We start from the raw sequence: 56,683 nt of genomic DNA, 5'->3' as shown, positions 1-56,683 counted from the left end.
TCGGGAGCCGAAGCCACTCCGGCGATTTCCGCAGCCGACTGGACCTATGTCACCCTCTTGATCGTCTCCGGTCTCGCCGCGATGATCGCCATGAACCGCGTCGGCATCCGCACTTTCTGGGCGTCGATTGAAAACACCGTGCCGCGGGTGGTCGTCATCGAGATCACACCCGTCGTCGTGTTGCTCGCCACCTGCATATACCTCAGCGTGCAGGCCGGCCCGACGATGCGCTACATGCAGGCGACGGCGGACTCGCTTCTGAACCCGGCAGGCTATGCAGAACGCGTACTCACCGCACCGCGGGCGGGAGGGCAATAGCCGATGCGCACCTGGTTTCCCTACCCGCTTCTTTCGGCCGGTTTGCTCGCCATCTGGCTGCTGCTCAATCAGTCGGTCGCCCCCGGCACGATCCTCATGGGTTCCGTGCTCGCCACCGGTCTCGGCTGGGTGACGCTCAAGCTCGGTCTCGCCCGTTCGCACCCGCGGCGGGTCCTGCTGATGCTGCGTTTCGGCTTTACCATTGCGCTCGACATCATCCGATCCAACCTGGCCGTCGCTGCCGTCATTCTAAGGGGCCGACGCAGACCGCCGAATTCCGGCTTCCTGACCGTCGATATCGATCTCGATGACGAAAATGCCCTGGCGCTGCTCGCCTGCGTCATGACGGCGACGCCGGGAACGGCCTGGCTCGAATACGATCGCCTGCGCAAATCCCTGCTCTTCCATGTGCTCGACATGGAGAACGAGCGCGTTTGGATCGATACGGTCAAGCGCTACGAGGCCGCCTTGAAGGAGATATTCGGATGATGGAACTCACGATCATCTGGTCGATCCTGATTGCCCAGATCATGCTCGGCCTGGCTATGGCCTTCGCCTTCTACCGCATGGTGAGAGGACCGCGCGCGCAGGATCGCATCCTCGGCCTCGACACGCTCTACATCAACGCCATGCTGATGCTGCTCACCTTCGGCATCCGCACGGCAAACTCGATCTATTTCGAATCGGCGTTGATCGTCGCGCTGATCGGTTTCGTTTCGTCGATCGCCTTCGGCAAGTTCCTGATGCGCGGGGAGATCATCGAATGAGCCATGTCACCGACCTTCCCGTCTGGGCGGCCATTCTGGTCTGCGGGCTCACGGTTCTGGGCGCTGCCATAGCGCTGATCGGCTCGGTCGGCCTGCTGCGGTTTACCAGCTTTTACGAGCGGCTGCATGCGCCGACGCTGGCAACCAGCGGCGGCGTGCTGCTGATCTGCACAGCCTCGATCATCTGCTTCGCCGTGCTGCAGAGCCGCTGGGTGTTCCACGAAATCCTGATCATCGTCTTCGTTCTCGTCACCACACCGATGACGCTGATGCTGCTCGGGCAGGCCGCACTCTATCGCGACCGCGTGGAAGAAAAACACGGCGTGCCGCTCAAGCAGCGTCCGCCGCGCGAAGAACCGGCAGAGTAGGTTTCAGCCTGCGCAACGACAGGGAAAGCCGGCGACAGGGACCTGAAGCGACCCGGCCTATTCGCCGCGGCCCCTGAACCGTCGCTGATAGGCGGGATCGTAGAGCGAACTCTCGCGGAAATCGGAGGCTTCGAGCCCCGGGCCGACGAAGATCAGCGCGGTGCGCTCGATCGGCTCTTCCGCCACCTTGGCGGCGATGTCCCCGAGCGTGCCACGCACCACCCGCTCGTCCGGCCAGGAGGCTTTGACGACGATAGCAACAGGGCAATCGGCGCCATAAAGCGGCGTCAGTTCCTCGACCACCTGCTGGAGCGCGTGGATGGCGAGATGGATCGCCAGCGTCGCGCCGGTGGCGCCGAAGGCGGCGAGCGTCTCACTGTTCGGCATCGGTGAGGCGCGGCCGGAGACGCGGGTCAGCACCAGGCTCTGGGCAACCGCCGGGATCGTGAGCTCGCGGCCAAGGGCTGAGGCGGCGGCGGCAAAGGACGGCACGCCCGGCGTCATCGTGTAGGCGATGCCGTGCTTCTCCAGCCGGCGGATCTGCTCGGCCACCGCACTCCAAACCGAGAGGTCGCCGGAATGAAGCCGCGCCACGTCGAGACCGTCGGCAGCTGCCTTCACATATTCCGCCTCGATTTCGTCCAGCGACATCGGCGCGGTATCGACGATACGCGCACCCGGCGGGCAATACTGCAGGAGGTCCGGCGAAACGATCGAGCCGGCATAGAGGCAGACCGGGCAACGCCCGATCAGGTCGCGGCCGCGCACCGTGATCAGATCCGCAGCACCCGGACCGGCGCCGATGAAATGTACCGTCATTTGCCACTCTCACTTTTCGTTCTGGCGCCGTTGCCGACGCAAACTGCTTCACGCTCCCGCTGGTTTTGCCCGCTTTTCTTCCGCATTTCCGGACGCAAAACCGCTTCGCACTGCTGGTATTGTTCTAGCTCTTCGCCCAGGACCACTGCGTCACCGGCATGGCAGGCCGCCAGCCGGTCATCGCGCCAACGGGACCGGCTCGTGCGATATCGATGCGGATCAGCGAGCCGCCGAACCGCGCGTGGTGATCGAGCAGCACCGCTTCCATGTCCGTTGTCACCGCGTTGGCGACCAGACGTCCACCAGGCCCGAGCGCCGCGATCGCCGCCTCCATCACGCCGGCTTCGCTGCCGCCGCCGCCGATGAAGATCGCATCGGGCTGCGGCAGGCCGGCAAGGGCGGCCGGCGCATCACCTTCGACCACCGTCAGCCCGGGCACACCGAACATCGTCGCATTGCGGCCGATGCGGGCCGCACGCTCCGGCGACACTTCGATAGAGATCGCGCGCATGGTCGGGTCGGCGAGCATCCATTCGATACCGATCGAGCCGGAGCCGCCGCCGATATCCCAGAGCAGTTCGCCCTTGCGCGGCGCCAGTGCTGACAGCGTCAAAGCCCTGACCTCGCGCTTGGTGATCTGCCCGTCATGCTCGAACAGCGCGTCGTCGCGGCCGGCCGCAAGCGGCAGGATGCGTGCGCCCTCGTCGGCCGTCACCTCTATGGCGCAGACATTCAAGGGGTGCACGAGGCCGAGCATGAAACGCGAGGCGATCTGCGTCGTCACCCGTTCGCCGGCGCCGCCGAGCGCCTCCAGAACCGTCAGCCGGGACTGACCGAAGCCGCTGGCGACCAGCAGCTCGGCCAGGTCCCGCGGGCCGGCCCCGTCCGATGTCAGCGTCAGCACGCGCGCGCCCGGATGCAGGTGCGGCCGCACCAGATCGAGCGGACGTCCATGCACTGAGACGAGCGTCGCATCCTGCAAGGCCCAGCCTAGCCGTGAGGCGGCAAGGCTGATCGAGGACGGTGCGGGGAGCGTGCGGATCTCGGCAGACGCGACACGGCGCGCCAGCGTCACGCCGACGCCGAAGAAGAATGGGTCGCCCGAGGCAAGCACCACGACAGGTGTGCTACGGCGACGGACGATTTCCACCACCGAGCGCTCGAGCGGGCTCTGCCAATGATGAGCCTCGCCTGTAATAAGGGAAGCGGCGAGCTCCAGGTGGCGATGACCGCCATAGACGACGGGTGCCTCGGCGATCAACCGCTTGGCCTCGTCGCCGAGACCCGCTACACCATCTTCACCGATACCGATGACGGTCAGCCAGGGGGAGACGATGGCGGGTTCGCTGTTCGACACGTCAGCCATGGAAAAACCTCGCATTCTGATATTGGGCGGCACCACCGAGGCGCGCGAACTGGCGAGCCGATTGGCCGAAGACGCCCACTATGACACCACCATCTCGCTTGCCGGTCGTACCGCCGACCCGCGGCCGCAGCCGGTCAAGACCCGCATCGGCGGTTTCGGCGGCGCCGATGGGCTGGCGCACTTCCTGCGCGACGAAAACATCGCCCTGCTGGTCGACGCCACGCATCCCTTTGCCGCGCGCATATCGCACAATGCCGCGGAAGCGGCGCAACGAACCGGAATTCCGCTGCTTGCCCTTCGCCGACCGGAATGGCTGCCCCTGCCCGGCGATCGCTGGACCACCGTCGACAGCGTTGTCGAAGCGGTGAGCGCGCTTGGCGATCGCCGCCGGCGCGTCTTCCTCGCCATCGGCCGGCAGGAGGCGTTCCACTTCGAGGTCGCACCGCAGCACAGCTACGTTATCCGCAGCGTCGATCCGGTCACTCCGCCGCTTAACCTGCCCGACCAGGAGGCGGTCCTGGCGACCGGCCCCTTCAAGGAAGCCGATGAAGCCGCGCTGCTTGAGACCCGGAAGATCGACGTGATCGTCGCCAAGAACAGCGGCGGCAGCGCCACCTATGGCAAGATTGCCGCGGCGCGCCGGCTGGGCATCGAGGTGATCATGGTCGAGCGGCGCAAGCCGACGGACGTGCCCGCCGTAGGCAGTTGCGACGAGGCGCTCGACCGCATCGCTCACTGGCTCGCCCCCGCATAGAAGCGCGGCGTGTAGACGAGATCCGGCTGCCCTTCACGCTCGACGATGCGCGTTTCCGGCGAGCCGATGATGACGCAGGTCGCCATATCGGCGCGATTGGCATCGGCCTCGCCGAGCGGCATCACCGCGATGCGCTCGTCCGGCCGTCCGGCCGCGCGGCCGAAGATGACCGGCACCGTTGCCGGCAGCACACCGCGCAGGATCTCGAAGGCTTCGCCGAGCTGCCACGGTCGCGCCTTGCTGATCGGATTGTAGAGCGCAATGACGAGCCCCGCTTCCGCCGCCAGCCTGAGCCGCCGGGTGATGACCTCCCATGGCTTCAGGTTGTCGGAGAGAGACATCGCGCAGAAATCATGACCGAGCGGCGCGCCGATACGGGCGGCAACGGCGAGCATGGCCGTCACGCCGGGCGTGATCACCAGTTCGACCGATTTCCATTCCTTGGGCCCCTTGTCGATCGCCTCGCAGACGGCGGCCGCCATCGCAAAGACGCCGGGATCGCCGCCGGAGACCATGCAGACCTTGGCGCCGGCAGCAGCCCGTGTCAGCGCCACCTGTGCCCGGTCGAGCTCCTCGCGATTGTCGGAGGCGACGCGCAGCTGGTCGGGACGCAGGTTCAGCCGATCGAGATAGGGAAAATAGCCGTAAAACTCTTCCGCCGCCGCAACGGCTTCCACCGTCTCCGGCGTCATCTGCTTCGGGCTGCCCGGGCCGGTGCCGACCACATAGAGTGTACCGGTCATGGCCTGTCCTTCCAGCCGGGCACGAGCACCAGCGAGAAATAGGGCGCCTCGTCGTCGGCCTTCTCGGCAAGCGCCGTCATCGCCGCGTTCTTCATCGTGCCGCGCTCGACATAGACGGCCTGGTCGAGACGGCCGGAAGCGGCAAGCGCCCGGCGGATCTTCGGCAGATTGCGCCCGACCTTCATGATGACGGCCGCTTCGGTATCCCCAAGCCGCCGGCCGAGTTCGGCCTCGGCCATGGTGCCCGGAAGCACCGAAAGCACGTCGTCGCCCTGCACCAGCGGCAGGCCGGCAAGCGACCAGCAGCCGGACATGGCGGTAATGCCGGGGATCACCTCAACCGGGAAGCGGTTGGCGAGCCGCACATGCAGGTGCATGTAGGAGCCATAGAACAGCGGATCGCCTTCGCTGAGGACCGCGACCGTGCGCCCGGCAAGAAGATGCGTCGCCACGGCTTCGGCGGATGCATTGTAGAAATCGGTGATCTGGCTCTTGTAGGCGCCGTCGTCCTTGTCGATTTCGGTCGTCACCGGATAGTAGAGCGGCAGCTCCAGGAGATCGGGCTTCAGCAGACCTTCGACCACGGCGCGGCCGTTGCCGCTGCGCCCGGCCTTGGCGAAATAGGCAAGCACATCGGCCTCGCCCAGTGCCTTCACCGCCTTGACCGTCAAGAGCTCCGGATCGCCGGGGCCGGTTCCAACGCCGATCAGGCGCCCCACGCCGGCGCCGCTCACAGGCCCGGCCTCGCGAGCGAATTCAGCGCCGCAGCGGTCATGGCGCTGCCGCCGAGGCGACCGCGCACGATGGCGAAGGGAACGCCGTAGGAATTCTCGGCGAGCGCATCCTTCGATTCCGCCGCGCCGACGAAACCGACGGGCATGCCGAGGATTGCCGCCGGCTTCGGCGCTCCGTCCCGCAGCATTTCGAGCAGGAAAAACAGGGCCGTCGGCGCGTTGCCGATCGCCACGACCGAACCGGCCAGACGCTCGCTCCAGAGTTTGAGCGCCGCGGCAGAGCGGGTGTTTCCGATCTCGGCGGCAATCTCAGGCGTGCGCGGATCGCGCAGCGTGCAGATCACCTCATTGCCGGCCGGCAGCCGTGCGCGGGTAACACCGTGAGCGACCATCTCGGCATCGCAGAGGATCGGTGCGCCGGCCTTGAGCGCCGCGCGGGCCGAGGTCACGAAATCGGGAGAGAAGACGAACTGCTTGGTCGCTTCGACCGAGCCGCAGGCATGCACCATGCGCACCGCCAGATCCGCTTCCTCCTCAGAGAAACCGGAAAGGTCGGCCTCGGCGCGGATGATGGCGAAGGAACGCTCGTAGATGGCGTTGCCATCGCGGATGTAATCATACTCAGGCATGTCTATTCCTGTTCGAACGCTGCCGAGACGCGCGCAGCTCCGAGCCGTGTAAGACAGGACTGCGCCGATTCGCCAGCGTCTTTGTTTTGCCGCACCAGCCGGCCGAGCCGGGCGAGCGCGGATTTCACTCCATTCTCATCGGTGTAGGCGCTTGGCAAGCCGTTCGCAGCCCCATTTACGACAAGCCCGTATCCTGATGGCGCACCGGCCAGCGTCAGCTCCGACCGCCTCGGTCGGGCACAGCCCTTGGCGCAGCCGGACAGATGGACGGTAAGCGAGCCGTCGAGCAGCTCGGGCGCCATCTCGACAAGGCTTTGTGCCATGCCCTTGGTCTCCATCCAGGCGGAGGCACAGCCCTTGCTGCCGGCGCAGGTGGCGATCGCGTTGCGCGGGTCGTCTTCGACGATGCGAAAACCATGCGCCGCTGCCAGGCTCTGGGCGACAGCCGCGGTCTCGTGGCTGAGGCCAAGCACGAAGAAGGCGTGCCCCGGCGCAAGCCGGATCGCAGTGGCGCCAAGCTCCTGGACCTGATGGAGGAAGGCCGCCAGCGCGGAGGCTTCCACCTGGGCAAAGGCAAGGCCGAGACCAAGAACGACCCCGGCGTCACCGAGGTCATGACTGCCGGGAATCGAGGCCGAACTCAGAACTGCCGGACATTCGGACAATGCCTCGCACCGACAAAGGGCGCGGATTTCTGCCGGGTCCAGATCGCGCCCGCGCGCCGTCGTGCCGAGGCTCGCCAGTTTTTCGAGAATGGTGATCAAGGCCGGCACGACCGCGTTGCCGACAAACGTCCCGATGATCGATCCCTTCGCTGCCGTCCCGCCCAGCGACAGCAGCCATCCAGAGCCGTCGGGCGTCGAAAGCGCCCGAAGGCGAATGTCGGCAACCACAGCATTAAGACCAAAGCGTCCGCCACCGTCGATGACGACCGACAGTTTGGGCGCAAGCCTCAGCATCGGCCGGCGCGCCTGCAAGGCTTCCCGAAGCCCTGCCGCGATCGATCGGGGATCGGCGATCTCTGTCGGATCGATACCGGCCAATGGCGGCACCTCAATCGCAAGGCCCTCGGCGATCATGATCTCGGCATCCCCGATCGCCTGCGCCAGCGCCGGCACCGTCGCCTCGCTCAGGCCGCGCAACTGCAGGTTTCCGCGCGCGGTGATCTCGATGATGCCGTTGCCGAAGGTCTCGGCGGCGGCCGCAAGCGCGATGACCTTGGGAATGGTCAGGCTGCCGTCATCGGGCCTGAGCCGCACGAGCAGCCCGTCGCCGGTCTGCATCGGTGCGGCGAGCGACGGACAGGCGCCGCGCCGCATCGAGGCGCTGGCACCGGGTTCTCCAGTCGATGGAAGGGCACAGGTGCTCATCAAATCCGTCATCGCTCGAGGTTCTCCTCCCTGAAGAAGCCCCTTAAGACGCTATAACACAGCCGCAAACCTTGAGTGAGATCAATCACGGCGCGGTCTGTCCGGCGTCCTCACTCCTCGAAGTCGGCGCCCTTGCGTAACAGGTAGATGTCCATGATCCAGCCCATTCTCTCGCGCGCTGCCGCCCGCGTTTCGAGGATCCGGTCCCTCACCTCGGCAAGGCGACCGGATATGACGATCTCATCCGGCGTACCAAGATAGGCGCCCCAGAAGATTTCCGCGTCGGGATCGTCGATCCGCTGAAACGCCTGCTCCCCGTCGAGCATCACGACGGAAGTCTGGCTCTTTTCCGGAAAGCTCTCGTGCAACCGGCGCCCGGTGGTGATCTCCACCGGCTTGCCGACGAGGTTCAGCGGAATGCGGTGGCTGGCGCAGAGCGCCTGCAGGCTGGTGATCCCCGGAACGACGTCATAGTCGAAGGCAACCTGCCCGCGCGCCTTGACCCGCTCGACGATGCGGATGGTGCTGTCATAGAGCATCGGATCGCCCCAGACGAGAAACGCGCCGGTTCCATCCTCGCCCAATTCCTTCGCCAGCAACCCCTCGTAGATCGCGGCAATCTGGGCGTGCCAGTCGTCGACGCTGCCGTCGTAGCTGACGCCCTCGGTGCGGCGCACCGGCACAGCGAATTCGACCGTGCGGCTGTCGCCGCGCGTCACGTAGCGGGCGCAGATGTCGCGGCGCACTTCGGCCAGCTCGGTCTTCTTCGCCCCCTTGGTCGGGATGAACAGCACGTCGGCGCGGTTCAGCGCATTGATCGCCTGTACCGTCATATGCTCCGAATTGCCCGAACCGATGCCGATGATCAGAATTTTGCGCATGTCCTCGCCTCCGCCTGCCTTCTCTCGGCGTGTTTGGCGGATCGCCGTCTCCGGCGCAAGACCTCACCGCGACAGCGGAAACGTCAACGCCGACCTCAGTTCATTTCGGCGACAGCCGGATCTTCGGGCAGCCGCCAGTCGATCGGATCAAAACCCTTGGATTCCAGGAAGGCATTGGCCTGGGAGAAATGCCGGCAGCCGAGAAAACCGGAATGGGCCGACAAGGGCGAAGGATGCGGCGCGCGCAGCACCAGATGGCGCGACCGGTCGACGAAGGCCGCCTTCTTCTGCGCGTAGGAACCCCAGAGCATGAAGACGACGGGATGATCCGCCTCGTTGACCGCGCGGATGATTGCGTCCGTGAACTTCTCCCAACCGCGCCCCTGGTGTGACGCCGCATTGCCGCGCTCCACCGTCAGCACGCTGTTTAAGAGCAGCACACCTTGCTTCGCCCAGCTTTCGAGGAAGCCGTGTCGCGCCGGCGGAATGCCGAGATCTGTATTCAGTTCCTTATAGATGTTGACGAGCGAGGGCGGTGTTCGGATACCGGGGCGCACGCTGAAGCAGAGCCCGTGCGCCTGGCCGTCGCCGTGATAGGGGTCCTGGCCGAGGATGACGACGCGCACTTTGTCGAGCGGCGTCAGGTCGAGCGCGCGGAAGTATTCAGGTCCCCGCGGAAAAATCTGTCTGCCTTCGTTCCTTTGGGCGAGCAGGAACTGCTTGAGCTCGGCCATATAGGCGCTGGAAAATTCCGGCGCCAGCGCTGCCTTCCAGCTCTCTTCGAGCTTCACCGCCGTTTCCATCGCACCTCCGGTCCATCAATTGGCTTTGAGGCCAGCAATTTAGGCCGCCCGACCGCCATCGCAAGCCCCATCGCGGATGTTGCACGGCTTTTGCCTGGAGCGGATGGGCGCGCCGGACGCCGCGCTAGCCGTCTACAAGAGCATTGTATTTCAATGGATACAACGCTAATCAGGAAGCGATATCGTTGTATCCTAAGAGATATCACGCTTCGTTGGAGGAAATCGATGATCAAGAGAAGAGACTGGCTGAAGGGCCTGGTGTTGACACTCTGCCTCGCCTGGGCCGGTACCACCGTCATGCCGGCATCGGCGCAGGCCGAAGAGAAGGTAACGGTCTTTGCGGCCGCTAGCCTCAAGAACGCGCTCGATGCGATCAATGCCGAGTGGCAGAAGGAAAGCGGCAAGGAAACGACCGTTTCCTACGCGGCAAGCTCGGCACTCGCCAAGCAGATCGAACAGGCCGCCCCAGCCGATGTCTTCATCTCTGCCGATCTTGCCTGGATGGACTATCTCACGGACAAGAAGTTGATCAAGGACGACACCCGCTCCAACCTGCTCGGCAACCGCATCGTACTCGTTTCCGGCAAGGCCGACGCAGCAGCCGTCGATATCAAGCAGGGCTTCGACCTGGCAGCCATGCTCGGCGACGGTCGCCTCGCCATGGGTGCCGTCGATTCCGTTCCGGCCGGCAAATACGGCAAGGCGGCGCTCGAAAAGCTCGGCGCCTGGAAGGCCGTAGAGCCCAAGGTCGCCGGCGCCGAAAGCGTGCGCGCGGCACTCCTCCTCGTCTCGCGCGGCGAAGCACCCTATGGCATCGTCTACCAGACCGACGCGGCCGCCGACCCGGGCGTGAAGGTCGTCGGTACCTTCCCGGAAGACAGCCATCCGCCGATCATCTATCCGATTGCGATTACCGCCGAGAGCAAGAGCCCGGATGCCGCCGCCTATGTCGACTTCGTCAAGTCGGCGAAGGCAGCCGCCCTCTTCGAAAAGCAGGGCTTCACCGTCCTTAAGTAATCGGCCTGAAAAGGCGGTGGATCTCGGCTGTCCAGAGGCAGGCGAAGCATCTATCGTCACGTGTCGCCCGCGCCCAAACGCGGGCGACGCGATCATTTGTCAGAGGCGGGGGGCGGACGCAGGCGGACAGCCACATCCCACCGGCCTCGTATCGGGGAGCGACATCTGTTGGACTGGCTTGCAGTAAGCGATGCGGAATGGACGGCGATCCTTTTGAGCCTGCGCGTCGCAACCGTCGCGATGATCTGCAGCCTGCCCTTCGCGCTCGCCATCGCCATGCTGCTCGCGCGCGGCCGTTTCTGGGGCAAGACGCTGCTGAATGGTCTCGTTCACCTGCCGCTGATCCTGCCGCCGGTCGTTACCGGCTTCCTGCTGCTCCTGCTCTTCGGGCGCCGCGGACCGCTCGGCGCCTTCTTTGCCGACTACTTCGGTTTGGTCTTCTCCTTCCGCTGGACGGGCGCGGCGCTCGCCAGCGCGGTCATGGCCTTTCCGCTGATGGTGCGCAGCATCCGCCTGTCGATCGAAGCAATCGACCGCAAGCTCGAGGACGCAGCGACCACGCTCGGCGCCAGCCCGCCCTGGGTCTTTGCCACCGTCACCCTGCCGCTGATCATCCCCGGCATCATCGCCGGCATGATCATCGCCTTTGCCAAGGCGATGGGCGAGTTCGGCGCGACGATCACCTTCGTCTCCAACATTCCCGGCGAGACACAGACGCTGTCGTCTGCGATCTACACCTTCACCCAGGTGCCGGGTGGCGACGCCGGTGCCATGCGACTGACGATCATTTCAATCGTCATTTCCATGGCCGCGCTCATCTTCTCCGAACTGCTGGCGACATTCGCCGCCCGTCGGGTGGCGGCCCAATGAGCCTCACCGTCGAAGCCCGCCACCAGTTCGGCAGTTTCTCGCTCGATGCCGCCTTCACCTCGGACGGCGGCGTTACCGCGCTGTTCGGTCGCTCCGGCTCCGGCAAGACCTCGCTGATCAATATCATCGCCGGGTTGTTGAAGCCGCAAAGCGGTCGCGTTGTGCTCGATGGCGACGTCATCGCCGACAGCGAGCGCCGGATTTTTACCCCGGTGCATCGCCGCCGCTTCGGCTATGTCTTCCAGGAAGCACGCCTCTTTCCGCATTTGAGCGTGCGCCGCAATCTCGCCTATGGCCGCTGGTTCGCCGGCAAGAGCGGCTCCGGTGGCGACTTTGCGCGCATTGTCGAGATGCTCGGGATCGGCCATCTGCTGGAACGCAACCCTTCAGCCCTGTCCGGTGGCGAACGGCAGCGCGTCGCGATCGGCCGTGCGTTGCTCACCGCACCGCGCCTGCTCCTGATGGATGAGCCGCTCGCCGCACTCGACGAGGCCCGCAAGGCCGAGATTCTGCCCTATCTCGAACGGCTGCGTGACGATGCCGGCGTCCCGATCGTCTATGTCAGCCATTCCGTCGGCGAAGTCGCCCGGCTGGCGCGCCGCGTCGTCGTCCTCGAAAACGGCCGGGTCACCGCATCGGGCGCGGCCGCCGAGGTCTTGAGCGCGCCGGCCGCCATGCTCGCCACCGGCAGGCGCGAGGCCGGCGTCCTGCTGGAAGGCGTGGTCGAGGGAACCGATCCGTCCCACGAACTGACGACGGTCCGGGTCGGACGGGAACGGCTGCGCATTGCGGGTGTCAGCGCGGCACCCGGCAGCAGGCTTCGCCTGCACGTCGCCGCGCGCGACGTCATGCTGGCGACATCAAGACCTGTGGAGATCAGCGCGCTCAACGTGCTGGAAGGGCGCATCCTTGCGATCACGGCGGAGGAAGACGGCAGCGTCGATGTCAGGGTGACTTGCGGCGATGCGACGATTGCCGCCCGCATCACCCGCTTTTCACGCGACGCGCTTGCGCTTGTTCCCGGCAAGACGGTCTACGCCATCATAAAATCGGTGGCGATCGATCACTGAGCTTTGCCCGGAACGACCTCGCCAGCGCCTGCTGGCGGATCGCTGCCGCGAACGGATTCGAGCCAGGCAAGATCCTCGGCGATCGCGGCTTGCGTTTTTTCCTCCATCTCGCGGTAGCGCCGGATCAACGTTTCGCCGAAAGGTGTCACCTGCGCCCCGCCACCCTGTTTGCCGCCGCGCTGCGACTCGACCGAAGGCTCGGAGAACATCCGGTTCAAAGCATCGACCAGCAGCCAGGCGCGCCGATAGGACATGTCCATCGCCCGGCCGGCCGCAGAGATCGACCCGGTCTCGCGGATCAACTCCAACAGCATGATCTTGCCGCGGCCGAGCCGGGCGGCGGGCGGAAAATCGATGCGCAGGACGGGGCGAAGATCGGGGCGGCTCTCACTCATGCGGGCGAGCATAGAAGCTCCCCGGGCAAACCGGAAGTCCGCCCGATGGCGAGGCGGACCAGCTTTCCCAAACAAAGTGAGCCGGCAAACCCAAGCTTTCGAGCAATGGCCAGATAGCAGGTCTTGATCTCGCGGCGGCGGCATGCACCGATGATCGCGACACGTCCTGCCCGAAAGTCCCCCCATGCCCGGTCCCACGCTTGATCCCATCGCCACCGATACCGCCCTGCCCGCCAAGGCCGACGTCGTGATCGTCGGTGGCGGTATCATCGGCGTCAGCACGGCCCTCTTCCTCGCCGAACGCGGCATCGATGTCGTGCTTTGCGAAAAAGGCATGCCGGGAGCGGAGCAGTCGAGCCGCAACTGGGGCTGGGTGCGCGTCATGGGCCGCGACGAGCGCGAGATCCCGCTGGCGATCGAGGCGTTGAAGATCTGGGATACACTCGACACCCGTGTCGGCGGCGAGACCGGCTTTCGCCGCAGCGGCATTCTCTACATCTCCGAGAATGAACGTGATGCCGCCAACCGCGATGCCTGGCTCGCGATGGCCAAACCCTATGGCGTCGACAGTCGGCAGCTTGGCGCTGATGCGACCGCGGCGGCGATGCCGAGCGCCGCCCTTCGCTATGAAGGTGCGCTCTTCACCCCAAGCGACGGCCGGGCAGAACCGCAAAAGGCCGTGCCTGCGATCGTTGCCGGCGCCCGCCGCGCCGGAGCGCGCATCTTGACCGGCTGCGCCGTGCGTGGCGTCGAGCGGGCGGCCGGGCGGATCTCCGCGGTTGTGACCGAGAAGGGTCGCATCGAAACTTCGACGGTCGTCGTCGCCGGCGGTGCCTGGTCGCGACTGTTCCTCAAGAGCCTTGGCATCCGCCTGCCGCAACTGAAAGTGCGCAACACGGTCGTGAGAACCGGCCCGGCTTCCGGGGGACCGGAAGGCGCCGGCGCAACCGCAACTTACGCCTACCGCAAGCGGCTCGACGGCGGCTACACGATTGCCGACGGCGCGGCCAATCTGCACGCGATCGTGCCCGACAGCTTCGCGTTCTTCCGCGATTTCCAGCCGGCGCGAAAGGCGGAAGGCGAGGCCGTGCAGGTCGGCCTCAGCGCCCAGAGCTGGAACGAGCTGTTCCAAATCGGCGCCGTCCCGCTCGATCGCCCGGGCGCCTTCGAGCGCCACCGCGTGCTTGATCCCAACCCGGATTCCCGCCGCGCACTTCATGCTCTCGACGCCGCCGCAAAAGCCTTCCCGTTTCTGCGTGAGGCCAAGGTGCAGCAGATCTGGGCCGGCCTGATCGACGTGACGCCGGATGCCGTTCCGGTGATTTCAGCGGCAGAAGGCGTTCCGGGACTGATCATCGCGACCGGATTTTCGGGCCACGGTTTCGGCATCGGACCGGGCGCCGGGCACCTCGTTGCGGATCTCGTGACCGGAGATAAACCGGTCGTCGACCCCACCCCATTCCGGCTCTCGCGCTTCCTCGACGGGACACCGATTACGATCGCCCCGCCGGTTTGATCGCCGTACGGCGAAACGCCCGCGAAAGAAAATTACAAGCAGCGACCGGCAAGGCCATGCGCAACACAACGCGTGAGCGCACTCCCGGCAGGATTCTATCTTTCTTCGTCTGCCCCTGCCCCGCAACACGGAAAGACCTTCATAAGCCCCGGAACTCGTGGCAGTCTGTGAGTATTCCCGTCGGGAGAGCGGGGCTTAGGAGGAGTGTACGCAGACCTCAGGCAGAGGAGCCGTGTGAGGTCGGAACGTACGTCTTCGCATATGTCAGTCCGATCGTTTTCCCGATTTAGAGCATTTCCAGCAAAACTGCGTAGCGGTTTTGCGTCCGGAAATGCGTGAAAACAGAGATGAAGAGCGGTTCAATTGGAACCGATCTTTGATTTGGTGCGCTGCGCACTCCGGAGGAGGCCGGAAACTGCATGAGCGATCTCGATCGACTTAGCCTGCATGTCCCCGAACCCGCCGTTCGGCCCGGTGGCCAGCCGGATTTCTCCAACGTCAAGATCCCGAAGGCCGGCTCCGTTCCGCGCCCGGAGGTGGACGTCGCGCCGGAAGAGATGCGCGATCTCGCCTATTCGATCATTCGCGTCTTGAACCGTGACGGCGAAGCGGTCGGCCCCTGGGCCGGTCTGCTGTCCGACGACGAGCTTCTGGCTGGTCTCAAGCACATGATGACGCTGCGCGCCTTCGACGCGCGCATGGTGATGGCGCAGCGTCAGGGCAAGACCTCGTTCTACATGCAGCACCTGGGCGAAGAGGCCGTTAGCTGCGCCTTCCGCAAGGCGTTGGTGAAGGGTGACATGAACTTCCCGACCTATCGCCAGGCCGGTCTTCTGATCGCCGACGGCTATCCCATGGTCGAGATGATGAACCAGATCTTCTCGAACGAGAGCGATCCCTTGCGCGGCCGGCAGCTGCCGATCATGTATTCCTCCAAGGAGCATGGCTTCTTCACCATCTCCGGCAACCTCGCAACCCAATATGTGCAGGCTGTCGGCTGGGCGATGGCGTCGGCGATCAAGCGCGACACCAAGATCGCCGCGGCCTGGATCGGTGACGGCTCGACGGCGGAATCGGACTTCCACTCGGCGCTGGTCTTTGCCTCCACCTACAAGGCGCCTGTCATCCTCAACATCGTCAACAATCAGTGGGCGATCTCCACATTCCAGGGCATCGCGCGCGGCGGCTCCGGCACCTTTGCCGCCCGCGGCCTCGGCTTCGGCATTCCGGCGCTGCGCGTCGACGGCAACGACTATCTCGCCGTTTACGCCGTCGCCAAATGGGCGGCCGAGCGCGCAAGGCGCAATCTCGGGCCGACGCTGATCGAATACGTCACCTATCGCGTCGGCGCGCATTCGACCTCCGACGACCCGAGCGCCTACCGACCGAAGACGGAATCGGAGGCCTGGCCGCTCGGCGATCCCGTCCTCCGGCTGAAAAAGCACCTGATCCTGCGCGGCGCCTGGTCCGAAGAGCGCCACACCCAGGCGGAAGCCGAAATCGTCGATGCGGTAATCCAGGCACAGAAACAGGCCGAAGGCCACGGCACCTTGCATGCCGGCGGCAAGCCGTCGGTGCGCGACATCTTCGAGGGCGTCTATGCCGAGATGCCGCCGCACATTCGCCGCCAGCGGCAGAAGGCAGGATACTGACATGGCCAGAATGACAATGATCGAAGCCGTGCGCAGCGCCATGGACGTCTCCATGGAGCGCGACGACAATGTCGTCGTCTTCGGCGAGGACGTCGGCTATTTCGGCGGCGTCTTCCGCTGCACGCAAGGGCTCCAGGCGAAGTACGGCAAGACCCGCTGTTTCGACGCGCCGATCAGCGAAAGCGGCATCGTCGGCACGGCGATCGGCATGGCGGCCTATGGGCTGAAGCCCTGCGTCGAGATCCAGTTCGCCGACTACATGTACCCGGCCTACGACCAGATCACCCAGGAAGCGGCCCGCATCCGCTACCGCTCCAACGGCGATTTCACCTGCCCGATCGTGCTGCGCATGCCGACCGGCGGCGGCATCTTCGGCGGCCAGACCCACAGCCAGAGCCCGGAAGCGCTCTTCACCCATGTCTGCGGCCTCAAGGTCGTGGTGCCCTCCAATCCCTATGACGCCAAGGGCCTGCTGATCGCTTCGATCGAAGATCCCGATCCGGTGATGTTCCTGGAGCCGAAGCGGCTCTATAACGGCCCCTTCGACGGCCATCACGACCGACCCGTCATTCCCTGGTCGAAACACGATCTCGGCGAGGTACCCGAAGGCCACTACACCATCCCGATCGGCAAGGCGGAGATCCGCCGTCAGGGCTCCGCCGTCACCGTCGTCGCCTATGGCACCATGGTGCACGTGGCGCTTGCAGCGGCCGAGGAAACCGGCATCGACGCCGAGGTGATCGACCTGCGCAGCTTGCTGCCACTCGATCTCGATACGATCGTGAAGTCGGTGGAAAAGACCGGTCGCTGCGTCGCTGTGCATGAGGCCACGCTCACGTCAGGCTTCGGCGGCGAAGTGGCCTCGCTCGTCCAGGAGCATTGCTTCTACCATCTCGAAGCGCCCGTCGTGCGCGTTGCCGGCTGGGACACGCCCTACCCACACGCCCAGGAATGGGACTATTTCCCCGGCCCCGCGCGCGTCGGACGCGCGCTCGTCGAAGTGATGGAGGCCTGACATGGGCGAATTCGTAATCAAGATGCCCGATGTCGGCGAAGGCGTGGCTGAGGCCGAACTCGTGGAATGGCACGTGAAGCCTGGCGATCCCGTTCGCGAGGACATGGTGCTCGCCGCCGTCATGACCGACAAGGCGACCGTCGAAATCCCCTCGCCCGTCACCGGAACCGTGCTCTGGCTCGGTGCCGAAGTGGGTGACACCGTCGCGGTGAAGGCGCCGCTGGTGCGCATCGAGATCGCCGGCGAAGGGGAAGCGGCGGCACCGGCTGTTGACGACAAGCTGACAGCAAAGGCGGAAGAGAAACCCGCCGTAAAGGCCGAGGCGCCCGCCCCTGTCGCCAAGCCTACGCAACCCGTCAAAGTCGAGGCGAAGGCACCGATCGCGAATGGCCACGTGACCGGCGAGCGGCTGGAAAAAGCACTGGCCTCGCCGGCCGTGCGCCTGCGCGCCAAGGAAAGCGGCGTCGACCTGCGCCAGGTGGCCGGCACCGGTCCGGCCGGCCGCATCACTCATGATGATCTCGACCAGTTCATCGCCCGCGGCGCCCAGCCGGCGCCGGCGCCCGCCGGCCTGCAGCGCAAGACCGCGGTCGACGAGATCAAGATGACCGGCCTTCGCCGCCGCATCGCCGAGAAGATGTCGCTTTCGACCTCGCGCATTCCCCACATCACCTATGTGGAAGAAGTGGATATGACAGCGCTCGAGGACCTGCGGACGACGATGAACCGCGACCGCAAGCCGGACCAGCCGAAGCTGACGATCCTGCCCTATCTGATGCGCGCGCTGGTCCGCACCATTGCCGATCAGCCCGCCGTCAACGCGATCTTCGACGACGGTCCCGGCATCATCCACCGCCATCACGCCGTCCACATCGGCATCGCCACCCAGACACCCGCCGGCCTCACCGTCCCGGTCGTGCGCCATGCCGAGGCACGCGGCATCTGGGACTGCGCCACCGAACTCAACCGCCTGGCGGAAGCGGCCCGCACCGGCACGGCCACCCGCGACGAGTTGACCGGGTCGACGATCACCATCTCGTCGCTCGGCGCGCTCGGCGGCATCGTCACCACCCCGGTCATCAACCATCCGGAAGTGGCGATCGTCGGCGTCAACAAGCTTGCGATCCGGCCCGTCTGGGACGGCACGCAGTTCGTGCCGCGCAAGATCATGAACCTGTCCTCGAGCTTCGATCACCGCGTCATCGACGGCTGGGATGCGGCCGTCTTCGTGCAGCGGCTGAAGACCCTGCTCGAAACGCCGGCGCTTATATTCGTGGAGGCCTGAGGCGATCATGAAGGAAATTTCCTGCAAGCTGCTCGTGATCGGCGCCGGCCCCGGCGGCTACATCGCAGCCATCCGCGCCGGCCAGCTCGGCATCGACACGGTCATCGTCGAAAAGGCCAAGGCCGGCGGCACCTGCCTCAATGTCGGTTGCATTCCCTCCAAGGCCCTGATCCACGCGGCCGAAGAGTTTCACAAGCTGCGCGCGGCCGCCTCCGGCCGCAACCCGCTCGGCCTCTCTCTGGCCAATCCGTCGATCGACCTCGCCCATACCGTCGCCTGGAAGGACGGCATCGTCGGCCGGCTGAACGGCGGCGTCACCGGGCTTCTGAAAAAGGCCGGCGTCAAGGCCGTGATCGGCGCCGCCCGCTTCGTCGATGGCAAGACCGTCGATGTCGAGACCGAAATCGGGCTGCAGCGCATCCGCGCCGAAGCGATCGTCATTGCCACGGGCTCGGCGCCGGTCGAACTGCCGGACCTGCCCTTCGGCGGGCCGATCATTTCCTCGACGGAAGCCTTGTCGCTGAAGAGCGTGCCGAAGAGCCTCGCCGTCATCGGCGGCGGCTATATCGGTCTGGAACTGGGCACCGCCTTCGCCAAGCTCGGCAGCCATGTCACCATCGTCGAGGCGCTGACGCGCATCCTGCCGCAGTACGACGCGGATCTGACGAAGCCGATCGCCAAGCGCCTCGGCGAGCTCGGCATCGAAGTCTTCACCCAGACGGTTGCCAAGAGCTACTCCGCCGAGACCGGCAGCCTGCATGCCGAGCACAACGGTCGCGCCATCGATGTCGCCGCCGAAAAGGTGCTCGTCACCGTCGGCCGCAAGCCGGTGACCGAAGGCTTCGGCCTGGAGGAGATCGACCTCGACCGTACCGGCCGCTTCATCCGCATCGACGACCAGTGCCGGACGTCCATGCGCGGCATCTACGCGATCGGCGACGTCACCGGCGAGCCGATGCTGGCGCACCGCGCCATGGCGCAAGGCGAAATGGTGGCGGAGATCGTCGCCGGCCACAAGCGCAGTTGGGACAAGCGCTGCATCCCCGCCGTCTGCTTCACCGATCCCGAGATCGTCACATCAGGGCTCTCACCCGACGAGGCGCGCGCGAGCGGCATCGAGATCAAGATCGGCCAGTTCCCCTTCCAGGCGAACGGCCGGGCGATGACGACGCTTGCGGAAGACGGTTTTGTCCGCATCGTTGCCCGCGCCGACAACCACCTGGTGCTCGGCATCCAGGCCGTCGGCCACGGCGTCTCGGAACTCTCGGCAAGCTTCAGCCTGGCGATTGAGATGGGCGCGCGGCTCGAAGACATCGCCGGCACGATCCATGCCCACCCGACACAATCGGAGGCCTTCCAGGAGTCCGCGCTGAAGGCACTGGGGCACGCGCTGCATATCTGACGGTGGCCACCCACTAGCGCCAACCATTGCCGTATGGGAGAAAGACATGAGCAGAATTGACCCTATCGTCATCGTTTCGGCGGCCCGCACCCCGATGGGCGCCTTTCAGGGCAGCCTCAAGGATCTGACTGCGCCGGAAATCGGCGCCGTCGCGCTGAAGGCAGCACTTGATCGCGCCGGCCTTGATGCCGTCGACGAGGTGCTGATGGGCAATGTGCTGCCGGCCGGCATTGGCCAGAACCCGGCGCGCCAGGCCGCTCTTGGCGCGGGCCTCGGCAAGGAAACGCCGTCGACGACCATCTCCAAGGTCTGCGGTTCCGGCATGAAAGCGCTGATGCTCGGCCATGACGCGCTCCTTTCGGGCAGCGCGTCGGTGCTTGCCGTCGGCGGCATGGAGTCGATGACCAACGCCCCGTATCTGCTGCCGAAGGCGCGTGGCGGTTTCCGCCTGGGGCATGGTGAGGTCAAGGATCATATGTTCCTCGACGGCCTCGAAGACGCCTACTCCGGTCGGCTGATGGGCACCTATGCCGAGGATACGGCCGAACACTACCAGTTCTCGCGCACCGATCAGGACGCGTTTGCGCTTCGCTCGCTGGAGCGCGCCAACCGGGCGGCTGAGGATGGTTCCTTTGCCGAGGAAATAGTGGCGGTTAGCGGCGCCGGCAAACGCCAGACCGCCAACCTTGATCGCGACGAGCAGCCGACCAAATCGGATCCGGCAAAGATCCCGAAGCTGAAAGCCGCCTTCCGTGACGGCGGCAGCGTGACGGCGGCCAATTCGTCGTCGATCTCCGACGGTGCAGCGGCGCTGATCTTGATGCGCGCAAGCGAGGCGGAAAAGCGCGGGCTCACGCCCCTTGCCATCGTCGCTGGCCATGCCGGCCATGCGCAGGAACCGGCCTGGTTTACCACCGCGCCGATCGGCGCGATCGACAAGCTGATGGCCAAGCTCGCCTGGGAGAAGGGCAGCGTCGGCCTCTACGAAATCAACGAGGCCTTCGCCGTGGTGGCGATGGCCGCGATCCGCGATCTCGGCCTCTCCGACGATATCGTCAACATTAACGGCGGCGCCTGCGCGCTCGGCCACCCGATCGGCGCATCCGGCGCCCGCATCATCGTGACGCTCTTGCACGCCATGCGCGCGAAGGGCGTCAAGCGCGGCATTGCCTCGCTCTGCATCGGCGGCGGCGAGGCGACGGCGGTCGGACTGGAACTGTTGCACTAACAAATGAGCGCCACCGGTCGAAACGGGTGGCGCTTCTCATTTTCAGCGGACGATTTGTCCCCCGAGCCTCTCACCCGCTTGGCGGCGAGAGGGCCGGATTTCCCATACCTCAGCCCATGCGCTCGGAAGCGTAGGAACCCGGGCTCGGCGGGAAGACGACGACGCGGTTGCCGTTGATGAAGCAGCGGTTGTGGATATGGGCGTGTACCGCACGGGCCAACACCTGGCTCTCGACGTCGCGGCCGATCGAGACATAGTCTTCCGCGCTCTGGGCATGGGTGATGCGGGCGATATCCTGCTCGATGATCGGGCCCTCGTCGAGATCGGCGGTGACATAGTGCGCCGTCGCGCCGATCAGCTTCACGCCGCGCTCATAGGCCTGCTTGTAGGGGTTGGCGCCCTTGAACGACGGCAGGAAGGAGTGGTGGATGTTGATGATGCGGCCCGACATCTTCTTGCAGAGCGCATCGGACAGAACCTGCATATAGCGGGCGAGCACGATCAGGTCGGCGCCGGTCTGTTCGACGAGCTCTAGGAGCTGGGCTTCCGCCTTCGGCTTGTTCTCCTTCGTCACCTTGATGTAGTGGAAGGGAATGTCGTGGTTGACCACCACCTTCTGATAGTCGAAGTGGTTGGAGACGACCCCGACGATATCGATCGGCAGCGCGCCGATCTTCCAGCGGTAGAGCAGGTCGTTGAGGCAATGGCCGAAACGCGACACCATCAGCAGCACCTTCATGCGCTCTTCGCTGTCGCGGATCTCCGCATTCATGTCGAAGCGCTTGACCACCGGCTCGAAGCCCGCTTTCAGCTCGTCGAGCGTGGCGCCCTCCTGGCTGATGAACGTGAGGCGCATGAAGAACAGGCCGGTTTCGAGGTCATCGAACTGCGAACTGTCCGAAATGTAACAGCCCTTTTCGGCGAGATAGCCGGTGATGGCGGCAACGATGCCACGGGTGGTCTTGCAGCTGACGTTCAGCACATAGCTTTTCATCGGTAGATCTCTCGCTCCAGAGGTTTTTCCGGCCCCCCTTATACGGCCAGTCACACAAAAACTAGCGCGGCCTTGGCCCGGCCGTCGATCCATTCGCGACATCCGTTTGACGGAACCGGCCAGATGAGGCCGGTCAGCACAAGGCAGCTTCAGTCAGATGATGTCTGAAGGAACAGAACGGACAACCGCACCGGTCAGCGCGGCGTGCGATCCGGGTGAGCGCGGGCGAATGCCTCGATCTCCGAACAATTCTGATCGATCGCGACAAGCCGTGGGCAAGCGCTGAGATCCACCTCCCAGCGGCGGGCATTGTAGACCTGCGGCACGAGGCAGAAATCCGCCATCGACGGGCTGTCGCCATGGCAGAACCGGCCGGTTGCGGGATGGTCGAGCAGCTGTTCGAAGGCGGCAAGTCCCTCGCCGATGAACTTGCGCATCCAGTTGCGCCGCGCCGCCTCACCGTCCTCGGCATTGGCCATGACATAGGAGATCACGTCGAGATTGCAGACGGGATGGATGTCCATCGCGATCGCGTGGGAGAGCATGCGCACCCGCTGGCGCCCGACGGCATCGTCAGGCAGGAAACCGGCATTGCTGCGTGTCTCGGCGAGATATTCGATGGTGGCGAGCGATTGCGTGAACCGCTCGCCATCGATGTCGAGAACGGGCACGAGCCCCTGCGGATTGCGCGCCAGATGCTCCGGCGCCTTGTGCGCCTTGGCGAGCAGATCGACCGGCACCGAACGATAGCTTTCGCCGAGGCTGTTGAGCGCGATACGCACCCGATAGCTCGCCGACGAACGCCAGTAGTCGTAAAGGACGGTCTCGCTCATGCCTTTGCCCGTTCTTGTCGTTCAGCCGTTTAGGCCTTGTTGTAGGCTTCGACGGTCTGTTCGATAGCGCCGAAGATCGAATGGCCGGTCTTGTCCTTCATCTCGATGCGCACGACGTCACCGACCCTCAGGAAATGCGTCTTCGCCGCACCACCGACGATGGTTTCGATCATGCGCAGCTCCGCGATGCAGGAATAACCGGCACCGCCCTCTGCGACCGGCTTGCCCGGTCCGCCGTCAAGCTTGTTGGAGACCGTGCCCGAGCCGATAATCGTGCCGGCAGAAAGCGGCCGGGTCTTGGCCGCATGCGCGACCAGTTGGGCGAAATCGAAGGTCATGTCGATGCCGGCATTGGCTCGGCCGAAGGGCTTGCCGTTGATGTCGACGCAGAGCGGCAGATGCAGCTTGCCGCCGTCCCAGGCCTCACCCAATTCATCCGGGGAAACGGCGACCGGCGAAAAGGCAGAAGACGGCTTTGACTGGAAGAAGCCGAAACCCTTGGCAAGCTCGGCCGGGATGAGGCCACGCAACGATACGTCGTTGACCAGCATCACCAGGCGGATCGCAGCGCGCGCCTCGTCATTGGTAGCGCCCATCGGCACGTCGTCGACGATGACGGCGACCTCGCCCTCCATGTCGACGCCCCAGCTTTCGTCGGCAAGCGGGATCGGATCGCGCGGCGCGATGAAGCTGTCGGAGCCGCCTTGATACATCAGCGGGTCGGTCCAGAAGCTTGCCGGCATTTCGGCATTGCGGGCCTTGCGGACGAGCTCGACGTGATTGACGTAGGCCGAGCCGTCGGCCCATTGGTAAGCGCGCGGCAACGGCGACAGGGCGTCGTGTTCATGGAACCGGATCGTCGGCTGCGAGCCGGTCTCGATCCCCTCGGCCACGCGGGCAAGCCGCGGGCCTGCGTGTTCCCAGTCGTCGAGCGCTGCCTGCAGCGTACGGGCGATATGCCCGACCTCGGAGCAGCGGGTGAGATCGCGAGAGACGACCACGAGCTTTCCGTCGCGCGTACTGTCCTTGAGTGTCGCCAGTTTCATGCAGTCCTCCCTCTCAATCTTCTCATTGTTCCGGACCGAAAGCCGCTGCGCGGCCTTCGCGGAGTTGTTTTAAGCGGGCGAATCGTCCGCAAGTCTCACAACAAGGCCGTCGGCGGCGATCGTCAAGGCGCCTGCCCAGCTTTTGCGGGTCGCCGCAATCCAATGGCCTTGCGTTATCTCGGGATCATCGGCCGGAATGAGGTGGTGCAGCACCAGCCGACCGACGCCGGCGGACGTTGCGATCGCGGCCGCCTGTTCGGCGAATGTGTGGCTCGCAAGCAGGTGCTCCTTCAATCGCGCGCCGTTGCCGGTGCGCGCCACCAGCCGGTCGACGCCTTCGGCGAGCATCGCTTCGTGCACGAGAATGTCAGCCCCTCGGGCGAAATCGGCGAGCGGCGGAAAATAGGCCGTATCAGCGGAAAAGACGACCGAGCCCTCCGCATGATCGAACCGCAGCGCGAAACAGTCGGTGACTGGCGGATGATCGACGCGTAGCGCCGACACGGTCAGGCCGTTCTCCGAAAAGACCGCGCCCTCGGAAAACTCGACGACGTCGACAAGAGCGCACAGGTCCGGCCGGCCTTCGTCGACGATGCGAATGTCGATGTCGAAGGCCATCGCCTGAAGGAAGCCCTGCCAATAGGCACGTGTCCCGGCGGGGCCGAAGACGCGCACTGGATGCGCGAGCCCCGCGGTCCAGGCCGTGTGGATCAACGGACCAAGCTCAAGCACATGATCCGAATGCAGGTGGGTGATGACGATCAGGTCCAGCGCCTTCAGCGGCACGCCGGCATCCGTTACTCCGCGGGTAACGCCAAGGCCGCAATCGACCACGATCGAACGGCCGCCGATTTGAAGCAATGACGAGGTCGGCCACGGGCCGCCCGGCCGGATCGCCGGACCACCCTTGCTGCCAAGCAAAACGAGGCGTGAACTCAAGACCAATCGCCTTCCGGCGTCCCGTTGAAGCGCTTCTTGAGATCCGTCCAGCAGTCGATGTAGTTGTCCTGCAACGTCTCCAGTTCGGCGGCGAAGCGGGTCAGCTGCTGTGGGAAGCGGGTCTCGAACATGAAGGCCATCGTATGGTCGAGCTTCACCGGTTTCAACTCACTGTTTGTCGCCTTGTCGTAGCCCGACGCATCCGGCCCATGTGCCAGCATCATGTTGTGCAGGCTCATGCCGCCGGGCACGAAGCCCTCTTCCTTGGCGTCATAGCGGCCGTAGATCAGCCCCATGAACTCGCTCATGATGTTGCGGTGGTACCAGGGCGGCCGGAAGGTGTGCTCGGCCACCAGCCAACGCGGCGGGAAGATGACGAAATCGATGTTCGCCGTACCCTCTTCGCCCGAGGGTGCCGTCAGCACCGTGAAGATCGACGGGTCCGGATGATCGAAGAGGATGGCGCCAACCGGCGAGTAGGTCTTGAGGTCGTATTTGTAGGGCGCGTAGTTGCCGTGCCAGGCGACGACGTCGAGCGGTGAATGGCCGATCTCGGTCACATGGAAGCCGCCGCACCACTTCACATGCACGCGGCAAGGCGTCTCCTTCTCCTCGAAGGCGGCGACCGGCGTCTTGAAGTCGCGCGGATTGGCAAGGCAGTTGGCGCCGATCGGGCCGCGATCCGGCAATGTGAACTTGGCGCCATAGTTCTCGCAGATATAGCCGCGCCAGACCTTCTCTTCACCAAGCCGCGTCACCTTGAACATGGTGCCGCGCGGCACGATGCAGATTTCCGAGGGCTCCACATCCATCTTGCCGAGTTCCGTGAAGACCTGGATCGCGCCCGCTTCCGGAACGATCAAGAGTTCGCCGTCGGCATTGAAGAAATAGTCGTCCACCATGTCGGCGTTGAAGGCATAGGCATGGGCCGCCATTCCGGTCTGCGTCGGCGCATCGCCCGCCGTCGTCATGGTGCGGATGCCCTCAAGGAAGTTCAGTTTTTCCGAGGGCGCCGGCAACGGGTTCCAGCGCAACTGGCCGAGCGCCAGGGAATGCTCGGCCACATGCGGCGCCGTCTTCCAGTGCGGATAGTCGATCTTGGAAAACCGCCCGGTGTGGCGGACGCTCGGGCGGATGCGGTAGAGCCAGGAGCGCTCGTTGGTGCCGCGCGGCGCGGTAAAGGGCGAGCCGGAGAGCTGCTCGGCATAGAGCCCGTAGGCGCATTTCTGTGGACTGTTCTGGCCCTGCGGTAGAGCTCCCGGCAGGCTTTCGGTCTCGAAATCATTGCCGAAACCCGGCATGTAGTTGAGCGCCTCGGCTGCGTCAGTCCGTGCCTCGGCCTGTTTTCCTGCCTTGTCGAGCATGGTTCTATCCTCCTCCCTTGAGCATCCGGCTCCAGCTTTCGCAGCGGGGCCAGCGCAATCCCAAACACCGCCCGCAACGGCCCCATCCATGGTGGACGCGAGCCTCGCCTTCGGCATATTAGTTGCAATCGTAACTATCGATTTTGTAACTATCAAGGAAACACCGATGGCCGCCGACGGCTTCGAGCTCAATGCCTTCCTGCCCTACCGGCTGAACCGCGCGGCCGAATTCGTCGCCCTGCGCTTTGCCGCACAATACAAGGCGCGCTACCAGCTCACTCGCCCGGAATGGCGAACGCTGGCAGCCCTCGGCAGCACCCGTCGTCCAATGACGGCAACGGAAGTGGGCGCGCATTCCGCCATGCACAAGACCAAGGTGAGCCGCGCGGTCTCAGCACTCGAAGAGCGGCGCTGGCTGACGCGCAATGAAAACGAAGGTGATCGCCGCCTCGAACATCTCCAGCTGACGAAGGCGGGCCTGCGTGCCTATGTCGAATTGACGGCGCTTGCGGCCAACTACCAGGCCGAACTCGACGCTTTGGTGGGAGCCGCCGGAATGCAGGCGCTGACGGCTGGTCTCGAGGCGATTGAGCGCGCCATCGGCAAAGTGGAGAAACGTCCTCGCCGCGAGGGGTGAAACGTCAGCCCTTCATCCGCTCCGGAATCGGCACACCTTCAAAACTCTTCAGCGTTTCGAGCACGATCGACGTCTTCACGTGCTGCACGCTGTCATGCGGCAAAAGCACGTCGTTGACGAAGCGCGACAGCCCCGCGAGGTCAGGCGTCACCACCCGCAGGTGATAGTCCATCTCACCGGTCAGCGCATAGGCCTCCAACACCTCGGGCAAACTCGAAATGAGCTTGCCGAAGCGCTTGGCATTGTCGCGGTTGTGGGTGGCGAGCGTCACCGAGATCACCACCATCAGATCGAGGCCGAGCTTCTGCCGGTCGATCTGTGCCTGATAGCCGGTGATGTAGCCTTCGGCTTCGAGCCGGCTACGCCGCCGTGAGCATTGTGACGGCGAAAGTGCGATGCGCTCCGACAGCTCATTATTGGTCAGATGTCCGTCGCGCTGCAATTCGCTGAGGATCTTGAGATCGAACCCGTCAAGCTGCTCCATTCCTGCATCCTAATTCACTATTATGCATGTTCCGTGCGCCATCCTGTCTAAACCGCGCAAGAATACAAGCATCATGCATGGGAATTGCGTCATACTCCAGCAAAGTTTGGAAGAACAAGAGGAGACTTCCGATGGGCCCCTTCCCGCATGACGCCCCGCCGGCAACGATTACCGCTGAAAACCCCGCTGGCACCGACGGCTTCGAATTCGTCGAATTCGCCCATCCGGAACCGGAGAAGCTCGCCGAGCTTTTTGCTCGCATGGGTTACAGCCCGGTTGCCAAGCACAAGACCAAGAACATCACGGTCTGGCGGCAGGGCGACATCAACTACATTCTGAACGCCGAACCCGGCTCGCATGCCATGCGCTTCGTCGATGAGCACGGCCCCTGCGCCCCGTCCATGGCCTGGCGCGTCGTCGACGCAAAGCACGCCTTCGACCATGCGGTTTCGAAGGGCGCGATCCCCTATGAAGGCAAGGACAAGTGCCTCGATGTTCCGGCGATTGTCGGCATCGGCGGTTCGCTGCTCTATTTCGTCGAGACCTACGGCGCCAAGGGCTCTGCCTATGAGACCGAATTCGAGTGGACCGGCGAGCGCAATCCGAGGCCCGAGGGCGTCGGATTCTATTATCTCGACCACCTGACGCACAACGTCTATCGCGGCAATATGGACAAGTGGTGGGCCTTCTACCGCGAGCTGTTCAATTTCACCCAGATCCACTTCTTCGACATCGACGGCCGCATCACCGGCCTCGTCAGCCGGGCGATCACCTCGCCCTGCGGCAAGATCCGCATTCCCTTGAACGAGTCCAAGGACGATACGAGCCAGATCGAGGAGTATCTGCGCAAATACAAGGGCGAAGGCATCCAGCACATCGCCGTCGGCACCGAAGGCATCTACGACGCCACTGACAAGCTGGCGGACAATGGCCTGAAATTCATGCCAGGCCCGCCGGAGACCTATTACGACATGTCGCATGACCGTGTTCACGGCCATGACGAACCGATCGACCGGATGAAGAAGCACGGCATCCTCATCGACGGCGAAGGTGTGGTGAACGGCGGCATGACGAAGATCCTGCTGCAGATCTTCTCGAAGACAGTGATCGGCCCGATCTTCTTCGAGTTCATCCAGCGCAAGGGCGACGAAGGCTTTGGCGAGGGCAACTTCCGCGCCCTGTTCGAATCGATCGAAGCCGACCAGATCCGTCGCGGCGAACTGGGGCCGCAGGCGGCCGAGTAAATCGCAGCCGACAACGCCGGCACTTCTAACTCGAGCCTCTCGCCTCAAGCGAGGGGCTTTTCTGCAAGTAAGGGCATCCAGCCAAACGAGATGCTTGAGCTTTCTCGCGCGCCCGTTCAGAGCGCGCTACTGCCGGCAATGTCAGTTCGTGGTCTGGTTGACCACGCGCCAGTTCGGCCGGCCGAGATCGTGCGGCCATTCGATGACGTCACGGTCGTTGAAGTAGACGACTTCGGCCAGGTTCGGGAACTGCGGGTCCGGCTTCGTCGCGGTATCGATCCAGGGCTGCATGTAGGGCCGGCTGCCTTCCCATCCGAGCTCGGCGACCCAGATCGGCTTGTTGTACTTGGCCACCAGGTCGTAGCCGGGCTTGAGCGCCTGCGCGAACGTCCTTGGCGTCCCATATTCGATCTGATCGAATGGTTCGAGCCCGAAGACCGACAGCCCGACGAGATCGACGTAATCGTCACCCGGATAATAGACATCGAGGTTCGGCAAACCCTTTGGCGACCACATGATCTGCGCCTTCGGCGCCTTCTTGCGCACGATGTCCATCGCATGCTTGTAGGCCTTGATCCAGTCCTGTGGCGCCCAGCCAGCCCAGGAGAACCGTCCGGACGTGTCTTCCATCTCCTGGCCCCAGCGCACGATGACCGGGCTCTTCAGCTCGGCGATCATGTCGGCGATCGCCTCCATGTTGGCGTCGTATTCACCCCTGAGCATCCGGTCGCGGAGCTGCGCCGGCGTCAATTTCCAGTCGAGCGACCAGGACCAGGGCTCGATGGTGATCAGCAGATTGCGTCCCCGCTGAAGGGCATACTCGTCAGCGGTGCGCAAGGATGCGAGATCGACGTCCTCCCAGGGCAGGAACAGAGCTTCGGTCGTCACATCGCTTTGGGCGCCGAAATCGCCATGCGGGTCATAGGCGCCGAATCTCGTTCCGCCAGGGTGCATGACGGGACGTTTGTCGATCATGGTCTGGGTCTGACCGGCATTGCCCGCAGGATTGGCTTGCTCCTGCGCCAACGCGGATACCAAGCTGCCGAAGTCCAGTTGCAGGGCCAGGGCAGTGCATAGGGCGAATGCCAATTTGCGTTTCATTTCATCCTCCTGCTGCGTCTATTTTTTGGCCAAGAACTGTTCCTTGAGACGCAACGCCTTTGCTGTGATGTCGTCCTGGGCGACGAGGCTGTAGTAGGCGTCATTGGGCTTGGGTTTTGCATGCTTGAAGACATACCATTCGCCGTTTGGCACCTTCCGCTGATAGATCGTGTCGCCGATCTTGGCATGGCCGAAGCAGGTCCGCGCATCGCCGGCCTCGGCCGCGGTCGTCCAGATGGCCTGCATGCACATCATGCCGAGATCGCTGACGTACCAATTGCCTTCGGCAAAGGATCGGTTGCCGTTGCCCTTGTCGACAAAGGCCACGAGTTTGCGGTCATGCGCGGTGAAGCGTGCACCGCCGGTGGACCATTGCCAGGTCTTGTTGCGGTAGAGGGAATAGACTTCGTAAGCGCTGAGCGGCGTCGGCTTGACTTCCATCTTCGCCTTGACCGGCTGGGCGCCCAAGTAGACCGCAGCGGCTGCAACCGGCAGCAACAGCGGCAGAACCATGACTTTTATCGACCCTTTCATCCACTTTCTCCTCACATTGGAGATTACACACTCGACTGTTCGCCGCCGTCATGACGGCACGTAGTATCGGCCGACCTTCTTTGTCGTCCTGGTTTCCCGGTACTTCGTTTCACTGACACTCCTTCTTCCGGCATTGTTAGAGGTGGCCCGTGATACGGCAGGTTCGATCCGCGCCCCGCTCTCGGGCGGCTGAGAAAAGCCTTTCCATTGCAAATGGAAGCGAACGATCCTGAGTTTCGTACCGTGTCCGGCGCCGGCGACCGTGTATTTCGCCTCGGTGAAGGTCACGAAACCCAAGCCATGCGACAGGGCCTCCGTTGCCTCGGCGCCGTGACGCACCGCCGATTGGGCCGACAGCACCGAAACCAGCACCAGAGAGCCGGCCGTCATTGCGGTCATCGTCGAACGCGGCATAAGCGGCAGCCCGTTCTCGCGGGCGTGTCGAACGTGGATCACCACCACGAGCCCGGCATAGACGAGGGCGTTGATCTCGGCGAAGACGTAGAAGCCGCGTGCCGTTCCGGCATCGGAAATCAGCCAGACGGCGAGCGCCGACATCAGGGAAAGCACGAGATAGGGCATCAATATCCGAAGCGGCAGGGGAGCCGCGGCACCGCCGCCTTTCGGCGTAATGCGAAAATCGACGAACGAGCCGGTCAGGTGATCGCGCACCGCCGCCAGACAGCCGAGCAGCGACCAGGGCCACCGCGCGAACAGGAACAGGACCGTCTCCCAACTCAACACCCGCGCGTCGTGCGGCCGGAACGTACCGGTCGAACGCCAGAAATAGGCGAGCACGACCAGAACCACTGACAAAGGCACGAAATGCAGCAGAAAATCGGGATAGTCGACGTCAACGAAGGCCCGCCCCATCAACAGCGCCACGATCGGCATCAGGAACATCAGCGCCATGAAGCACGAAAACAGCGGGTACCAGAGTTGCGAAAACAGGAACTGGAACTGCAGCCGCGGCCGCAGCTTCGGCACATACAAAGGCGAATATTTCAGCAGGATCGCGACGAGGCTGCGAGACCACTGGAACTCCTGAACCACGAGATCGGCAAAGTTCGCCGGCCCGTCGCCATGGGCTATGGCGTTGAGGGCATGCACGCCGCGCCAGCCATGGGCATTCATCATCAGCGTGGTCGAATGATCTTCGGCGAGTTCCGGCCCCAATCCGCCGATCTGCTTCAGGGCCTTTGTCCGCACGGCGTAGTGGGAACCGATGCATAGGGGCGCCCAGCCATTGTTGTAGCCGACCTGAAGGGAGCCATGCAGGCTCGCCTCCGCGTAAAGCCGCCCGCGAGCCGACCAGCTTGCCGCGGCATTCGCGTCGCATATGCTCGGCGCCGAGACATAGCCGACCGACGGGTCGTTGAAGGGATGCAGCACCTCCACGAGATAGGTGGCTTCGGGCACGTGATCGGCGTCGAATTGCGCCACGAAATCGTAGCGGTCATAGCCGTGGTGATCGTAGAAATAGGCAAGGTTTCCTTCCTTGCAGCGCGTGCGGCGCGGCCAGGCGGCGCGATGATATTCGGCAAAACCCTTTCGCGTGGAGATGAAAACCCCGTGGGCCGCACACCAGGAAACCGTTTCCGGCGACGGGTCTTCGTCTGCCAGCCACACATCGAAGTCGCAGCCGGTCTGGTCCAGCATCGCCTGCAACGTCTTGCGTACAACGGCAAACGGCTCGGACGGCGCCTTGGTGACGACCATCGCGATCCGCCCCTGGGGCACCGGCCCCGTGCTCACCGTGGCCACCTTCGCGCCGGAAAAGATCGTGATGAAGTAGACCGGCAGCAGGGTGATCCACCCGACGACGACGGTGATAAGGACGTAGGACGGCCAGTCCAGAACATGGGCCGGATCGAGCCACCACCACCAGAAATACGTGAAGGCCGCGAACCACGCGGTAACCCCCAACATGTTCAGTATCTGCAAGCGCCCGGAAAACAGCGTCGTCAGACGCGGCCTGACGGGCCCCGCACGCGCGAGATCGGCATAGCGCCGAAATCCATCGACTGTGGCTGCCCAGCTCATCGCCACACCTCCAGCCCGAAACCCGGCGCCGCCGTGCGGATGATGGTTTCGATATCCGAGAAGGCCGGCCGGAAGCCCAGTTGCTGCCGCGCCCGGCTGGTGTCGGCATAGAGCACGGGCGGATCGCCCGGGCGACGCGGCAACATCTGCACGGGAACCTGCCGCCCGGTAACGCGATCGATCGCTTCGAGAACCTCCCGGATCGAGGTTCCATGTCCGGAGCCGAGATTGGCGCGCAGTACCTCGCCGCCGTCATTCAGATAGTTGACGGCCGCGACATGGGCGTCGGCAAGGTCGGTCACGTGAATGTAGTCGCGAATGCAGGTTCCATCCGGCGTCGCATAGTCGTCGCCGAAGATGTCGAGCCGTTCGATCCCGCCGGCCGCCGCCATCAGGGCACGCGGTATGAGATGCGTCTCGGGATCGTGCCGTTCCGTGAGCTGTCCTTCCGGATCGGCGCCTGCGGCGTTGAAGTAGCGCAGCGCGACGGAGCGGAAATCATAGGCGCGCGCATAGTCGCCAAGCATCAGCTCGATCATCAGCTTCGTGCGCCCATAGGGGTTGATCGGAAACTGTTCCGTATCCTCGGTGATCGGAAGCCGCTGCGGCACGCCATAGGTGGCGCAGGAACTGGAAAACACGATGCGTGCCAGCCCGGTCGCGCGGCAGGCTTCGAGCAGCGCGATGCTGCCTGCGACGTTGTTGCGGTAGTATTTTCCCGGGTCTTCGACGGATTCCCCGACATAGGCGGAAGCCGCAAAGTGGATCACGCATTCAGGCAGGAACGTCCGGACGGCCGTTGCCAGCCGTTCCGTATCCTCGAGATCGCCTTCAACGAGGGGACCCCAGCGTACGTTGGCCCTATGTCCCGTCGACAGGTTGTCATAGACGACGGGGACGAAACCCTGCTGGGCAAGGCGTTTGCAGGTGTGGCTTCCTATGAAGCCGGCACCGCCGGTGACGAGTACGACGCGGGACATCTCATACCGCCTGTCCCGCCGTTGCGCGATCGGCCGCGCTGAGGCGCTCCTCGAAGTAGGCGATAGTGCGCTCAAGCCCGTCGCGCAGGATGACCTTCGGCTCCCAGGCGAGTTCGGTCAGCGCCTGCGAGATATCGGGACGGCGCTGGCGAGGATCGTCGACGGCCGCCGCCTGGTGAACGATGCGCGAGCGCGACCCGGTCAGAGACCGCACCATCTGCGCAAGTTCGAGAACGGTGAACTCCCCAGGATTGCCAAGGTTGATCGGGCCGATGCAGTCATCCGCCGAGACCGAAAGCCGGAGAAAGCCGTCGATCAGGTCGTTGACATAGCAGAAGGACCGGGTCTGCTGCCCGTCGCCATAGATGGTCAGGTCCTTGCCGAGCAGGGCCTGAACGACGAAATTGGAGATCACCCGGCCATCGTCCGGACGCATGCGCGGACCGTAGGTATTGAAGATGCGCGCGACCTTGATCTTGACCCGATGGGATCGGTGGTAGTCGAAGAACAGGGTTTCGGCCGACCGTTTTCCTTCATCGTAGCAGGCACGCGGGCCGATCGGATTGACATTGCCGAAATAGACCTCGCGTTGCGGGCTGAGGAGCGGATCGCCGTAGACTTCCGAAGTCGAGGACTGGATGACCGTGGCGCCGGTGGCGCGCGCATTTTCGAGTGCATGCAGCGCGCCAAGGACGTTCGTCATGAGAGTGCCAACCGGATCGGCCTGATAGTCGGGCGGCGATGCGGGAGAGGCAAAGTTGAAGATGACGTCGGCGTCAATCAGATAGGGTTTGCGAACGTCATGATCGATGATGTGGAAATGCGGGTTCTGCACCAAATGAGAGAGGTTTTCACGCCGTCCGGTTGAAAAATTGTCGAGACAAATAACCGTATGACCTAGAGAAAGAAGTCTTTCGCAAATATGAGAGCCAAGAAACCCGCCTCCACCTGTTACTAGAATTCTCCTTGGTATTCCTGAAATCTTCTTTAGAAATTCCCGTTGCCCGACGACAGACAACGGCCCCGGAACGACCTTTCGCATACACACCTCCAATTATTGTACACACCATTTCTCATGGTGATTGGAGACGGGCTGCCAATGGAAATATAATAAGGAGTTTGTTCTTTATTACAAATTCACGCACAACCCGACAGAACTATAATTCTACAATCCATCCGAAAATCTACTTATCTTCAATTTCAATATTAGTTAATTATCAAATAACCATTAGCGCGTCAACTAAAACAATAAGGATTGATATAATGTAATCTGAAATAGGAATAAAATAATCGGAAACATAATCACGAATAGTTACATTATAATCCAATCAACATAATCATCTAATACCTTGTTAACCATCTTGAAGTCACAGCGGGCTATCGGATCGCTCAAGAAACATTGCCATTCTCAGGGGAGTAGACCGTCATGCGGATGCCGGTCGCGTGTTCCGCCGTGGCGACCACGCTTCGCCACAGACCAGATCACGGGAACGCGGCAAACGGGGCCTCACAGACGATATCCAAACACCAACATCTGCGCTCTCGACCACGTCGAGGCACAGAAATGAAGTGTTTGGCCGACGCTGCCGAGCCTAGTTCTTCGAGCCTAGTTCTTCCAGCGCGACGAAAGCGTGTCGCCACCCCGTTCGGCCGCCGCATCGTTGGTGAAGTAACGCGACGCCGCCTCCGTGCGGTTGCGGACGTTCATCTTCTTGTAGATGTTGCGGACATGAACCTTGACGGTATTTTCCGACAATCCAAGACGATCCGCGATGATCTTGTTTTGCGTTCCCTTGCAGATCAGATCGAGGATCTGAACTTCGCGGGTCGTCAGTCCGTCAGGTCCGGCATCGCGCTTGCGCCGACCTGCGCCTGCGGCCGGACCGGATCCGGACAGCTCTGCCCGCCGGCCATAGAGACTGCTCGCGGCGAAGGGCTCGGGCGAAAGCCGTCGCAGTAAGGCGGCTGGGAAGTGCTCGCCTCCCTTCATCAGTAAATCGATGGCCGCAAGGCAGACGTCCAGGTTCAGGTTCAACGGCAAAACGCCATGGATCAACCGCTCTTCAACGAAGCCGGCAATCGACGGATCGAGCTCGTCGGCATTCTCCACCACCAGACCGATCGAGGTCTTGGGGTGGAACTCGTGGATCGTCCGCAAGATTGCTGGAAAGGACTTGGCCGGCATCCGGTAGAGCATGATCAACGTCACGTCGACGAGACTGCCGTCCAACAGATTGTCCGGATCGGAAAAGCAGACGATGTCGTGCCCCTGAAACCGCGAGCCGACCGCCTGCATCAGGCACTCGGCAAACAGATCGATCTTGGCAAGCATGACAATCTTTTTTTTCTGCGATAAAGCCTTGTTGTTTTCTTCAAAATCACCAACGCTGGAGCTTCCCGGATACATTACGCCCTCCTAGGATTTTTCCATTTGTTTTTATGGGTGCTGCGTTTTTCCCGCTGTGCACCACACTTTCAGAAAATTTATTCGGAACCACTATGCATCACGATATCTTCCCGCCCCGGGAAAATTCGCGATAGCTAATGTAACGTAAAGATCTTCATTACGAAACAACCCAAAAGGATTAGAGGCGCTTCATAAGCGTTCTTAAATCGTTATAAATCGAACCATCTTTGGGTTACACTGCGATCGACCCCCTTATTGGGGGCGTGAAAAACGTCATCAAGATGGCAGTGATCGCCGTTCCGCCGCACACGACGGGCCATCCATTTCCGCGAGGCGCAGCCCTTCCGAGACGAGAAAACGGATTAGCTGCCGAGGTATTCCCGGTATCGCCTACTCATTTCGCGAGGTCGATATACCTAATAATACTTCGTTAGAGCTAGTAAACTTGCGCTTCGGGCGAAGCGGGTCGACCGTTCGCGCGAGGAAGCGGGGCACACAACCGCATGTTTGGTGCCCACAGTCGCGCTGGTGCGCGTGAATCTTGACGCCATAACAACGGCTTGGGACTGCGGATTACGCCACAAACAGCCAATAATTACAAACCACTAACCAGAATTGGTAGCTTCCGCGCGCCCGCGTTTGGAGTCACATTGGCGTTTCGTTCCTGAGTATGAACGAAAACAGCCTGGGTTTCGGAGGATCTTAATCCGCTAATGCCCTTCAACCCAGCGCGTGGCGTAAGCGTAAACCAGAGTAAGCGTAAAGAATACATTGATTGATTGCGGATTTCGTTCCGCTTTGTCATTTAAAAAAAGCATAAAATTCGAAATGTATTTTAATGAAAGCGATATAAATCAAGTTACAATATTGTTTATTCCTCAAAAACGGAGCCAACCCAGAAAAATACCGTAAGATCTAAAGGTATTTGGTGTTGGCTCCCCTTTTAACTTTAACCCCAAAAACGCCGTCTCAGCGTCCTTGAAACGGCTCCTCGCCCGTCAAGCCCTCTTCTCGCTCTCACTCCAGTCGAGAGCTCTTCCCGAAAGGAAGCCGCTGGACGCTTTCAGCATGATCTGCTCCTCCTGTCGGGTCTCCCTGAACAATGAAACGGCCGCGAGAGATATGTTCGCGGCCGTCCGATCACATCGCACTCAGCGAGCGCTGCCGCCCGAGCCCTACTTCTTCTCGAGTGCCTGCGTGAGCTGGTCGACGATATCCTGCTGCGACTTCAGGCCGGAGGCCGTCAGATAGAGCTTGGCGGAGTCGAGGTAGACGACGTGGCCGTCCTTCCAGGCCTTCGTCTGGCGCACCAGTTCGTTGTCGAGCAATGCCGCTGCGGGCTGCGCCTGCTGGCCGATTGCCGCATCGCGGTCGACGACGAAGATCCAATCGGGATTGGTCTCGAGAATGTACTCGTAGGAAACCGCCTGACCGTGGGTCGCTACCTGCAGTTCCGCATCGGCCGGCTTGATGCCGAAGACATCGTGCAACACGCCGAAACGCGATCCCTTGCCATAGGCGCTGATCTTGCCGCCGGTGGTGAGCAGGATCAGCCCGGTGCCCTTCTCAGCCGCAATGCCGCGAAGCTTTTCGATCGAGGCATCGAGCTTTTCGACGCTCGCTTTGATTTCCGCTTCCTTGCCGAAGATCTGGCCGAGAATCTCGGCATTCTTCTTGACGCTGCCGATGAGATCCTTGTCGTCGGAGGTCAGATCGATCGTCGGCGCGATCTTGGCGACATCGGCATATTTCGCCTGCGATCGACCACCGACGATCACCAGGTCCGCCTCTGCGGCATTGATGGCTTCGTAGTCGGGCTCAAACAGCGTGCCGATCTTCGGATAGCTGTCGGCCTTGTATTTTTCGAGCGAAGGCGGGATTGCCGCGCCGGGAACGCCGGCAACGGGAATGCCGAGCATATCCAGCGTCTCCAGCATGCCGAAGTCGTAAACCAGCACCGTCTTCGGGTTTTTCTCCACGTCGGTGACGCCGCTGCTGTGTTCGATCTTCAGCGTCTCGGCCATGGCGGCCGGCGCGCCGGCGACTGCGAATGCCGCCGCAATGACGAGGTTGCGCAGACCATTAGAAATCGAAGATATATTCATGACTATTTTCCTCATCTTTTATCGGTCGTCGTAGCGCGATTTTCCGGCGAGGGCAATGCACAGCTTCCGCTTGCCGAAGATGCCGCAGAAAACTTGACGAAGCCGATCATATATAAGACTAAGGCGAACCGTCCGCGGAGTGCCACTGCGCGGTGGCAAGCTTGAGCCTTCCACGAGGGGCGTCGAGCGCAAACGGGCAAGGGACATGCAAGCAGTGGTCAAAACGAACAACAGGCAGAGCAGGCCCGTAAGATGAAGCCGGCCCTGATTGCCATCCCCGTCATCCTCCTGCTTGCCGCCGTCAGCGTCTTCACCGGCGTCGGCAGCCTTGCCGCAGCCGACGATGGCCGCGGCTGGTTCCTGGTCGTCGAGAGCCGCCTGCCGCGCACGCTTGCGCTGATGCTCGCAGGCGCCGGCCTCGCGGTCTCCGGGATGATCATGCAGATGCTGGCGCGCAACCGCTTCGTCGAACCGTCGACGGCGGGCACCGCCGAGTCCGCCGCGCTCGGAATGCTGCTCGCCGTGCTCATCGCCCCCAACCTGCCGGTCGCCGGCAAGATGGTTTGCGCGGCGCTGACAGCGCTTGCCGGCACAGCCCTGTTCCTGCAGATCCTGCGGCGCATTCCCTTGCGTTCGGCCCTGATGGTGCCGCTCATCGGCCTCATGCTCGGCGGCGTCGTCAACGCCATCACCACCTTCATCGCCTATCGCTACGACCTGATGCAGTCGATGGGCGCCTGGATGTCGGGTGACTTCTCGGTGGTGCTGCGCGGTCGCTACGAGCTGTTGTGGATCGGTCTCGCGCTCACCCTCGTCGCCTATGCGACCGCCGCGCGCTTCACCGTCATCGGCATGGGCGAGGCGATCGCGCGCAATGTCGGCCTCAACTACGACAGGGTCGTAGCGCTCGGGCTCGCCATCGTCTCCATGGTTACGGCAACGGTCGTCGCCACTGTCGGCATGATCCCATTCCTCGGTCTCGTTGTTCCAAACATCGTCAGCCTGATCATGGGCGACAATCTCAGGCGCACGCTGCCCGTGGTCGCCGTCTCCGGCGCCGGCCTGGTGCTCGCCTGCGATATCGTCGGGCGACTCCTGATCGCTCCCTACGAGATCCCCGTGGGAACCGTCATGGGCGTCATCGGCAGCCTGATCTTCCTCCAGCTCCTGCTTTCGAGGCGCTCCCATGCAGGCTGATGCCAAGAGGATCGCTCCCTCCACCATCCTGCTTGCTTCGGCCGCGCTTGCACTCGTGTCGATGGTCGCTTTCATGACCATCGGTGCCAAGGGGAGCTGGTCCTTCCTTCTCTCCTTCCGCGGCACGAAACTGCTCGGCATGGTGCTGGTCGCCTATGCGATCGCCGTCTCGACGGTCCTGTTCCAGACGATCTCCGGCAACCGCATCCTGACGCCATCGATCATCGGCTTCGATGCCATGTATACGTTGCTTCAGACGATCATGGTGTTTTTCCTGGGTGCTGCGGGCGCCGGCAGCGTCGATCCGCGGCTGCAGTTCCTTGTCGAAACGGCGGTGATGGTCGGACTTTCGCTGCTGTTGTTTCGGGCGCTGTTTTCCGGCGCCGGCCGCAGCCTGCATCTTCTGATGCTGGTCGGCGTCATCCTGGGCGGCCTGTTCCGCAGCCTGTCGTCTTTCCTGCAGCGCATCCTCGATCCCAATGAGTTCGTCGTGCTGCAGGACAGGCTGTTTGCAAGCTTCAACAGCATCGATGCCAATCTGCTCGGCATTGCCGCCGTCGCTACCCTGGCCGTGACCTTCGTTCTGTGGCGGCTTTCGCCGACCTTCGACGTGCTCTCGCTTGGCCGAGAAGCGTCGATCGGCCTCGGCGTCGATCATCAGCGCGTCGTCACCCTTCTGCTGGTGCTGATCGCCGTGCTGGTGTCGGTCTCGACTGCGCTCGTCGGGCCGGTGACATTCTTCGGCCTGCTGGTCGCAAGTCTCGCCTGGCAGCTGACGCCGACCGCCAGCCACCGCTACGTGCTGCCGGTCGCCGTTTGCATCGCGATCGCCACGCTCGTCGCCGGCCAGGTCATCCTCGAGCGGCTGTTTTCCTTCAACACGGCGCTCAGCATCGTCATCGAATTCTTCGGTGGCCTTGTCTTCATCTTCCTGCTGGTCCGAGGTTCCGCCCGATGATCGAAATCCAAGAGGTGACGAAATCCTACGGTGGCAATGCGGTGGTCGACCGGGTGTCGCTGACGCTGCCCGCCGGCGGCCTGACCTCGATCATCGGTCCGAACGGCGCCGGCAAGTCGACGCTGCTGTCGATCGTCAGCCGGCTGATGCCGATGGATACGGGCAAGGTGCTGATCGACGGTCTCGACGTCAGCCGCACGGCTGGCGACGTGCTTGCCAGGCGGCTCTCGATCATGCGCCAGGACAACCACATCACCGCCCGCCTCAGCGTGCGCGATCTCGTCGCCTTTGGCCGCTACCCCTATTCCAAGGGGCGGCTGACGGCGGCCGACGCCGAACATATCGAGCGCTCGATCGCCTATCTCGGGCTTGAACCCTATCAAAACCGCTTTCTCGACGAGCTCTCGGGCGGCCAGCGCCAGCGTGCCTTCATTGCCATGGTGCTCTGCCAGGACACCGACTACATGCTGTTCGACGAGCCGCTGAACAATCTCGACATCAAGCATGCAGTCGAAACGATGAAGCTGTTGCGGCGCCTCGCCGACGACTTCGACAAGACCGTGGTCGTCGTCCTGCACGATATCAACTTCGCCTCCGCCTATTCCGACCGCATCGTCGCGATGCAGGCCGGTCGCCTCGCCTTCGAGGGGTCGCCGGAAGACATGATCGTGCCGTCCCGCCTTCAGGCGATCTTCGACGTCGATTGCCGCGTTCACGCTGTCGGCGAAACGCGGCTGGTCAACTATTTCGAATAGGTCGGGAACGCAAAGCGCGCTGCACGAAAATTCCGTGCAACGCGCCTTGATCGATTGAGCCAGCACTTGTGCTCGCCACCCTAGCCGGCGACGCCGCGCGCACCCTCCTTGCCGATCCGCGCAGCATCCGCGGCATGATCCTCGTCCGTCACCGAAGAGAGCCTCTTCAGCCGACGGCCGAGCTTCGTGTTGATGTCGTCCATCACGGTGAACATCACGGGCACGAAGACGAGGCTCAGCATCGTCGAGGTGATCAGGCCTCCGATCACCGCGATTGCCATCGGCGCCCGGAAGGCGGCATCGGCGCCGACGCCGATCGCGGCGGGAACCATGCCGGCCACCATGGCGATGGTCGTCATGATGATCGGTCGCGCGCGGGTGACGCCTGCCGTCAGCAGGGCCGTTCGCCGATCGGCACCCTCGTTGCGGCACTCGATCGCATGGTCGACAAGCAGGATCGAGTTCTTGCAGACGATGCCCATCAGCATGAGGATGCCGATCGTCGACGAGAGATCGAGCGAAGCGCCGAAGAGCAGCATGGCGAGCGCCGCTCCGCCGATCGACAGAGGCAGGGCCACCAGGATGGTAATCGGCTGCAGGAAGTCCTTGAAGAGCAGCACCAGAACCGCCGCGACCATCAGGATGCCGGCCAGCAGTGCAAGCGCGAAGTTGCGGAACATCTCCGACATATATTCGGCTTCGCCGTAGTTGGCCTGCGACACGCCCAGGGGCAGTTCGGTCATGGCCGGTAGCGCCGAGATCGCCTCGAACGCAGTCCCGAGCGTGATGCCGTTGAGATTGGCCTCGACGGCGATCAGACGCTTGCGATCGAGACGTTCAACGCTGCTTTCCTCCGCACCGAAGGAAATATCGGCGACCGAGGTCAGCGGCACCACCGTGCCGGCATTCGTGCCGACCCTCAGATTGCGCAGCGTGTCGACGTCGCCTCTGGCCGCCTGGTCGAGCATGACCCGGATCGGCACCTGGCGGTTGCCGAGATTGAAGCGCGCCGAATTGCTTTCGCTGTCACCCATCGTAGCGATGCGGGCGACGGTGCCGATCGAGGTCACCGAGACACCGAGCCTTGCCGCCTCGTCGAAGCGCGGCTTGACCAGCAGTTCTGGCGAAAGCAGCGGCTCTGTGGACTGGACGTTGACCAAACCCGGAAGCGCGCGCATCTCCCTTTCAAGACGCCGCACCGAAGCCATCAGCGCTTCCGGGTCGTCGCTCGTCAGATAGATCGAGAGATCCTTGGCTCCCTCGACCGACGAGAACGTTGCCTGGATATCGGGCGTTGCCGCCAGCAGCGGACGGAGCGACAGCTCGAAGGACTTGCGATCGAGCCCGCGCTCCTTGCGCGGCTTGAGCTTGATGCGCAGGGAGACCTCGTTGAGGTTTTCCGCCGTCGCCAGAACGCTTTCGACCTCCGGCCGCGCCTTGATCTGGCCGACCAGATCATCGGAAATGCGGGCGGTTTCTGCGAGCCGCGTGCCGGGGGGCAAGGTGATCTTGAGCTGGGAGACGTTGCTGTCGCTCGTCGGCAGGAAGCCGGTCGGCAGCATGGTCAAGAGCCCGATCGAGCCGATGAAGATCAGCGCAACCAGCGACAAAGCCGTCTTGCGATGATCCAGGGTCCAACCGAGCAAGCGTCGATAGCCGTTGGCGATACGCGATGGCTTGCCGGCATGGCCATGGCCGCCCCTCGGCCGCAGCAGGTAAGCCGCCATCAACGGCGTCAGCAGGCGTGCCACCGCCAGCGAGAACAGCACGGCGATCCCGACCGTCAGGCCGAACTGCTTGAAATACTGCCCGACGGCGCCGCCGATGAAGCTGACCGGCGCAAAGACCGCGACGATCGTCAGGGTCGTGGCGACGATGGCAAGACCGATCGCATCGGCCGCGTCGATCGCCGCGATGAACGGGCGTTTGCCCATGCCGACGTGGCGTTCGATATTCTCGATCTCGACGATCGCGTCGTCGACGAGAATGCCGATGACGAGCGTCAGCGCCAGCAGGCTGATGCCGTTGAGCGTGAAGCCGAGCAGGTCCATCACCGCGAAGGTCGGCAGGATGGAGAGCGGCATGGCAAGTGCAGAAATCAGCGTCGCTCGCCAGTTGCGCAGGAAGGCGAAGACGACAACGACCGTCAGGATCGCACCTTCGATCAGCGCGGTGACGGCCGCGTCGTAGCTTTCCTGGGTGTATTCGACGAGCGAGATCAGCTCCGTGAACTCGACGCCGGGCACACGCGCGCGGATCTCCTTCAACCGCGCGGCAACGGCGTCGGCAACGACGGTGTCACTCGATCCCTTGCTGCGCGAAACCGAGAAGCTGACGACCGGCTCGCCGTCGACGCGCGCGAAGTTGCGCGGTTCGGAAGACGTATCCTCGATCGTCGCTATGTCGGAGAGCTGCACCCAGCGGCCACCTGACAGCGGGATCGACAGGCGCGAGAGTTCCTCGACCGAGCCGGCGCTGCCGACCGTGCGGATCGACTGTTCGCGGCCGCCGATCTCGCCGCGTCCGCTCGGGATATTGGTGTTGATCTCGCGCAGCGCCGTATTCACCTGGTCGGCCGTCACGCCAACCGCCAGCAGGCGCTCGGGATCGAGCGACACCCTGACCTCGCGATTGACGCCGCCGAGCCGCTGCACCTTCTGCACGCCGGGCAGCGTCAGCAGTTCGCTGTTGATCGTATCGTCCACGAACCAGGAGAGCTCCACGGGCGACATGTCGGGCGCGCGCACGGCGTAATAGACGATGGCGCTGCCATCCACATCGAGGCGCGAGACGATGGGTTCCTGGATAGACTGCGGCAGGTCGGAGCGGATCTGCGCCACGGCCTCGCGCACGTCATTGGCGGCACGATCGGGATCGGTGCCGATCTTGAATTCGACCGTGGTCGTCGACACGCCATTGGTGATGGTCGAGCGCATATGGCTGACCCCGACAAGGCCGGCGGCCACACCTTCGACACGGCGCGTGACCTGCGTTTCCATTTCGGCCGGCTGGGCGCTCGGCTGCGTGATCGTCACCGTCACGACCGGGAACGACACACTCGGATTGGCGTTGACCGGCAGCCGCAGGAACGAGGCGATGCCCATCAATGTGAGGACGACGAAGAGAACGATCGTCGGAACGGGCTTTCGGATCGCCCAGGCAGAGATGTTGCTGGTCATTGCGGCTTGCCCGTCTGGGTCGGCTGGACATCTCTCGCCAGAACCGCTTCACCTTCGCGCAGCGACACCCCGGCCTTGAGAACAACCCGGTCACCGGCTGCAAGCCCGGAGACGATCTCGACCTTGCCACCCTGGCGCATGCCCGGCTGAACCGTCTTGCGCGCCACTTTGCCCGCATCGACGACGAAGACCGAAACCGTGCCGTCGGGAGCCCCGTAAAGCAACGCGGAATCGTCGACCATGATCGCCTTGCGCTCGGCCACCACGATCTCCGCCCGGCCGAAGGTGCCGGCAAAGGGCGGCTTGCTGGTATTCAGCGTGACCTGAGCAGTTCCGAGCCGGGTTTCGCGGTCGATCTTCGGATTGATCACGCGCACTTTGCCCTCGATCCAGTCACTGCGGCCGGAGAGCTTGACCTTGACGACCTGGCCGACGGCAAGTAGCGGCAGTTCCGTTTCCGGAACTTCGGCCGCAAACTCGATCTCGCCCTCGCGGATCAGCTTGACCAGCGGGTCAGAGCCCGCAAGCGCACCGGCACGGGCGAGCCGCTCGGAGACGATGCCTGCGGCGGGAGCCACGATCACGGCGCGTTCGAGTTTACGGCGTGCCTCGGCCTCGAGTGCTTCCGCCTGTTCGTAGTCGGCCCGTGCGACCTTCACCGCCTGTTCGGCGATCGCAAGCGCAGAGACACGCTCCTCGAGAATGGTTTCGGCCTGAAGGTGGCGCAATTGCCGGGCCCGGGCGAGCTTCCTCTGCTCCTGCGTGACCGTTTCCGCCTCCCGCGCCATCGTGGCACCCGCACGGGCCACCCGGCCCTCCGCCTCGCGCAGAAGGTTTTCCAGCATGTCGGTCTCGAGCCGGGCAATCACCTGCCCGGCCGCAACCCGGTCGCCGATCTCGACTTCGACTTTGGCGATACGCTGATCGGTCAAGGTCGTGCCGACCGCAATCTCCTCGCGAGCGACGAAGATGCCGGCGAAGGACCGGGTCCACTCCTGCGGGCGGCTGTCGGCCACGAGTGTCGACACCGTACGGCTGATAGCCGCGCTATCGACAGGAACGGACGCGGCCGCCTCCCCGGAGGCGTGCGCCACACCACCCGTCATAGCGAGAGCAATGAGCGCAGCAAGCATGACCTTCAACTCAACTGTACGTCTCATTTCATTGGCTTTCCATTGGTGAGGCCAGTCGGATCGCAAACACGGGCGCTGCAAGCTGCCGGCCTCGAGATCGGGCAATCTGCATCGAATAATTATTAGATTAGTCAATCTAATAAATTGATCCATCAAACGCGGCGATTGTATGGCAGATTACATACTATCATTGCGGGAAGATGGCGGAGTTCCTGTCGGCAGGCGACCTTGACACCGGCGCACCACCCCACGAAATTAGAGTGCTCGCTCTAATAATGAGATTGCCCTGCAAGGAGAATTGGCGATGCGCAAGGTCGACCCCGAGAAACACGCCGCCAAACGTCGACTGATCCTCGATGCAGCAATCACCTGTTTTGCGCGCAAGGGCTTCCACGGCACGTCGACTGCCGAAATCTGTGCCGAGGCAGGCATGAGCCCGGGCAATCTCTTCCATTATTTTCCGACCAAGCACACCATTATCGCGGCGATCGTGGAGGAGGAACGTCAAGAAACGGCGGAGATCTTCCGAAAATTGGGTGAAGCCGAAGACCTCTTTGCCGCTCTGCTCGGTTTCATGGACACCGTTCTCGAGCTTGCGGGCGACCCGACCTATTCGAGCCTCGCGCTCGAAATCGCCGCCGAAGCGATGCGTGACGAACGGATCGGTACGCTCGCCGCCGCCAATGACGCAGAGCTTCACGGAGCCCTTGCGGCGCTGCTTCGGGGTGCGGCTAGCCGAAATCAGATCGATCGAACCGTGGATGCGGACGGTGCTGCCCGATGGATTGCCGCAATCATCGACGGCATCTTCAGCCGGGTCGCTATCGACCCCGGCTTCAAGCCGAAGCACGAAGGCACGATGCTGCGGCTTCTCCTGACCCGGTTTCTGCGCCCGCAGGGCTGACGCCTTCGAACGGAATGACCGCAGCGAGCATTCTCTCGCCGCGGTCGTTGATTTCAGGCCCACCGGCTTTCGCCGGAGGTTCCCTCAAGACGGAAGCAATATCAGGAATGCTTCTGGATGATGCCGTAGACGATGTTCCGGTTGGCACCGAACTGGACGCGCGCATCGACGGCAGCTTTGCCCGCGCTCTTGTGGATGATGTTCCACATGTCCGCCTCCGAACGCAGCAGCAGTGCCCAGTTCATGAAGGTCTCCATGTAACCGTCGACGCCGATATCCTGGGCGAAGTTGGCAAACAGGAAGACACCGTTCGGCTTCAGCATCTGCAGGCAGCGATGGGTCAGCTTGATGGCCACCTTGTCGGCAAGGTAGTCATAGAGGCCGGCAGCATAGATGAAGTCGAACTTGCCGAGCTTCTGATCGCGGCCAAGCAGGCTGCGGACGGAGCCATCAACGCCTTCGATGCAGGTTCCGGCGAAGTCGCGGCTGATCGAACCGACGCTGAGCGGGTCCTGGTCGAGCGCCACCCACCGCTTGATCCGACGCTCCTCGAGCGCCACCGAGCGATTGGCCTCGCGCAAGTGGCCGGCTGCAATCGTCAGAATTTCCGCCTGCGAACCGCGGCTGGCCGCGATCTCGTCGACGTGACGGGTCAGGAGGTCGCGACGCTCGCGCACCGCAACCGAGGAGGACGCGTCCTTGGTGTAGTCATAGAGCGCTCGCCCGGTGGGCGATGCCCGCTCGATCTCCTTGGCAACGCTCGCATGACCATAGATGAAGTCAAGCAACTGCGCGTCGCCCGAGTAGCCCCTGGGCTTTTCGGAGGACCATCGGGTGAACGGGTCCTGGAGGAAATATTCCGACACCGGGTGTGCCTGGGCGATCGGTATCAGTTCCTGCCAGACGTTCGGGTGGAACTTGGCCCGAGTTTCATGAAGAGCGGCTGCAAGCCGGTCGATAATCTTCGCCGGGTCCGTTCCCTGCAGGAACTGCTCCTGGGCAATCCTGAGAATCACTGCGAGCTCGGCCCTGCCGACCGTGAGCTGTTCGTCGTGCCGCTCGCCCCTGGGCGAAACGAACTCATCAGCCATCGCCTTGGGAGTAATCAGGCTTTGACCATCGAAAACCGTCTGAAATTGGCGCACGCGAGACCATCCGTTAATGCTTTGTTAACAATGGTCGCGAAGATGCGCGCATTACGGCTCGGTTTGCAAGTTTTTGTATATAATAAGGTAAATACTCGTGCTTCCTCCCTTTGGGTTACGCCTAATCCTAGGCGTTCCGGCCCTTTAATTTAACAAAACTTAATGGACACCTCCTATCATCCCACCCGCACCACTCGTCCCTGTTGCAGGCGTAAAGTGGGGGGCAAGCATGGAGTGTCCGAAACAACGTCCATTGATGGAAAAGCGACGACAGATTTCCGTTGACCGTGACGCAGCGCGATGGATCAGTGCATGAAGCACACGTTGGCCGACGTAGTTGACATCGACCTACATAAGCAGCCGCACAGGCCGCATTTGGCTGAGCTTCAGACACTCTATCGAATGGAGGGCGAGGCTGGCCGGCGTGCGGCGACGAGGCAGGGCCTCTGGGTCGCGGTTGCCGTCTATCTGTCGTTTTTCGCGATCGACATTCTGCTGGTCCCTGATGTCGCCTTCAATACGATCTTCGCGCGCCTCGTCGTCGGCATCGGCGCGCTTTTGACCTTCGAGATCCTGTATCGCATCAAGGCCCGAACCAAGTGGCTCGACGGCACCTGCGCCGCTGCACTGGTCTTCGGCTACATCGGCTGGCTCGTGCCTGCGATGATGACGGCCGACGTTGGCAGCATGTCCTACTACATGATCTTCGGCGCGATCTTCATGATGGGCGCCAATCTCTTCTTCAGTTTCCGCTTTCGCCTCTCGGTCGTCGCCTCCGGGATCGTGTTGACGACGTTCTTCATCGCTCTCTCGTTATTCTCCGAGCAAGATCCTGCCTATCTGATCGCCTTCGGGACCTTTTACGTCTCCTGCTTCATCTTCACCTCCTATGTAAACTGGAAGCTCAACCGCGAGCGCTACAAGGTGTTCCTCAACGCCTTCGAGGCGAAGATCCAGCAGAACGAGGCCTCGGAACGAGGCATGGCGCTCCTGCGGCTATCCAACACCGATCCCCTGACCGGTCTGGACAACCGCCGCGCCATCGACCAGCAGCTGCGCGACTATTGGAACGATTGGCAGAAGCTCGGAAAGAGCTTTGCCGCCATGCTGATCGACGTTGATTTCTTCAAGAAATACAATGACTGCTACGGCCATCAGGAGGGCGACCGCTGCCTCGTTCTGGTGGCCAATGCGCTCGGCGAGGCGATCAAGGACTATAACGGCTCCATCGGTCGCTACGGCGGCGAGGAGTTCATCGTTCTTGCCCGCCTGGACACTCTGGAGCAGGCAGCCGAGCTGGCCGAGGTGATCTGCCGTACCGTCGAGAACATGCGGCTGGTGCATGAGCAGCGCCGCGATGGCGTCTCCATCGTCACCGTCAGCGTCGGTGCTGCTTTCACGCGCAATCAGACCGGCGCCAAGCTCGAGAAGATCATCCACGAAGCCGACCGTGCGCTCTATGCCGCCAAGGCGAGCGGCCGAAACTGCGCGAAGCTGTTCGACCCGAACGACCCGCAAAGCAGCGACGAAAGCGAGAACATTGCCGCGCTTCTGAAGATCGCGGTCGATCAGAACCTGGTATCGCTCGTCTACCAGCCGATCAGGAACGTGATGACCGGTGAGGTCGAGGCCGTCGAGGCCCTGATGCGGCTGACGATGCTGGACGGCACGTCGGTTCCGCCGAGCCTTTTCATTCCGGTTGCCGAGCGAACCGGCGCCATTCTCGACCTCGGCCGCTGGGCGATCAAGACCGTCTGCCGCGAACTTCTCGTCGATAACCATATCCCGCTCGTCAGCGTCAACGTCTCGCCGATCCAGCTGAAGACCCCGGGCTTTGCAACCTCGGTCGCCGCGATCCTCGGAGAGACCGGCGTGGCCGGCAGCCGTCTTGCCTTCGAGATCACCGAAGGGCTCGAAATGGAGATGCATTCGGGCATCCTGCGCTGCATCAGCGACCTCGAAACGCTGGGCATCAGGATATGGCTGGATGACTTCGGCACGGGCTTTGCCGGCCTCTCCTGGCTGCGCCTGATCGAATTCGATACCGTGAAGATCGATCGGTCGTTCCTGCACGATTGCAATACCCCCAAGGGGCGCGCCATGCTGCAGGACATCATCGGACTGGTGCGAAACCGCGGCCACAAGATCCTGATCGAAGGCGTAGAGACCGACGAGCAACTGGCGCTGATGCGGCGCTTCCGGATCGACCAGGTCCAGGGCTTCCACGTCGGCCGCCCTGCGCCGGCAGAGACTTTCCGTACGCCACCGGACAAGCCGCGCATGCCGCTGCGAAACGGCGCCCGATCCTAGCCGGGCCCACGCTCGATCCGGAAGCGCATAGTGCGCGCTTCGGAGCCGGCTTCAGCCAAAACACAACCTTAACATAGCCCGCGAATACATGTTGCGCTTCGACCGGGTGGAGACGTAGTATACCGGAGCTTACAGTGCCGCCGGATACAATCTCACATTGTGACCATGGGAGCGTGCATGACCATGGAAAGTCGGCAGGACAGCCGGGTCAAGTCGGCAGTTGCCCCACCCACCGACGCGGAAATTCTGGCACAACTCGATCGAATTCGCCGCAGCGCCGAGTTCGATGCGCCGGAGCGTGATCGCAAATTCCTGACCTATGTCATCGAGGAAACGATTGCGGGCCGAGGAGATCGCATAAAGGCCTATTCGATTGCAACCGAGGTCTTCGGCCGGGATTCCTCTTTCGACCCGCAGACGGATCCGGCGGTGCGGATCGAAGCGGGCCGCATTCGCCGGGCGCTCGAACGCTACTACCTCGTTGCCGGACGGACCGATCCGATCGTCATCAGCATCCCCAAGGGCGCTTACGTGCCAACTTTCGAACGGCGCATCGATGCGTGGCTCCCGTCGCACACGGAAGCCAAGGAAAGTGCCGCACAAAAACCAGCCACTCTACACACCCGGCGAGGAGCCTGGCTCACGGCGGCAGCCATGGTCTGCGTCGGTGGTGGCCTGACAGCCGGGGCGCTCCTCCTTCACGAGGATGACAAATCGATCGTTCGCCTGCAGCCGACGATCCCGAAGCTCGTCGTCACACCATTTGAAGACCTGTCAGGAACCTCCCAATCGGCGATGATGGCCCGCGGGCTCACTGACGAGGTCGTCGGCAACATCGCCAAGTTCAAGGAGATCACCGTCACCACCCGTGAAGGGCCCGATGCCTCGCCGCAGGGTGGTCCGGTCTTTGCCCTGGAGGGTCGGGTCCGGTTCGACGGCGAAAGACTGCGGCTCGTGGCGAGACTCATCCAGCGGTCCGATGGATCGGTGGTATGGACGAATGCCTACGACGAGCGTCTGGAAACCGGCAAGACTATCGACCTGCAGGTGAAGGCGGCCGCCGCTGTGGCTGGCGCCGTGGCACAGCCCTATGGTGCCATTTTCCAGGCAAACGCCACGGCGTTCAAACAGTCAGTTCCCGATGACTGGCAAGCTTATGCCTGCACCTTGAGCTATTACGGCCATCGCGGCGACGTCGGTGCGCAAGGCCAAGCCGGGGTGCAGGAATGTCTGCAACAGGCGACGCGACAGGTGCCAACCTACGCGACGGCCTGGGCCTTGCTGTCGATGTCCTATATCGACGCCTTCCAGGATCGTCTCGATCGCTCCTCCTCGGTAACGCTGGAGCGGGCAACCGAAGCGGCAGCCCGTGCTGTGGAACTGGATCCCCAGGACGTGCGCGCCCTTGAGGCGCGAATGCTCGCCCTGTTCTTCCGCGGCGATGTCGATGCTGCCCTGGCCGTCGGCGCGCGCGCACTTGCGATCAATCCCAACGACGCCGAGCTCGCCGGCGAATACGGGTTCCGGCTGGCGCTTTCAGGCCAATGGGATTCCGGCTGCAAGCTGCTATCGGAAAGCGTCGCCCGCAACTTTGGTCCCGCCCGCTATTTCGAAGCAGCGCTTTCGGTCTGCTCCTACTTCGGGGGCGACTATGTCACCGCCGAGCAATGGGCGCGCATGGCCGATCTTCGCACCCATCCGTTCTCCCGCGTCATGCTTCTGGCCACGCTGGGCAAGCTTGGCAAAGATGCACAGGCGCAGGAAGAAAGGACGTGGATCGAAACCAATCTGCCAGGCCTGCTTGAAGGTATCCCCCAGGAGGTCGCTCTGAGGCTGCGCCGTCCGCAGGATCGGCAACAGCTTGTTGATGGCTTGCGCAAGGCGGGCGTGCCGATTCCCGAAACCGAATTCGAACAGGCACGCACCGATAGTTCGATCCACTGACCGACGCGCGCTCAAACCGGCCGCGGCGATTGCGATGCGTCGGATTGGGGTTTTTCCCCCACGGCGCCCCCCTGCATCCAGACCATCAGCAGATCGTGGACCACACTGAGAACGATGGGGCCCAGGAAGAGGCCGATCAGCCCGTAGGAAAGCGTGCCGCCAAGCACCCCGAGCAGTATGACCAGCGTCGGCGTCGAAAGTCCGCGAGCCACCAGGATCGGCTTCATCACGTTGTCGATGACGAAGAGCGGGACCAACAGAATGGTCATAAGCAGCGCTGGACCGAAATCCATCGTCACCCAGGCCCAGATGATCACCGGAAGCAGCACCAGCGCGGGCCCGATCTGGATGATGCAGAGAACAAGCACGACGAATGCGATGGCACCCGGCGCCGGAACATGGAACAGGCCGAGCACCAAGGCACAGAGAAAGGCCTGCAGCAACGCGACGCCGATGACCCCGCGTGCCACGTTGCGGATCGTCGCTGCCGCCAGACGCAGGAAGCCGATGCCCCTGTCACCGCCGATCCTGCCGGAGAAGCGTTGCGCCATCTCCGCCAGCCGTTCGCCGGAGCCGAAAAGAAAGCCGGCCACCAACACGGACACCACGAAGCTCAGCACCTCGGCGCCGATGCTCGCAATTTTGCCGAGCGCCTTACTGCCCGCCTGCACCAGCGAAGGTTCGAGCTTGCTCAGGAGAGCTTCGAAATTATCCGATGCCATGCTCCAGGCGGCATGAACCCGTTCACCGACGATCGGCCACTCGCGAACGTATTCCGGCGGTACCGGCACTCTGAGAGAACCGTCGGCAAGTTTTGCGAGCAGCGCCTGGAGCCCTTCGGCAAAGCTGACCGCAATCGCGGTCAACGGGGCGACGATGACGGCCAGACAGGTCAGCGTGATGAGAAATGAAGCCAATCGCCGCGAGCCGAGAAGGCGGCCAAGTCGGGCATAGGCCGGGTAGAGCGCCACGGCAAGGATGGCCGCCCAGATGAGAATGATGGCGAATGGCGCAATCAGCGTCAGGGACCAATAGGCAAAAAGCCCGACGATGCCGATCCTGGCGATATCGGTGATCTTCGCCTCAATGGACGGGGGACCGGTTGGCCCATCGCGAACCGCGCCCGTTCGGGAAGGATCATCAACCATTCTCGCCCCTAACCCCTTGATGTGGCAAATCAATGCGCCGCTGAGCTTCTCGACGGCCCCGCCTATCGCCGAATCCATATGCCTGGGACCCGCGGCAGCCAGCATATCTCCGCCCGTGCAACAGTCATGCGGATCGTACCCCGGCGATGGCCGGTAGGCAGTAACATACAGTAGCATACGTCATTCAGGCTTCCCCATCGGCTACCCTCCTCTAGAGATACCTGTGACAGACGGCAGTAGAAATATAAGCTGCGACCGCATCAAGCACTGGTTGCAGCAGAAGCGTCGACAGGGGGCTGTCACGCGCGCTTGTCCAAGCGCCCGCGCGCCTCAGCCAACAAAGGGAGGCTGGATAGATGATCCGGAAAACGATCATCGCGCTCGGCAGCGCAGTGACGATACTGGTTTCAACGCCCATCACGGCCGTCATGGCCCAGCAGACTGCGAGTGCGCCAGCCGCTGAGCAGCAGACGGCGCCGGACCCCCTCAGCGACGACGAGCTCGAAGTTCTGGTCGCACGCATCGCGCTCTATCCGGACGAGCTGGTGGCGCTTATTTCCGCTGCCGCGCTCTATCCGCTGCAGATCGTCGAGGCAGAACGGTTTCTGGAGGCTCGCCAGAAGAAACCCGACATGAAGCCAAAGGACGATTGGGACGGTAGCGTCATTTCGCTGCTCAACTATCCCCAGATCGTCAAGATGATGAGCGAAGACCTCGAGTGGACGCAGGCTTTCGGCGACGCGATCGCCAATCAGCAGAAAGATGTGCTGATCGCGATACAGCAATTGCGCGACGAGGCCGTCGCCAAGAACATCATCAAGAGCGACGACAAGGTGAAGGTGGTCCAGGAAGGCGACAACGTCATCATCCAGGCAGCCAACCCCGAAACGATCTACGTTCCGCAGTATCCGCCGGAGATGCTGTACGAGCCGAATTATGCACCGGCGCCGATCGGCTACTATGAAGAACCCTATCCGGCCTATTGGTATCCGGGGGCGGCCTTCTTCGCCGGCGCGGTGACTGGGGCTGCCTTCGCGGCGATCGTCGACTGGGACGATTGGGGCGTCTGGGGCGGCCGCTGGAACGGCGGCGACATGGACATCGACTGCAACAACTGCTTCAACAACATCAACGGCAAGGTGAAGTGGAACGACATCGACTGGAAGAATGTCGATCGCAGCAAGATCAACTTCGACCGCGACCAGCTTCAGCATTTCGACCGCAACAGCATCAAGAACAACATCAAGGCAAACGGCAACAACAACCTGCGCAACCGCGCCGCCGAGATCAACCGCGATCGGCCGAACGCGCGGCCCGGCGGTGGTGGCGGCGGTCAGATCCGGGACGTGCGCAAGAGCACGCTCGATGGGCTGAAGGCCCAGCAGAGGCCGGCAGCGCGGCCCGGTGGTGGCGGGCAGGGGGTTGCGAAAGCGCGGCCCGGCGACGGCAAGCCGAGCCTCAACCGCCCTGGCGGCAAAAAGCCTTCGCAAGTGAACCGTCAGGGCGGCAAGAAGAAGATGGCCGCCAAGGCGCAGAACCGACCGAGAAATCCATCGGGCCTCGGCAACGTCAATCCCGGGCGGCGTGAAATCAACTCGTCACGCCGCGGCGGTCAGAGCATGGGCGGTGGCCACCGCGGCGGCGGGCGGCCACAGATGAGCCGCGGCGGCGGCAGACCGCCAATGCACCGTGGCGGTGGTGGTCGCGGCGGCGGCGGACGCAGACGTTGAACGGATCATAGGAGAACGACCATGGCAAAGCTCTTTCATCCGTTTCTCCTCGGAACGGCGATCGCCCTCACGCTGGCCGCCGTGCCACTCAACGCGTCTTTCTCGCAGACACAGACCCCGGCGGAACAGGCGCCAACGGATCAAATGGCTGCGGGCCTCGATGCCTATGCTGCCGACGAGGATCCGCCGGTCTTCGATGATCCCGCCAAAGCGGTCGACGAATTCAAGGCGAAGCTCGCCGCCAATGACTTCGACGGTCTGGCGAAGCTTCTGGGGCTCAATGCGGAGAAGCTGAAGGCCGGTGAAGGGGCGATGGATACGTTCGCGCTCATTCGTGAAGGTGCCGCCCGCAATGTCGTCGTGCGCGACCTCGAAGGGCGCAAGATCATCCAGCTCGGCGATCGGCTCTGGCCCCTGCCCTTCCCAATCACCAAGGGCGAGGACGGCAAATGGGCTTTCGACACCTATGTCGGGCTCGAGGAGATTGTCAATCGCCGCGTCGGCGAGAACGAACTCGAGGCGATCGATACGGTACAGGCCTATGTCGATGCGCAGAAGGAATACGCCTCGCAGGATCGCGACGCCGATGGCGTGCTCGAATATGCCCAGAAGCTGATCAGTACACCTGGCCAGACGGACGGGCTCTACTGGCCGGCCGATCAGGGCGATGGCGAAAGCCCGGTCGGCGACTCGATCAGCGAGGCAGCACTGGAAAAGGCCAAGGCCGGCCAAGGCTACTTCGGCTACCGCTTCCGCATCGTGACATCGCAAGGCGATAACATTGCCGGCGGCCGATATGACTATGTCATCAACGGCAACATGATCGGCGGTTTCGCCTTGATCGCCTGGCCGGTCAGTTATGCCGAGACCGGCGTCAAGACCTTCGTCGTCAACCAGCAGGGCATCGTTTACGAGCGGGACCTGGGGCCGAGCACCGAACAGATCGTGCCCTTCATCGATCGTTTCGATCCCGACGACAAATGGGACGTGGTCCCCGATTGAGCGCCGATCTCAGTTGACGATCTCCTGTCGGGCCGGATTTCCCCTCCGGCCTGAATGGGCGAACGGATCGACGACATCGTTGCCGAGGTTCTCTGACGGTTTCGGCCACCTACGCGTCAGCTTGTGCAAATCTCAGCGGCATGTGCAGCGAAACGCGATAGCGCGTCGGCCCGACATGACCGGCGGTCAATGATGCACCCTCCGGAAAATGCGTCCTGACCCGATGAGCGACATTGGCAAGGCCAATACCGAGGCCCTCGCCCGCCTTGCCGGAAGCGGACGCGGCAACGCCGTTTTCGACGGACAGATTAAGCGTCCCTCCGACCCGGGCCGCCCGGATGTGAATTTCGACCTCGCCGATTGAGCGGCCGACGCCGTGCTTCACCGCATTCTCGACCAGCGGCTGCAGGATCAGACTTGGAACCATGGCACCCTCGAGTTCGGGAGGGATGTCGATACGGACGACCATTCGATCCGAAAACCGCTCCTTCTCGATATCGAGATACTCTTTCTGCAGAGCCATTTCGTCCGCAAGCCGCAATTCGCGCATCGGATCGAGCTGCAGCGTCGACCGCAGAAACCCCGAGAGCGACATGATCATCCGCTCGGCCCGCTGCGATGCCCCCTCCTCCACCAGGCCGGTGATGGAGTTGAGCGTATTGAAGAGGAAATGCGGGTTTATCTGATATTGCAACGCACGCATCTGCGCCGCCAGCGCCTCTTCGCGCGAGGCAATCAGTTTCAGATCCCGATCGCGGACGTCCATGTGATTGAGTAACGCCACGAAGAGAAACGACCAGCCAAAGAAGATCGACATGCGGTAACAGACCGCATAGCCGTAATCCATGATGTTGAACGGCACGACGACGGGCGACATGATCAGCGTGTAGAGGTAGTAGTCCAGCAGCGACATACCGAGGGAGCTGACCAGGGAAAGCAGCAGGCACACGAAAATTTGCGTGGCATAGCGCTGCCTTCTCATGCGGCTGAGCAGATGCGCAAACAGAATGGCCAGAACGACAAAGACCGCTTCAAGGACAAGCTTGCCAAGGAACGGCTTGAGGGGATTGTCACCGATTGTGAGCCAGATCGGACTACTGATCAGCAACTCGGCGGCTGCATAGATCAAAGCCAGGCGCAGGGTCGTTGCGGGAAATCGACGGCCATCCAGGAAGCTGTCGGTCGGAATGGTGATGTGTTTCATGCAAACTCTATCACGCTGGTTTCAGGTGGCTTTGTTCGGGCGACGTGACCGCCTGGCTGCGCCCGGTTTGCGCTATTTGAAAGGGCAAACAAAGAAATTTAGCAACCAAAAGGTTTACTCACCGTTCTCAACCGCGCCAAGATTGCGTCGGGAGGGGAGACCGATCGGTCGTTGGGGGCGCTGATGTACTGCCGACGATCCGCCTGTCGAACGAGATCCTCGAGGCGACGCGCGGCTGGCTTTCGGCGGGGGATGGCGAAGGGGCCAAGGTCGCCGACGTCGCCTGATATTCGCTGTGCTTCGTGCCCTCGCCCGTTCTCTCCGGGTAGCGCTAGAACGTCAAAAAGCCCGGCGGATTTCT

Annotated in this window: 50 protein-coding genes and 2 pseudogenes (1 of these 52 cut by a window edge); 25 read left to right on the top strand and 27 right to left on the bottom strand. The window is 62.9% G+C overall.

All coding sequences use genetic code 11. The features are described from left to right. The 4 genes in view from ACTJKE_RS08225 to mnhG are tightly spaced (at most 3 nt apart) and all read left to right on the top strand, a layout consistent with a single transcriptional unit that may run on beyond the window. A protein-coding gene (locus ACTJKE_RS08225) for a monovalent cation/H+ antiporter subunit D (RefSeq protein ID WP_057254532.1) crosses the window boundary here: on the top strand, positions 1-318 show its 3' end. It extends 1,299 nt beyond the left edge of the window; the window shows 318 of its 1,617 coding nt (coding positions 1,300-1,617); its start codon lies beyond the left edge, outside the window; the stop codon is at positions 316-318. A 3-nt stretch (positions 319-321) separates the two neighbouring features. Continuing rightward, the gene (locus ACTJKE_RS08220; RefSeq protein ID WP_057254531.1) at positions 322-807 is read left to right on the top strand and encodes a Na+/H+ antiporter subunit E; all 486 of its coding nucleotides are present in this window, start codon (positions 322-324) and stop codon (positions 805-807) included. Next, entirely contained in the window at positions 804-1,085 is a 282-nt protein-coding gene (locus tag ACTJKE_RS08215) for a K+/H+ antiporter subunit F (RefSeq protein ID WP_057254530.1), read from the top strand. The genes ACTJKE_RS08220 and ACTJKE_RS08215 overlap by 4 nt, the downstream gene beginning before the upstream one ends. Beyond that, a complete protein-coding gene (mnhG, locus tag ACTJKE_RS08210; RefSeq protein ID WP_058326881.1) occupies positions 1,082-1,453 on the top strand; it encodes a monovalent cation/H(+) antiporter subunit G in 372 nt (123 codons plus the stop codon). Before ACTJKE_RS08215 ends, mnhG begins: the two co-directional genes overlap by 4 nt. Positions 1,454-1,510: 57 nt before the next feature. On the opposite strand, the gene cobM is transcribed toward mnhG, so the two are convergent. Together cobM and cbiE are read right to left on the bottom strand one after the other, a co-directional pair. Then, positions 1,511-2,272: a precorrin-4 C(11)-methyltransferase gene (cobM, locus tag ACTJKE_RS08205; protein ID WP_440691654.1), complete on the bottom strand. Its 762-nt coding sequence runs from the start codon at positions 2,270-2,272 to the stop codon at positions 1,511-1,513. Positions 2,273-2,396: 124 nt separating this feature from the next. After that, a complete protein-coding gene (gene cbiE / locus ACTJKE_RS08200) occupies positions 2,397-3,638 on the bottom strand; it encodes a precorrin-6y C5,15-methyltransferase (decarboxylating) subunit CbiE (protein ID WP_440691652.1) in 1,242 nt (413 codons plus the stop codon). On the opposite strand from cbiE, the gene ACTJKE_RS08195 reads away from it, so the two are divergent. Further along, positions 3,607-4,392, top strand: a complete 786-nt coding sequence (locus tag ACTJKE_RS08195) for a cobalt-precorrin-6A reductase (protein WP_110880672.1) — start codon at positions 3,607-3,609, stop codon at positions 4,390-4,392. The genes cbiE and ACTJKE_RS08195 overlap by 32 nt on opposite strands. Here the strand turns inward: ACTJKE_RS08195 and ACTJKE_RS08190 are convergent. The 6 genes from ACTJKE_RS08190 to ung all read right to left on the bottom strand — a co-directional run bounded on the left by ACTJKE_RS08190 (position 4,371) and on the right by ung (position 9,552). Beyond that, on the bottom strand, positions 4,371-5,135 hold the full coding sequence (locus tag ACTJKE_RS08190; RefSeq protein ID WP_440691650.1) for a precorrin-3B C(17)-methyltransferase: 765 nt from the start codon (positions 5,133-5,135) through the stop codon (positions 4,371-4,373). The genes ACTJKE_RS08195 and ACTJKE_RS08190 overlap by 22 nt on opposite strands. Continuing rightward, positions 5,132-5,869 (bottom strand): precorrin-2 C(20)-methyltransferase, encoded by a 738-nt coding sequence (locus ACTJKE_RS08185; protein WP_110880649.1) that lies wholly within the window; start codon positions 5,867-5,869, stop codon positions 5,132-5,134. The genes ACTJKE_RS08190 and ACTJKE_RS08185 overlap by 4 nt, the downstream gene beginning before the upstream one ends. After that, on the bottom strand, positions 5,866-6,498 hold the full coding sequence (locus ACTJKE_RS08180) for a precorrin-8X methylmutase (RefSeq protein WP_057254524.1): 633 nt from the start codon (positions 6,496-6,498) through the stop codon (positions 5,866-5,868). The genes ACTJKE_RS08185 and ACTJKE_RS08180 overlap by 4 nt, the downstream gene beginning before the upstream one ends. A 2-nt stretch (positions 6,499-6,500) precedes the next feature. Beyond that, positions 6,501-7,868: a precorrin-3B synthase gene (cobG, locus tag ACTJKE_RS08175; RefSeq protein ID WP_440659923.1), complete on the bottom strand. Its 1,368-nt coding sequence runs from the start codon at positions 7,866-7,868 to the stop codon at positions 6,501-6,503. A gap of 110 nt (positions 7,869-7,978) precedes the next feature. Continuing rightward, positions 7,979-8,749, bottom strand: coding sequence for a precorrin-6A synthase (deacetylating) (gene cobF, locus ACTJKE_RS08170; RefSeq protein ID WP_440659910.1), 771 nt, complete (start codon positions 8,747-8,749; stop codon positions 7,979-7,981). Between the two features lie 95 nt (positions 8,750-8,844). Next, positions 8,845-9,552, bottom strand: coding sequence for a uracil-DNA glycosylase (gene ung / locus ACTJKE_RS08165; RefSeq protein ID WP_057254522.1), 708 nt, complete (start codon positions 9,550-9,552; stop codon positions 8,845-8,847). Between the two features lie 225 nt (positions 9,553-9,777). Here ung and modA point away from each other — a divergent pair, with 225 nt between their 5' ends. The 3 genes from modA (at position 9,778) to modC (ending at position 12,509) form a co-directional block, all read left to right on the top strand. Further along, positions 9,778-10,569: a molybdate ABC transporter substrate-binding protein gene (gene modA, locus ACTJKE_RS08160; protein ID WP_440659909.1), complete on the top strand. Its 792-nt coding sequence runs from the start codon at positions 9,778-9,780 to the stop codon at positions 10,567-10,569. Between the two features lie 168 nt (positions 10,570-10,737). Further along, on the top strand, positions 10,738-11,439 hold the full coding sequence (gene modB, locus ACTJKE_RS08155; protein ID WP_093233588.1) for a molybdate ABC transporter permease subunit: 702 nt from the start codon (positions 10,738-10,740) through the stop codon (positions 11,437-11,439). Next, positions 11,436-12,509, top strand: coding sequence for a molybdenum ABC transporter ATP-binding protein (gene modC, locus ACTJKE_RS08150; protein ID WP_440691648.1), 1,074 nt, complete (start codon positions 11,436-11,438; stop codon positions 12,507-12,509). Before modB ends, modC begins: the two co-directional genes overlap by 4 nt. On the opposite strand, the gene ACTJKE_RS08145 is transcribed toward modC, so the two are convergent. Further along, a complete protein-coding gene (locus ACTJKE_RS08145) occupies positions 12,503-12,904 on the bottom strand; it encodes a winged helix-turn-helix domain-containing protein (RefSeq protein ID WP_058325332.1) in 402 nt (133 codons plus the stop codon). The two genes, modC and ACTJKE_RS08145, sit on opposite strands and share 7 nt — an antisense overlap. 184 nt (positions 12,905-13,088) lie before the next feature. Between ACTJKE_RS08145 and ACTJKE_RS08140 the strand changes: the two genes are divergently transcribed. The 7 genes and pseudogenes from ACTJKE_RS08140 to ACTJKE_RS08110 all read left to right on the top strand — a co-directional run bounded on the left by ACTJKE_RS08140 (position 13,089) and on the right by ACTJKE_RS08110 (position 21,002). Further along, a complete protein-coding gene (locus tag ACTJKE_RS08140) occupies positions 13,089-14,420 on the top strand; it encodes an NAD(P)/FAD-dependent oxidoreductase (protein ID WP_440659907.1) in 1,332 nt (443 codons plus the stop codon). A 419-nt stretch (positions 14,421-14,839) separates the two neighbouring features. Then, positions 14,840-16,072, top strand: a complete 1,233-nt coding sequence (locus ACTJKE_RS08135; protein ID WP_057254517.1) for a 3-methyl-2-oxobutanoate dehydrogenase (2-methylpropanoyl-transferring) subunit alpha — start codon at positions 14,840-14,842, stop codon at positions 16,070-16,072. Position 16,073: 1 nt separating this feature from the next. Beyond that, on the top strand, positions 16,074-17,087 hold the full coding sequence (locus ACTJKE_RS08130; RefSeq protein ID WP_440691646.1) for an alpha-ketoacid dehydrogenase subunit beta: 1,014 nt from the start codon (positions 16,074-16,076) through the stop codon (positions 17,085-17,087). A 1-nt stretch (position 17,088) separates the two neighbouring features. After that, positions 17,089-17,350 (top strand): annotated as a pseudogene (locus ACTJKE_RS08125) (biotin/lipoyl-containing protein); the annotation flags it as partial. A gap of 152 nt (positions 17,351-17,502) precedes the next feature. Continuing rightward, a pseudogene (locus ACTJKE_RS08120) lies at positions 17,503-18,372 on the top strand (dihydrolipoamide acetyltransferase family protein); the annotation flags it as partial. A 7-nt stretch (positions 18,373-18,379) separates the two neighbouring features. Continuing rightward, a complete protein-coding gene (gene lpdA / locus ACTJKE_RS08115; RefSeq protein ID WP_058325305.1) occupies positions 18,380-19,774 on the top strand; it encodes a dihydrolipoyl dehydrogenase in 1,395 nt (464 codons plus the stop codon). A gap of 46 nt (positions 19,775-19,820) precedes the next feature. Next, the gene (locus ACTJKE_RS08110; protein ID WP_440659906.1) at positions 19,821-21,002 is read left to right on the top strand and encodes an acetyl-CoA C-acyltransferase; all 1,182 of its coding nucleotides are present in this window, start codon (positions 19,821-19,823) and stop codon (positions 21,000-21,002) included. Positions 21,003-21,111: 109 nt separating this feature from the next. On the opposite strand, the gene purU is transcribed toward ACTJKE_RS08110, so the two are convergent. The 5 genes from purU to hmgA all read right to left on the bottom strand — a co-directional run bounded on the left by purU (position 21,112) and on the right by hmgA (position 26,178). Then, on the bottom strand, positions 21,112-21,996 hold the full coding sequence (gene purU / locus ACTJKE_RS08105; RefSeq protein ID WP_057254512.1) for a formyltetrahydrofolate deformylase: 885 nt from the start codon (positions 21,994-21,996) through the stop codon (positions 21,112-21,114). A 194-nt stretch (positions 21,997-22,190) separates the two neighbouring features. Continuing rightward, positions 22,191-22,829, bottom strand: coding sequence for a maleylacetoacetate isomerase (gene maiA / locus ACTJKE_RS08100; RefSeq protein WP_440659905.1), 639 nt, complete (start codon positions 22,827-22,829; stop codon positions 22,191-22,193). A gap of 29 nt (positions 22,830-22,858) precedes the next feature. Beyond that, positions 22,859-23,875, bottom strand: a complete 1,017-nt coding sequence (locus tag ACTJKE_RS08095; protein ID WP_057254510.1) for a fumarylacetoacetate hydrolase family protein — start codon at positions 23,873-23,875, stop codon at positions 22,859-22,861. 69 nt (positions 23,876-23,944) lie between these two features. Next, positions 23,945-24,814, bottom strand: coding sequence for an MBL fold metallo-hydrolase (locus tag ACTJKE_RS08090; protein WP_057254509.1), 870 nt, complete (start codon positions 24,812-24,814; stop codon positions 23,945-23,947). Further along, entirely contained in the window at positions 24,811-26,178 is a 1,368-nt protein-coding gene (gene hmgA, locus ACTJKE_RS08085; RefSeq protein WP_058325309.1) for a homogentisate 1,2-dioxygenase, read from the bottom strand. The genes ACTJKE_RS08090 and hmgA overlap by 4 nt, the downstream gene beginning before the upstream one ends. 166 nt (positions 26,179-26,344) lie before the next feature. Between hmgA and ACTJKE_RS08080 the strand changes: the two genes are divergently transcribed. Next, complete coding sequence (locus ACTJKE_RS08080; protein WP_440691644.1) at positions 26,345-26,815, top strand: MarR family winged helix-turn-helix transcriptional regulator; 471 nt, start codon at positions 26,345-26,347, stop codon at positions 26,813-26,815. A 4-nt stretch (positions 26,816-26,819) separates the two neighbouring features. Here ACTJKE_RS08080 and ACTJKE_RS08075 read toward each other — a convergent pair whose 3' ends face one another. Continuing rightward, entirely contained in the window at positions 26,820-27,299 is a 480-nt protein-coding gene (locus ACTJKE_RS08075) for an Lrp/AsnC family transcriptional regulator (protein ID WP_057254506.1), read from the bottom strand. A gap of 131 nt (positions 27,300-27,430) precedes the next feature. Here ACTJKE_RS08075 and hppD point away from each other — a divergent pair, with 131 nt between their 5' ends. Beyond that, complete coding sequence (gene hppD, locus ACTJKE_RS08070) at positions 27,431-28,543, top strand: 4-hydroxyphenylpyruvate dioxygenase (RefSeq protein ID WP_057254505.1); 1,113 nt, start codon at positions 27,431-27,433, stop codon at positions 28,541-28,543. Positions 28,544-28,684: 141 nt separating this feature from the next. Here the strand turns inward: hppD and ACTJKE_RS08065 are convergent, their stop codons facing one another. The 7 genes from ACTJKE_RS08065 to ACTJKE_RS08035 all read right to left on the bottom strand — a co-directional run bounded on the left by ACTJKE_RS08065 (position 28,685) and on the right by ACTJKE_RS08035 (position 37,713). Next, on the bottom strand, positions 28,685-29,644 hold the full coding sequence (locus tag ACTJKE_RS08065; protein ID WP_440691642.1) for a glycoside hydrolase family 26 protein: 960 nt from the start codon (positions 29,642-29,644) through the stop codon (positions 28,685-28,687). 18 nt (positions 29,645-29,662) lie between these two features. Beyond that, on the bottom strand, positions 29,663-30,178 hold the full coding sequence (locus ACTJKE_RS08060; RefSeq protein WP_057254503.1) for a DUF995 domain-containing protein: 516 nt from the start codon (positions 30,176-30,178) through the stop codon (positions 29,663-29,665). Positions 30,179-30,226: 48 nt separating this feature from the next. Then, a complete protein-coding gene (locus ACTJKE_RS08055) occupies positions 30,227-32,221 on the bottom strand; it encodes a glycosyltransferase (RefSeq protein WP_440691640.1) in 1,995 nt (664 codons plus the stop codon). Further along, positions 32,218-33,201, bottom strand: a complete 984-nt coding sequence (gene galE / locus ACTJKE_RS08050; protein ID WP_112995965.1) for a UDP-glucose 4-epimerase GalE — start codon at positions 33,199-33,201, stop codon at positions 32,218-32,220. The genes ACTJKE_RS08055 and galE overlap by 4 nt, the downstream gene beginning before the upstream one ends. A 1-nt stretch (position 33,202) precedes the next feature. Next, positions 33,203-34,243, bottom strand: coding sequence for a UDP-glucuronic acid decarboxylase family protein (locus tag ACTJKE_RS08045; protein WP_082641249.1), 1,041 nt, complete (start codon positions 34,241-34,243; stop codon positions 33,203-33,205). Between the two features lie 564 nt (positions 34,244-34,807). Then, entirely contained in the window at positions 34,808-35,608 is an 801-nt protein-coding gene (locus tag ACTJKE_RS08040) for a helix-turn-helix transcriptional regulator (RefSeq protein ID WP_057254501.1), read from the bottom strand. A gap of 1,175 nt (positions 35,609-36,783) precedes the next feature. Then, a complete protein-coding gene (locus ACTJKE_RS08035) occupies positions 36,784-37,713 on the bottom strand; it encodes a siderophore ABC transporter substrate-binding protein (RefSeq protein ID WP_110880657.1) in 930 nt (309 codons plus the stop codon). A gap of 252 nt (positions 37,714-37,965) precedes the next feature. Here ACTJKE_RS08035 and ACTJKE_RS08030 point away from each other — a divergent pair, with 252 nt between their 5' ends. From ACTJKE_RS08030 to ACTJKE_RS08020, 3 genes are read left to right on the top strand one after another with little or no spacing between them, the layout of a single operon-like run. Continuing rightward, on the top strand, positions 37,966-38,910 hold the full coding sequence (locus ACTJKE_RS08030; RefSeq protein WP_112995967.1) for an ABC transporter permease: 945 nt from the start codon (positions 37,966-37,968) through the stop codon (positions 38,908-38,910). Then, entirely contained in the window at positions 38,900-39,868 is a 969-nt protein-coding gene (locus ACTJKE_RS08025; RefSeq protein ID WP_112995969.1) for an iron chelate uptake ABC transporter family permease subunit, read from the top strand. Before ACTJKE_RS08030 ends, ACTJKE_RS08025 begins: the two co-directional genes overlap by 11 nt. Next, positions 39,865-40,623, top strand: a complete 759-nt coding sequence (locus tag ACTJKE_RS08020) for an iron ABC transporter ATP-binding protein (protein ID WP_058326893.1) — start codon at positions 39,865-39,867, stop codon at positions 40,621-40,623. Before ACTJKE_RS08025 ends, ACTJKE_RS08020 begins: the two co-directional genes overlap by 4 nt. Before the next feature lie 80 nt (positions 40,624-40,703). Here the strand turns inward: ACTJKE_RS08020 and ACTJKE_RS08015 are convergent, their stop codons facing one another. Together ACTJKE_RS08015 and ACTJKE_RS08010 are read right to left on the bottom strand one after the other, a co-directional pair. Further along, positions 40,704-43,802 carry an efflux RND transporter permease subunit gene (locus ACTJKE_RS08015; RefSeq protein WP_113132238.1) on the bottom strand — a complete coding sequence of 1,033 codons (3,099 nt, stop codon included), beginning with the start codon at positions 43,800-43,802 and terminating at the stop codon, positions 40,704-40,706. Next, complete coding sequence (locus ACTJKE_RS08010) at positions 43,799-44,962, bottom strand: efflux RND transporter periplasmic adaptor subunit (RefSeq protein ID WP_162728103.1); 1,164 nt, start codon at positions 44,960-44,962, stop codon at positions 43,799-43,801. Before ACTJKE_RS08010 ends, ACTJKE_RS08015 begins: the two co-directional genes overlap by 4 nt. Positions 44,963-45,239: 277 nt before the next feature. Here ACTJKE_RS08010 and ACTJKE_RS08005 point away from each other — a divergent pair, with 277 nt between their 5' ends. Next, positions 45,240-45,839 (top strand): TetR/AcrR family transcriptional regulator, encoded by a 600-nt coding sequence (locus tag ACTJKE_RS08005; RefSeq protein WP_112995973.1) that lies wholly within the window; start codon positions 45,240-45,242, stop codon positions 45,837-45,839. 101 nt (positions 45,840-45,940) lie between these two features. Here ACTJKE_RS08005 and ACTJKE_RS08000 read toward each other — a convergent pair whose 3' ends face one another. Further along, positions 45,941-46,984, bottom strand: a complete 1,044-nt coding sequence (locus tag ACTJKE_RS08000) for a class I SAM-dependent methyltransferase (protein ID WP_057254494.1) — start codon at positions 46,982-46,984, stop codon at positions 45,941-45,943. A gap of 312 nt (positions 46,985-47,296) precedes the next feature. Here ACTJKE_RS08000 and ACTJKE_RS07995 point away from each other — a divergent pair, with 312 nt between their 5' ends. Both ACTJKE_RS07995 and ACTJKE_RS07990 read left to right on the top strand, forming a co-directional pair. After that, positions 47,297-49,294, top strand: a complete 1,998-nt coding sequence (locus tag ACTJKE_RS07995) for a putative bifunctional diguanylate cyclase/phosphodiesterase (protein ID WP_440691635.1) — start codon at positions 47,297-47,299, stop codon at positions 49,292-49,294. Positions 49,295-49,471: 177 nt separating this feature from the next. After that, entirely contained in the window at positions 49,472-51,238 is a 1,767-nt protein-coding gene (locus ACTJKE_RS07990) for a hypothetical protein (protein WP_112995976.1), read from the top strand. Between the two features lie 11 nt (positions 51,239-51,249). On the opposite strand, the gene ACTJKE_RS07985 is transcribed toward ACTJKE_RS07990, so the two are convergent. Next, complete coding sequence (locus ACTJKE_RS07985) at positions 51,250-52,386, bottom strand: AI-2E family transporter (protein WP_112995985.1); 1,137 nt, start codon at positions 52,384-52,386, stop codon at positions 51,250-51,252. A gap of 356 nt (positions 52,387-52,742) precedes the next feature. Between ACTJKE_RS07985 and ACTJKE_RS07980 the strand changes: the two genes are divergently transcribed. Together ACTJKE_RS07980 and ACTJKE_RS07975 are read left to right on the top strand one after the other, a co-directional pair. Next, positions 52,743-54,116 carry a DUF3300 domain-containing protein gene (locus ACTJKE_RS07980; RefSeq protein WP_440691633.1) on the top strand — a complete coding sequence of 458 codons (1,374 nt, stop codon included), beginning with the start codon at positions 52,743-52,745 and terminating at the stop codon, positions 54,114-54,116. Positions 54,117-54,137: 21 nt separating this feature from the next. Beyond that, a complete protein-coding gene (locus ACTJKE_RS07975) occupies positions 54,138-55,118 on the top strand; it encodes a DUF2950 domain-containing protein (RefSeq protein WP_112995979.1) in 981 nt (326 codons plus the stop codon). Between the two features lie 109 nt (positions 55,119-55,227). On the opposite strand, the gene ACTJKE_RS07970 is transcribed toward ACTJKE_RS07975, so the two are convergent. After that, positions 55,228-56,322, bottom strand: a complete 1,095-nt coding sequence (locus tag ACTJKE_RS07970; protein ID WP_218373495.1) for a sensor histidine kinase — start codon at positions 56,320-56,322, stop codon at positions 55,228-55,230. Between the last annotated feature and the right edge of the window lie 361 nt (positions 56,323-56,683).

The sequence above is a fragment of the Ensifer sp. 22521 genome (assembly GCF_052044795.1).
Lineage (GTDB): Bacteria > Pseudomonadota > Alphaproteobacteria > Rhizobiales > Rhizobiaceae > Ensifer.
The sequence above is the reverse complement of the archived record's forward strand: the minus strand, read 5'-3'. Positions and strand labels throughout refer to the sequence as shown.

Excerpts from the sequence above, each read along its gene's own strand:
- ACTJKE_RS08055 (WP_440691640.1), bottom strand. The coding sequence starts at position 32,221 with ATGAGCTGGGCAGCCACAGTCGATGGATTTCGGCGCTATGCCGATCTC.
- ACTJKE_RS08095 (WP_057254510.1), bottom strand. The coding sequence starts at position 23,875 with ATGAAACTGGCGACACTCAAGGACAGTACGCGCGACGGAAAGCTCGTG.
- ACTJKE_RS08180 (WP_057254524.1), bottom strand. The coding sequence starts at position 6,498 with ATGCCTGAGTATGATTACATCCGCGATGGCAACGCCATCTACGAGCGT.
- ACTJKE_RS07980 (WP_440691633.1), top strand. The coding sequence starts at position 52,743 with ATGATCCGGAAAACGATCATCGCGCTCGGCAGCGCAGTGACGATACTG.
- lpdA (WP_058325305.1), top strand. The coding sequence starts at position 18,380 with ATGAAGGAAATTTCCTGCAAGCTGCTCGTGATCGGCGCCGGCCCCGGC.
- hppD (WP_057254505.1), top strand. The coding sequence starts at position 27,431 with ATGGGCCCCTTCCCGCATGACGCCCCGCCGGCAACGATTACCGCTGAA.
- ung (WP_057254522.1), bottom strand. The coding sequence starts at position 9,552 with ATGGAAACGGCGGTGAAGCTCGAAGAGAGCTGGAAGGCAGCGCTGGCG.
- ACTJKE_RS08110 (WP_440659906.1), top strand. The coding sequence starts at position 19,821 with ATGAGCAGAATTGACCCTATCGTCATCGTTTCGGCGGCCCGCACCCCG.
- ACTJKE_RS08130 (WP_440691646.1), top strand. The coding sequence starts at position 16,074 with ATGGCCAGAATGACAATGATCGAAGCCGTGCGCAGCGCCATGGACGTC.
- purU (WP_057254512.1), bottom strand. The coding sequence starts at position 21,996 with ATGAAAAGCTATGTGCTGAACGTCAGCTGCAAGACCACCCGTGGCATC.
- ACTJKE_RS08195 (WP_110880672.1), top strand. The coding sequence starts at position 3,607 with ATGGCGGGTTCGCTGTTCGACACGTCAGCCATGGAAAAACCTCGCATT.
- ACTJKE_RS08135 (WP_057254517.1), top strand. The coding sequence starts at position 14,840 with ATGAGCGATCTCGATCGACTTAGCCTGCATGTCCCCGAACCCGCCGTT.
- ACTJKE_RS08065 (WP_440691642.1), bottom strand. The coding sequence starts at position 29,644 with ATGAAACGCAAATTGGCATTCGCCCTATGCACTGCCCTGGCCCTGCAA.
- ACTJKE_RS08140 (WP_440659907.1), top strand. The coding sequence starts at position 13,089 with ATGCCCGGTCCCACGCTTGATCCCATCGCCACCGATACCGCCCTGCCC.
- ACTJKE_RS08030 (WP_112995967.1), top strand. The coding sequence starts at position 37,966 with ATGAAGCCGGCCCTGATTGCCATCCCCGTCATCCTCCTGCTTGCCGCC.
- ACTJKE_RS08220 (WP_057254531.1), top strand. The coding sequence starts at position 322 with ATGCGCACCTGGTTTCCCTACCCGCTTCTTTCGGCCGGTTTGCTCGCC.
- maiA (WP_440659905.1), bottom strand. The coding sequence starts at position 22,829 with ATGAGCGAGACCGTCCTTTACGACTACTGGCGTTCGTCGGCGAGCTAT.
- ACTJKE_RS08010 (WP_162728103.1), bottom strand. The coding sequence starts at position 44,962 with ATGAGACGTACAGTTGAGTTGAAGGTCATGCTTGCTGCGCTCATTGCT.
- hmgA (WP_058325309.1), bottom strand. The coding sequence starts at position 26,178 with ATGCTCGACAAGGCAGGAAAACAGGCCGAGGCACGGACTGACGCAGCC.
- modA (WP_440659909.1), top strand. The coding sequence starts at position 9,778 with ATGATCAAGAGAAGAGACTGGCTGAAGGGCCTGGTGTTGACACTCTGC.
- ACTJKE_RS08190 (WP_440691650.1), bottom strand. The coding sequence starts at position 5,135 with ATGACCGGTACACTCTATGTGGTCGGCACCGGCCCGGGCAGCCCGAAG.
- ACTJKE_RS08060 (WP_057254503.1), bottom strand. The coding sequence starts at position 30,178 with ATGAAAGGGTCGATAAAAGTCATGGTTCTGCCGCTGTTGCTGCCGGTT.
- ACTJKE_RS07995 (WP_440691635.1), top strand. The coding sequence starts at position 47,297 with ATGAAGCACACGTTGGCCGACGTAGTTGACATCGACCTACATAAGCAG.
- ACTJKE_RS08080 (WP_440691644.1), top strand. The coding sequence starts at position 26,345 with ATGGCCGCCGACGGCTTCGAGCTCAATGCCTTCCTGCCCTACCGGCTG.
- ACTJKE_RS08040 (WP_057254501.1), bottom strand. The coding sequence starts at position 35,608 with ATGTATCCGGGAAGCTCCAGCGTTGGTGATTTTGAAGAAAACAACAAG.
- ACTJKE_RS07985 (WP_112995985.1), bottom strand. The coding sequence starts at position 52,386 with ATGGTTGATGATCCTTCCCGAACGGGCGCGGTTCGCGATGGGCCAACC.
- ACTJKE_RS08045 (WP_082641249.1), bottom strand. The coding sequence starts at position 34,243 with ATGCGAAAGGTCGTTCCGGGGCCGTTGTCTGTCGTCGGGCAACGGGAA.
- ACTJKE_RS07970 (WP_218373495.1), bottom strand. The coding sequence starts at position 56,322 with ATGAAACACATCACCATTCCGACCGACAGCTTCCTGGATGGCCGTCGA.
- ACTJKE_RS08025 (WP_112995969.1), top strand. The coding sequence starts at position 38,900 with ATGCAGGCTGATGCCAAGAGGATCGCTCCCTCCACCATCCTGCTTGCT.
- cobM (WP_440691654.1), bottom strand. The coding sequence starts at position 2,272 with ATGACGGTACATTTCATCGGCGCCGGTCCGGGTGCTGCGGATCTGATC.
- ACTJKE_RS08075 (WP_057254506.1), bottom strand. The coding sequence starts at position 27,299 with ATGGAGCAGCTTGACGGGTTCGATCTCAAGATCCTCAGCGAATTGCAG.
- cbiE (WP_440691652.1), bottom strand. The coding sequence starts at position 3,638 with ATGGCTGACGTGTCGAACAGCGAACCCGCCATCGTCTCCCCCTGGCTG.
- mnhG (WP_058326881.1), top strand. The coding sequence starts at position 1,082 with ATGAGCCATGTCACCGACCTTCCCGTCTGGGCGGCCATTCTGGTCTGC.
- modC (WP_440691648.1), top strand. The coding sequence starts at position 11,436 with ATGAGCCTCACCGTCGAAGCCCGCCACCAGTTCGGCAGTTTCTCGCTC.
- galE (WP_112995965.1), bottom strand. The coding sequence starts at position 33,201 with ATGTCCCGCGTCGTACTCGTCACCGGCGGTGCCGGCTTCATAGGAAGC.
- cobG (WP_440659923.1), bottom strand. The coding sequence starts at position 7,868 with ATGAGCACCTGTGCCCTTCCATCGACTGGAGAACCCGGTGCCAGCGCC.
- ACTJKE_RS08015 (WP_113132238.1), bottom strand. The coding sequence starts at position 43,802 with ATGACCAGCAACATCTCTGCCTGGGCGATCCGAAAGCCCGTTCCGACG.
- ACTJKE_RS07990 (WP_112995976.1), top strand. The coding sequence starts at position 49,472 with ATGACCATGGAAAGTCGGCAGGACAGCCGGGTCAAGTCGGCAGTTGCC.
- ACTJKE_RS08215 (WP_057254530.1), top strand. The coding sequence starts at position 804 with ATGATGGAACTCACGATCATCTGGTCGATCCTGATTGCCCAGATCATG.
- ACTJKE_RS07975 (WP_112995979.1), top strand. The coding sequence starts at position 54,138 with ATGGCAAAGCTCTTTCATCCGTTTCTCCTCGGAACGGCGATCGCCCTC.
- cobF (WP_440659910.1), bottom strand. The coding sequence starts at position 8,749 with ATGCGCAAAATTCTGATCATCGGCATCGGTTCGGGCAATTCGGAGCAT.
- ACTJKE_RS08020 (WP_058326893.1), top strand. The coding sequence starts at position 39,865 with ATGATCGAAATCCAAGAGGTGACGAAATCCTACGGTGGCAATGCGGTG.
- ACTJKE_RS08145 (WP_058325332.1), bottom strand. The coding sequence starts at position 12,904 with ATGAGTGAGAGCCGCCCCGATCTTCGCCCCGTCCTGCGCATCGATTTT.
- ACTJKE_RS08005 (WP_112995973.1), top strand. The coding sequence starts at position 45,240 with ATGCGCAAGGTCGACCCCGAGAAACACGCCGCCAAACGTCGACTGATC.
- ACTJKE_RS08035 (WP_110880657.1), bottom strand. The coding sequence starts at position 37,713 with ATGAATATATCTTCGATTTCTAATGGTCTGCGCAACCTCGTCATTGCG.